The organism is Pseudomonas sp. URMO17WK12:I7, from assembly GCF_003269045.1.
GTDB lineage: Bacteria > Pseudomonadota > Gammaproteobacteria > Pseudomonadales > Pseudomonadaceae > Aquipseudomonas > Aquipseudomonas putida_J.
Window position 1 is genome coordinate 1 of the sequence record NZ_QLTL01000018.1, and the last position, 57,671, is coordinate 57,671.

Sequence of the window (57,671 nt, forward strand, 5' to 3'; positions counted from 1 at the left end):
TCGACCCGCAGCGGCAAGGTATTGATGAACATGCCCAGCGCCCGCTCGGCGCCCTCACCGCCTTGCAGGCGGCCCAGCAGCACGGTGCCGAACACCACGCGGTCCTGGCCACTGGCAGCGCCCAGCAGGCGCGCCCAGGCCAGGTGGAACAGGCTGGCGACGCTGATGCCGAGTACACGGGCCTGACGGCGCAGGCTTGTGGCAAGCGTCGGCGCCAACGTCAGCTTGGCCTCCTGCATGTCACGGCCGTCGCCCTGCACGTCGCTCAGGCCAAACGGCAGGGTCGGTGCGTCGATATCGGCCAGTTGCGTCCGGAAGAACGCTTCGTGCTCGGCCGAGCTGGTGCCCAGCCTGGCCTGGGCCACGTAGTTGCGGTATGGCACCGGCGTGTGGGCCGGCGCTGGGGCGCCCTGCATGAAGCCTTGCAGTTCTTCGCCGACCACTTCCAGGGCGGTATGGTCGAGGACGATGTGGTGGAACTGCAGGGTGGCTTCGAGCACGCCATTGCCCGGGGTGTAGAACAGCTGGAGCAGTGGCGCCTGGTCCAGCCGCAGGGCCGGCAAGCCGCCGTCCAAGGCACCCGCCAACACGGTTGGCACGCTGCGCAGGACCACCTGCACCGGCTGCGGCAAACCGTCCCAAAGCACTGCGGTGCGCAACACATCGTGGCGCGCAATGACCTGGTCGAGGGCGCCGGCAAAGGCCTGCAGGCGTTCAAGGTTGTCGAAACGCAGGCGCGAATAGAGCACATACGGGTCGTGCCCGGCGGCGCTCAGGTGGTGATAGAGAATCCCCTCCTGCAACGGCGCCAGCGGGTAGATGTCCTGCACATTGGCAGCGCCGCCCGGCACCCTGGCGACGATCTGGTCGATGCTGGCCTGGTCGAGGTCGATCAGGCTGAGCAGGTCCGGGGTGATCTGGCGGCAGGCCGCCGGGATGCGGTTCTCGGGCACCTCGACCTGCTGAGCGTGCCCCAGGGTGGCCGCCAGTGCGGCGATGGTCGGCTGGCCGAACAAGGTCCGTACATCCACCTGCAGGCCCTCCAGGCGCAGGCGCGCGGTCAGGCTCACGGCCAGCAGCGAGTGGCCGCCCAGCTCGAAGAAATTGTCGTGCCGCCCTACTTGCTGTATGCCCAGCAGTTCGCTCCAGAGGGCGGCCAGCAGGGTTTCAGTGCTGCCTCGCGGGGCCTCGAAGTCGCGATGCTGCAGCGCGGCGTCGGGGGCCGGCAGGGCCTTGCGGTCAAGCTTGCCGTTGGGGCTCAGTGGCAACTGGTCGAGGTGAATGTACTGCGCTGGCACCATGTAATCCGGCAGTTGCGTCAGCAGCGCCTGGCGCAAGCCATCGGCCGTGTGTGGTTCGCCAGTGTGATAGGCGACCAGGCGTGCTTCGAACGCCAGCACCACCGCCTCACGCACACCTTCGATGCGGGTCAGGCAGGCCTCGATCTCGCCCGGCTCGATGCGCAGGCCGCGGATCTTCACCTGGTGATCGTTGCGACCGAGGAACTCAAGGTTGCCATCGGCACGCTGGCGTACCAGGTCACCGCTGCGGTACAGCCGCTCGCCAACCGCGAACGGGCTGTCGATGAAGCGCTCTGCCTGCTGCTGCGCCAGGCCCAGGTAGCCACGGCTCACGCCGGCGCCACCGATGTGCAGGTGGCCAGCCACACCCCACGGCACTGGCTGGTCGCGGCTGTCGAGCACGTACAGTGCGGTGTTGTCGATCGGCTTGCCAATCGGCAAGCTGCCGCGGGGTAGCGCAGCGTCGGGCTCCAGCGTCCAGGCGCTGCAGTCGACGGTAGTTTCGGTGGGGCCATAGACGTTGTGCAGGCGCACACTCGGCAGGCGCTGACGGACCAAGGCGGCCAGTGCTTCGGTGAGCTCGCCGCCGCCACAGACGATGTCGCTCAGGCTGGTACAAGCGGCGCTTTGTTCCTGCTCCAGGAACTGCTGCAGCAAGGCCGGTACGAACTGCACCACGTTCACCTGCTGGTGCTGGATCAATTGCGCGAGGTACTGCCCATCGCGCTGGCCACCCGGCCGCGCAAGCACCAGGCGCAAACCGCTGCACAGCGGCCAGAACAACTCCCATACCGAAGCATCGAAGCTGATCGGCGTCTTGTGCAGCACACGCCCGGCACCGGCGCACAGGCGCTGGCTCCAGTGCAGCAGGTTGACCACGTTGCGGTGCTCGACCATCACGCCTTTCGGCACGCCGGTAGAGCCTGAGGTGTAAATCACGTAGGCCAGGTGCCGCGCCGTCAGGCCCGCCACTTGCGGGTTACTGGCCGGCTGGTGCTCCCAGCCTGGCCGGTCCAGGTCGACCTGCACCCCATGCTGCGCCACGTCGCGGGTCGCAGCATGCACCAGCAGCACCTGGGGTGCACTGTCGTCGAGCATGTGCCGAATACGCTCGGCCGGGTAGCTGGGGTCGACCGGCACATAAGCGCCGCCGGCCTTGAGAATGGCCAGCAGGCCGACCACCAGCGACAACCCACGCTCGACGCAAACCGCTACCCGATCATGGGGTTTCACACCCAGGGTGATCAGCTGATGCGCCAGGCGGTTGGCCTGCTCATCGAGCTCGCGGTAACTCAGTTCGCCCTCTTCAGCCACCAGTGCCAAAGCATCCGGCGTGAGCCTGGCCTGCGCCTCGAACAGGCTGTGCAGCGTCTGCTGCAGATCGTGTGGGTACTCGCTGGCGTTGGCATCGGCCAGCAGTTGCTGGCGCTCCTGCGGCGCCAGTACCGGCAATTGCTGCAGCGCCAGTTGCGGCTGTTGCTCCAGCGCATCGAGCAGACCAACCAGCACCTGCAGCAACTGCTCACAGATACGTTGTGCGCCTACCTGGGCCGAGACCTGGGCGGTGATGCGCAGGCCGTCACCAAGGTCGTCGACGTTGACGCTCAGCGGGTAGTTGCCATGGCCGCCGCTGGGCAACGCCTGGATGCCCTCCAAGGCTTCGCGCTGCGCCTGCTGTTCGCTGGCACTGGCGCCATGGCGGTAGTTGAGCATGGCGCTGAACAGTGGCAGGGGCGCAGCCACGCCGCTGCAGCGCTGGGCCAGGGCCAACGAGGCGTGCTCATGCTCCAGTAACGCACTCAGGCGCTGATGGGCCAGGCGCACGCCATCACGCACGCCAAGGCCGTCCAGGTCCAGGCGCAATGGCAAGGTGTTGATGAACATGCCCAGGCCATGATCGGCGCCGGCACCGCCCTGCAGGCGACCAAGCAGCACGGTGCCGAACACCACGCTGTCCCTGCCACTGGTGGCCGAGACCAGCCGAGCCCAGGCCAGGTGCAGCAGGCTGGCGGCACTCACGCCCAGTTGCTGGGCCTGTCGGCGCAGCCGTTGGTACTGGCTGCTGTCAAGTGCTACGGCAGCCAGGTCGAAGTGGCTGGCCTGGCCCTGCAAGTCGGTCAGGCCGAAGGGCAAGGTGGGTTCGTCGATGTCCCCGAGCTCTGCGCGGAAGAACGCTTCATGCTCGGCTTCGCTGACGGCCAGACGTGCCTGGGCCACGTAATTGCGGTAAGGCACCGGCGGCCTAGTCGGCTGATCGCCACGCAGGTGGTCGCGGATCTCTTCAAGCACCACTTTCATCGCGGTGTGATCGAGGGCGATATGGTGGAACTGCAAGGTGGCCTCGATGGCGCCGTCAGCGTCGCCGTACAGCAAGCGAATCAGCGGCGCCCGGCTCAACTGGAAGTCGGTGTCGCAGCCTTCGCGGGGCAACACGGCAAGCGGTGCATGGCGCCAGACCACTTGCACCGCTTGCCGCAGCCCGTCCCAGAGCACGGCGGTGCGCAGCACATCGTGGCGGGCGATGACCTTGTCCAGGGCCGCGGCGAAGGCGTGCAGGCGTGCCAGGCTGTCGAAAGCAACACGCCACTGCAGCAAGTACGGGTCGGCACCTGTGGCACTTAGATGGTGATAGAGGATGCCCTCCTGCAGCGGGGCCAGCGGGTAGATGTCCTGCACGTTGGCGGCGCCGCCCGGCACGCTGGCGACGATACACTCGATACTGGCCTGGTCCAGGTTGATCAACGGCAGCAGGTCTGGCGTGATCTGCGTGCAGCCGGCCACGATACGGTTTGCCGGCACCTCCACCTGGCGGCCCTTGCCCAGTACGGCGGCCAGTGCGGCCACCGTCGGCTGGCTGAACAGCACCCGCACGTCAGTGTGCAAGCCTTGCTCGCGCAGGCGCTCGATCAGGGTCACAGCCAGCAGCGAGTGGCCGCCCAGCTCGAAAAAGTTGTCGTGCCGGCCTACCCGCTCGACGCCCAGCACCTCGGCCCAGACAGCGGCCATGGCGGCTTCACGCCCGCCCTGCGGCTCGACATGACCTTGCGCTACCGCATCGGGCTCGGGCAGTGCGTTGCGGTCCAGCTTGCCGTGGCTAGTCAGTGGCAGCTGCTGCAGGCCGATGAACGCATGCGGCAGCATGTGCGCCGGCAAGCTGGCTTGCAGCGCCAGGCGCAACACATCGAGGTCGACCGCTGCGGTTTCGGTGAACCAGGCCAGCAGGCGCTCGCCGCGCACCAGCACCACGGCATGCTCGATACCGGGCTGGGCCGCCATGGCCGCTTCGATCTCGCCCAGTTCGACGCGCATGCCGCGGATCTTCACCTGGTCATCGTTGCGGCCCAGATAGTCGAGGCTGCCGTCGGCGTTCCAGCGCACCAGGTCACCACTGCGATACATGCGAGCGCCCGGCATACGGCTGAACGGGTCCGCCAGGAAGCGCTCGTCGGTCAGTTGCGGGCGATTGAAATAGCCCCGGGCGACTTGGCCGCCACCGATGTACAGCTCGCCGGTAACCCCCACCGGCACCGGCTGACGACGCTCGTCGAGCACGTAGACGCGGGTGTTGGCGATCGGCTTGCCGATGTGCAGCGCGCCGCCAGGCAGCACCGTGCCGGAGGTGGCGACCACGGTAGTTTCGGTTGGCCCGTAGTTGTTGACCAGGGCAAAGCCTGGGTCGCGGTCGAACTGGCGCAGGCGGTCACCACCGATCAGCAGGGTGCGCAAGGTCGGATGCTGGCGTTCGCGGCGCAGCGCCTGTTCGGCGACCGGCGTCGGCAGGAAGCTGACCTTCAGCGGCTGCTCCAGCCACCAGTCGAGCAGTTCCTCGACGTGCTCGTTACCGATGTGGCGCGGTGGCACGTGCAGCGTGGCACCGGCACACAATGCCGGCCAGACTTCCCAGGCCATGGCATCGAAACCAAAGCCGGCAACGCTGGAGGTGCGTTCGCCAGCCCCCAGCGCGAAGGCCTGGCAGTGCCAATGCACCAGGTTGGCCAAGGCCTGGTGCTCAATCATCACGCCCTTGGGCTGGCCGGTTGAACCGGAGGTGTAGACCACATAGGCCAGTTGATGGGCATCGAGGCCAAGTACCTCAGGGTTGCTGTCCACTGCCAGCCAGCTTTCTGGCTGGTCGAGGTCCAGCCGCGGCAGGTGGCCTGGCAAACCATCGACGGACGAGTCGGCCAGCAGCAGCGCAGGCGAACTGTCGGCCAGCAGGTAGGCGATGCGCTCACGCGGGTAGGTCGGGTCCACCGGTACATAGGCGGCCCCGGCCTTGAGCACGGCCAGCAAGCCGATCAGCCGTTCGATGCTGCGCGGCAGGCACAAGGCAACCCGGTCGCCACATTGCACACCCTGTTCGATCAGGCGGTGGGCCAGGCGGTTGGCGCGCAGGTTGAGTTCGCCATAGCTCAGGGCCTGATCGCCCTGGCTTACGGCCGACGCTTCAGGTGCGCGGGCGGCCTGGGCCTCGACCAAGGCATGGACGGTCTGGCCCTGCGGGTAGGCCTGCGCCGTGGCGTTGAAGCTGCCGAGCAACTGTTGGCGTGCCTGCTCACCGATTATCGGCAGGCTGTCGACCGTGGCCTCGTGCCCAGGCTCCAACGCTTGCAGCAACTGGGTGAGCGCGTTGGCCATCCATTCGGCGACGCGGGCGGCACCGATGCCTTCGACGGCCAGTACGCTGAAGCTGAAACCCTCGCCAAGGTCGTTGACGCTGAGGGTCAGCGGGTAGTTGCTGCGTTCTTCGCCGCCCAGCAGGCGCACACCCTCCCAGATGCCCTCACCTTCGCGCGGCGCATCGGCGGCGCTGTGGCGGTAGTTGAGCAACGCGCTGAACAGCGGTACCGAAGCGGCCACGCCACTGCAACGTTGGGCCAGGGCCAAGGGTGCATGCTCGTGGCCAAGCAACGCCGACAGGCTGCGATGGGTGGCCCACAAAGCCGCGTGCGCGCTGGCACGGGTGTCCACCCGCAGCGGCAAGGTGTTGATGAACATGCCCAGTGCGCGGTCAGCGCCTTCGCCACCTTGCAGGCGGCCCATCAGTACGGTGCCGAACACCACGTCGGTGCGGTTGGCCAGCACGCCCAGCACCCGCGCCCAGGCCAGGTGCATCAAGCTCGCGGCGCTGACACCCAGCTGCCGGGCCTGGCTGCGCAGCCGCAGGCTGAGGCTGGCATCCAGCGCCAGGAAGGCGCTGTCGATATTGCGCCCGTCGCCCTGCACATCGGCAAAGCCCAACGGCAAGGTTGGCTCGTCGACATCTGCCAGCATCTCGCGGAAGAACGCCTCCTGGCTGGCAGGGTCGGCCATGCGGGCCTGAGCCACGTAGTTGCGATACGGCACGGCCACCGGCAGGGTTGCGCCCTGGCCGAACAGCAAGGCGCGCATTTCCCGGGCGACCACATCCATGGCGGTGTGGTCGAGGGTCAGGTGATGGAACAACAGGATCGCCACCACCTGATGGTTGGCGGGGTCGAGGCTGTAGTACAGGCGCGTGAGCGGTGCCTGGCCGAGGTCCAGCCGGTGATGGCGGGCATCGAACCGCGCGTGCAATTGTTCGATGCGCGACGCGCCAGGTTCATCGGGCAGGTCGTCAACCTCGCACACGGCCAGCTCGGCAGCACGCCATACCACCTGCAGCGGCTGCGCCAACCCTTGCCAGTGCACCGCGGTGCGCAGGATATCGTGGCGATCGATGACTTGCTGCAAGGCGCCGGCCCAGGCCAGCAGGCGCTCGACGCTGTCGAACGCCAGGCGCGTCTGCAGCAGGTACGGGTCGCCCTGTTCGGCGCTCAGGTGATGGTAGAGGATGCCTTCCTGCAAAGGCGCCAGCGGGTAGATTTCCTGCACGTTGGCGGCACCGCCCGGCACCGTGGCGACGATGGCATCGATACTGGCCTGGTCCAGCTCGACCAGGCTGAGCATGCCCGGGGTGATGCGCGCAGCGCCCTGTGGCAACCGGTTGGCCGGCACCTTGGCGGCCTCGCCGCTTGCCGTCGCGCAGGCCAGCGCCGCCACGGTCGGCTGGGCGAACAGCACGCGCACGTCGATGACCAGGCCGGCCTTGCGCAGGCGTTCGACCAAGGTCACGGCCAGCAGCGAGTGGCCGCCCAGTTCGAAGAAGTTGTCATGCCGCCCTACCCGCTCGACGCCCAGTACTTCGGCCCAGATCGCAGCCATGGCCACCTCGGTCTGGCCTTGCGCCGCCTCATAGGGCTGGCCTGGCAGCAAAGCGCCGTCCGGGTTGGGCAACGCACGGCGGTCGAGCTTGCCGTGGCTGGTCAATGGCAGTTCATCCAGGCGGATGAACGCCCATGGCAACAGGTGTGCCGGCAAGCTGGCCTGCAGGGCCTGGCGCAACTGTTCAGGATCGATTGGCGCGGCCTCGGTGTACCAGGCCAGCAGGCGACCTTCGCGCACCAGCACCACGGCATCGTCGATGCCCGGCCGGGCGGCCAGGGCGGCCTCGATTTCGCCCAGTTCCACACGCACGCCACGGACCTTCACCTGGTCATCGTTGCGCCCCAGGTAATCGAGGGTACCGTCGGCGTTCCAGCGCACCAGGTCGCCGCTGCGGTACATCCGGCCACCGGGGTTGAAGGGGTCGTCAAGGAAGCGTTCTGCGGTGAGTTCAGGGCGATTGAAATAGCCGCGGGCGACCTGCGCCCCGCCGATGAACAGCTCACCAATGACGCCAACCGGCACCGGTTGCCGGCCTTCGTCGAGCACATACACGCGGGTGTTGGCGATCGGCTGGCCGATATGCAGTGGGCCGTTGGCGTAGAGCTGGCCGGAGGTGGCCACCACCGTGGTTTCGGTCGGGCCGTAGTTGTTGATCAGGGCAAAGCCTGGTTCGCGCTCGAACTGGCGCAGGCGGTCGCCGCCCACCAGCAGCGTGCGCAAGGTCGGGTGCTGGTGGTCACGGCGCAAAGCCTGCTCGGCCACCGGGGTGGGCAGGAAGCTGACCTGCAGCGGCTGCGCCAGCCACCAGTCGAGCAGCTCGTCGACGTGTTCGTTGCCGATGTGTGCCGGCGGCAGGTGCAGCGTGGCACCTGCGCACAGGGTCGGCCAGACCTCCCAGGCCATGGCGTCGAAGCCGAAACCGGCGACACTGGAGCTGTGCGAGCCGGCCCTCAGCTGGAACGCCTGGCAGTGCCAGTGGACCAGGTTGGCGAGGGTCTGGTGCTCGATCATCACCCCCTTGGGCTGGCCGGTGGAGCCGGAGGTGTAGACCAGGTAAGCCAGCTGCCGTGCATCGAGCTCGGGCAGTTCAGGGTTGCTGCTGTTTGCGGCAAAGGCTTCGGCCTGGTCCAGGTCCAGGCGCGGTATCGGCGGCAAGCCTTCGATCGCAGTGCTCGCCAGCACCAGCGCCGGTGCGCTGTCTGCCAGCAGATAGGCGATACGTTCCGCCGGATAGGCCGGGTCGACCGGTACATAGGCGGCGCCTGCCTTGAGCACCGCCAGCAAGCCGACCAGGCGTTCCGGGCTGCGTGCCAGGCACAGGGCAACCCGGTCGCCAACCTTGACGCCGCGCTCGATCAGCCGATGCGCCAGCTGGTTGGCGCGCCGGTTCAGTTCGCCGTAGCCAAGGGCCAGGCCACCCTGCAGCAGCGCGGGCGCCTCGGGTGCGCGGGCTGCCTGGGCTTCGACCAGGGCATGCACGGTCAGCCCTTGCGGGTAGGCCTGGGCGGTGCGGTTGAACTGCTCCAGCACCTGCTCGCGCTCGGCCTGGGGCAGCACTGCCAACCCTTGCAGTGGTGTTTCAGGGGCCTGTTCAAGGGCGTCGATCAGGCTCGCCAGCACCTGCTCGAACTGCTCGCACAAGCGTGCAGCCCCCCACTGCGGCAGGCTCTGCACGGTCAGGCGCAGATCATCGCCAAGGTCGTCGACGCTGACGGTCAGCGGATAGTCGGTGCGCTCTTCAGCGCCGACGATATCGATACCCGGCGCCACCGGAATGATCTCGGCAGCATCGCCGGCAGCACTGTGGCGGTAGTTGAGCATGCTGTTGAACAGCGGCGCTGGCGCGGCCACGCCACTGCAACGTTGGGCCAGGGCCAGCGAGGCCTGCTCATGGCCGAGCAAGGCGCTGAGCCGCTGGTGGGTGGCCAGCAGGGCCTGGCGCACGCCGTGCTGGCCGAGGTCGATGCGCAGCGGCAAGGTGTTGATGAACATGCCCAGCGCCTGCTCACCGCCCTCACCGGTGGTCATGCGCCCCAGCAGCACACTGCCGAACACCACGGCCTGGCGTGCGGACAGTTGCCCGACCAGGCGGGCGAAGCCCAGGTGCAGGACACTGGCCGGGCTCACGCCCAGCTGCCGGGCCTGGTGGCGCAGGCGCAAGCTCAGCGCGGGCGCAAGGGTCAGGCGCGCCTGCTCCAGTGGCTGCTGGCCTTTGTCCTGCAAGCCGAAGGCCAAGGTCGGCTCTTCGATGTCGTTGAGCATTTCGCGGAAGAATCGCTCGTGGGCGTGTTCGTCCAGCGCCTGGCGCGCTGCCGCCAGCACGTTGCGGAACGGCATCGGCGGCGCCAGCAGCGCAGCCTCGCCGGCCAGGTGCGCCTGGATTTCGCGGCGCACGATGTCCAGCGCAGTGTGGTCCATGACCACGTGGTGGAACATCAGCAAGGCGACCCACTGCTCGCCCTCGCCGGGGGCGTGCATCAGCTGCATCAGCGGTGCCTGACGCAGGTCTACGCGGTAGTGGTGCGGATCGAAGCGCGCGCACAGCCGGGCCAGTGCATCGTCGCCGTCGACCTCGATGGCCTCACGCACCAGGGTCGCTTCGCGCCACACCACCTGCACAGGTTCATCGAGGTATTCCCACTGCAGCGCGGTGCGCAGGATGTCGTGGCGCTGGATCACCCATTGCAGGGCCTGGGCAAAGGCTTCGAGGTGTGCCTTGCTGGCAAAGCGCAGCTGCACCTGGGCCAGGTACGGGTCACCGTCAACGGCTGACAGGTGCTGGTAGAGCATGCCTTGCTGCAGCGGTGCCAGCGGGTAGATGTCCTGCACGTTGGCGGCGCCGCCCGGCACGCTGGCGACGATGCGGTCGATGGCCTGCTGCTCGAGTTGCACCAGCGGCAGCATGTCAGGGGTAATGCGAAACGCCGGGCTGAGCCAGCCGTCATCGCGCTCGGCGAGCATTTCCAGCAAGGCCGGCTTGTGCCGTGACAGCGCCTCCCACAGGGTGTCGTCCAGGGCTTCATCGTCGCCCAGGACGATCAGGTCCTGGTCTTCGCGCTGGAGTCGGATTGCATGGGTGGAGAGAGCAGCCATCAGTTCGCTGAAAAGCATCGGTAAGCATCCTGCTTTGCCTGGAAGGGGGTCGTCGACAAGCTAAAGGATCGTGACCGGGTGGTCTGACATGGGAAGCGGGGACAGAGGGGATGGCTTGGGGGGTGGCTTGGGGGGTGGCTTGGGGTTTTCAGCGCCTGTGATACTTCTGGCTTGAGATTTTCAGAGTCCGTGATATTCCAGGCTTGAGATTTTCAGCGCTTGTGAGATCGAGCGCCGCACGGGCGGCGCTCAATCTCACAGGCGACAAAATCGATCAAGGCGAACCGTTCAAATCCGCCGACGTTTGCCCAAGCTCGGTATGGTCGTCTGCGGTATCTTTACCGCCACCTGCTCACGGCTGGTACTGGCCGCCAGCCCGGCCAACGTCGGCTGGCTGAACAAGGTCCGGGCATCGACATGCAGACCGGCCTGGCGCATGCGCGCCACCAGGCTCACTGCCAACAATGAATGCCCGCCCAGCTCGAAGAAATTGTCCTCACGCCCCACCTGCTCGATCTTCAGCACCTCAGTCCAGATCGCCGCCAGCGCAGCTTCCAGCTCGCCTTGCGGCGCCTGGTACTGGCGGCTGATCACTGCCTCGGCCCCCGGCACCGGCAGCGCGCGGCGGTCGAGCTTGCCGTTGGGGCTCAACGGCAGCTCGGCCAGCGCGACGAAAGCCTGCGGCACCATGTACTCGGGCATGCGCGCCAGCAGATAACTGCGCAGCACCTCCAGGGCCGGAGGCTGGCCGCCATCACGGCAGGTGAAATAAGCCACCAGGCGCTCTTCGCGCATCAGCACCACGCTTTGCCCGATCACCGGGTGCGCCGCCAGCGCAGCCTCGATCTCGCCCAGCTCTACCCGCAGCCCGCGCAGCTTGACCTGAAAGTCGTTGCGCCCGATGAAGTCCAGCTCGCCGTTCTCGCGGTAACGCACCAGGTCGCCAGTGCGGTATAACCGGTCGCCCTCGACGAAGGGGCTGGCGATGAAACGTTCGGCCTGTAACACCGGCAAGCCCAGGTAACCACGGGCCACGCCAACGCCGCCAATGTGCAGCTGCCCCACTGCCCCCAACGGCACCGGGCGGTCATGCGCATCGAGCACATACAGCCGGGTGTTGGCGATCGGTCGGCCAATCGGTGGCGCCAGCTCGGGCAGGGGCTGATGGGGCTGCAAGGTCCAGGCGGTGCTGTCGACTGTCGCCTCGGTGGGCCCGTAGACGTTGTGCACGCGGACCTTCGGCAGGCACTGGCGAATGCGCTGCAGCAACGCCAAGGTCAGTTCGCCCCCCCCACAGAAAAGATCGGTCAGGCTGGTGCAACGCTCGACGCCGGGCTCCTCCAAAAACTGATGCAGCAACGCCGGCACGAACTTCATGATCGTCACCTGGCGTGCCTGCACCTGCTGCACCAGATAGCCCGGGTCACGGTGCCCGTCGGGCCGGGCCAATACCAGGCGCAGCCCGGCGACCAGTGGCCAGAACAGCTCCCAGACCGAGCCATCGAAACTGAACGGTGCACGCTGCAACAGCGCGCCGCCCGGCTGTGGCGGGCAAATCTGCGAGCCCCAGTGCATCAGGTTGCACAGGCCGCGATGCTCGATCATCACACCCTTTGGCGTACCGGTGGAGCCGGAGGTGTACATCACATAGGCCAAGCGGGACGGCCCGAGGCCCGGCACTTGCGGGTTTGCGGCGCTGCACGTCTGCCAGTCGTCAGCGTCGAGGTCGAGCAGCGGTGTGGCCAGCGCGTCGAACAGCCCTAGCGTAGCGGCGTGCACCAGCAACACGGTTGGCGCGCTGTCGTCGAGCATGTAACGCAGGCGTTCGACCGGATAACCAGGGTCCAGCGGTACATAGGCGCCACCTGCCTTGAGCACCGCAAGCAGCGCAACCATCATCGAGCTGCCGCGCTCGATGCAGATCGCCACCCGTGAATCGACACCGACACCCAATGCGATCAGGCGATGGGCCAGGCGGTTGGCCTGGGCATTGAGGGTGTAATAGTCGAGGGCAGCATCGTCCGTTTGCAGGGCAAGGACCAGTGGCGTGCGCTGCACCTGGGCCTCGAACAGTGCTGGCAGCGTACTGCCCAGCGGGCTGTGGCGGTCCTGGCTGAGGTTGAAGGTGTGCAGCAGGCGCTGCAGTTCGTCCTGCGGCACGCTGCACAGCGCAGTCAAAGGGCTGTGCATGCCATCGGCGAATTGGCGCAGGGTGGTCAGCAGGCTGGCGAGTACCCGCGGCGCGCCGAGCGCACGCGGCGCACGCAAGCCAAGCTGCAGCGCGTCGCCCAGGTCGTCGACACTCAACACCAGCGTGTGACTCAGCACTTCGCTGGCCTGCAGCAATGTTACGCCCGGCAGCACTTCGCCTTGTGGCAAGGCACCTTGGCGGTAGTTGATCAGGCCCTGGAACAGTGCTGTGCCTGCGGGCAGCCCGCTGCACCGCTGGGCCAGCAACAGCGGTGCATCTTCGTGGCCGAGCAAGCTGGCAAGCTGTGCATGGGTCTGGGTCAGGGCCTGGCTCAGCGAGCCTGCGGCCAGGCTGATGCGCAGCGGCAGGCTGTTGATGAACATGCCCAAGGCGCGGTCTGCGCCGTGGCCGGCCATGGTCCGGCCCAGCAGCACGGTGCCGAGCACAACCTCGTCGCGGCCCGACAAGCTCCCGAGTACTTGGGCCCAGGCCAGGTGCAGCAGGCTGGCCAGGCTGGCGCCGTGGTGACGGGCCTGCTTGCGCAACAGCTCGCTCTGGGCGGCGTCGAGGGTGGCGGTATGGCTGTGCAGGTCGTTTTCATCGACTGCTTTGCCGCCCAACCCTGGGATCGCTGCCAGCGGCTCGACGCCAGCCAGCTGCTCGCGGAAATAGGTTTCGTGGCGAGCCTGCCGTTCAGCATTGCTGCTCAGTGCCACATAGTCGCGGTACGGCACCGGCGTCGGCAGCTGCCCACCGCGCGCGTGCATGAAAGCCTCGAGTTCGCCCAGCAGCACCTGCAACGACACCGCGTCGTTGACCAGATGGTGGAAGCGCAGCAAGCCCAACCAGCGGCCTTGGGCAGGGTCCTCGGCGGTGACCATCGCCAGCATCGGTGCCTGGCGCAGGTCCAGCGGCCGTTGTTGTGGATCGAAGGCCTTGCACAACTGCCCGGCCAGATCGCCTGACGAAGGGGCAGCCCAGCTTTCCACCGGCAGGCGCGCCTGGCGCCAGACCACCTGCTGCGGCTGTTGCAACCCTTCCCAGGCGAGGCTGGTGCGCAGGATGTCATGCCGCTCGATCACCTGCTGCAGGCCATCGACAAAGGCCTGCCGTTGTTCGCGGCTGGCGAAGGCGAACAGCGCCTGCTGCTGGTAAGGATCCCGGGCTTCGCTGACATGGTGGTACAGCAGCCCTTGCTGCAACGGCGCCAGCGGGTAGATTTCCTGCACGTTGGCGGCGCCACCTGGCACCAATGCGACGATCTGCTCGATGGTGGGCTGGTCGAGCGAAGTGAGCCGCAGCATATCGGGGGTGATTTGCTGGCACCCCGGCAGTACGCCATTGGCTGGCACCCGCGCAACATCACCTACCGCCACCGCAGCCGCCAGGCTGGCCAGGGTCGACTGGCCGAACAGTACCTGCACGTCAGCTTGCATGCCTTGCTGGCGCATGCGCTCGATCAGTTGCACCGCCAGCAGCGAATGGCCGCCCAGTTCAAAGAAGTGGTCCTGGCGCCCGACCCGCTCGACCTGCAGCAACTCGGCCCAGAGCAATGCCAGCTGCGCTTCGATGTCCCCTTGCGGCGGTTCATGCTCGCGGCGTACCTTCGCGCCTTCATCCGCGGCCGGCAAGGCGCGGCGATCGAGCTTGCCGTTGGCCGTCAGCGGCCAGCCGGCCAGGCTGACGTAGGCCGCGGGCAGCAAGGCGGCAGGCAAGCGTTCGCGCAAATGCTCATGCAACGCGCGCGGCGTTACTGCTGCATCGCCGAGATACCAAGCCTGTAACTGCCCCTCGCGCAGCAGCACCACGCTTTCGCGCACGGCCACATGGCTGTTCAGGGCGGCTTCGATTTCGGCCAGTTCGACCCGCACACCGCGAATCTTCACCTGGTCGTCGTTGCGCCCGAGGTATTCCAAGGTGCCGTCAGCCCGCCAGCGTACCAGGTCGCCGCTCCGGTACATGCGCTCCCCGGGGCGTGCACTGAACGGGTCGTCGAGGAAGCGCTCGGCGGTCAGCGCGGGACGGTTCAGGTAACCGCGCGCCACGCCGCCGCCAGCGATATACAACTCACCGACGGCGCCAGGCGGCAGCAATCGCTGCTGGTCGTCCAGCACATACAGCCGGGTGTTGGCGACCGGCCCGCCGATGTGCAGCGGCTGCCCGGCATTCACCTCCCCTGAAGTGGCCACCACGGTGGTTTCGGTGGGGCCGTAGTTGTTCACCACCCGGTAACGGCGCTCGCGGGCCAGGCGACGCAGGCGGTCACCGCCGACCAGCAGGGTCTGCAGGGTCGGGTGCAGTTCGCCCTGAGCAAAGGCATGCTCGGCCACCGGCGTCGGCAGAAAGCTCACGTCCAGCGGCTGCGCGCGCCACCACTTCAGCAAGGCGTCGATGTCTTCGGCGCCCTCGCGTACCGGCGCCAGGTGCAGGGTCGCGCCGCTGCACAAGGTTGGCCAGACCTCCCAGGCCATCGCGTCGAAACCGAAACCGGCCAGGCTCGACTGCTGGCGGCCCGGGCCCAGGTTGAAGGCGTTGCAGTGCCAGTCGACCAGGTTGGCCAGCATGCGGTGCTCGACCATCACGCCCTTGGGCAGGCCGGTGGAGCCAGAGGTGTAGATGACATACACCAGATGGTTCGGCGCCAGGTGTGCGACGGCCGGCGCCTCGGCGCTTGCCGCTTGCCAGGTGCAGCGGTCCAGCTCGAGTTGTGGCAGGCCGTGGGCTGGCAGGCATGCACTGAACCGGGAGTGGGTCAGCACCGCGCAGGGTGCGCTGTCTTCGAGCAGGTAGGCCAGGCGCTCCTGCGGGTGTGCCGGGTCGATTGGCACATAGGCGGCGCCGGCCTTGAGTACCGCCAGCAAGCCGACCAGCGTGTCCAGCCCGCGCTGGGCCACCACCGCGATGCGCTGGTCCGGGCCTGCGCCAAGGTCGATCAGCCGCCGCGCCAGCTGGTTGGCGCGCCCGTTCAGTTCGCCATAGCTCAGGCGCTGGCCGGCGTGCAGTGCCGCCAGCGCCCCGGGCTGGCGCCTGGCTTGGGCTTCAATCCGTCGGTGGATCAATGGCTCCTGCTGCCCCAGGGTGATCGTCGCCTGGTTCCAATGCTGCAACTGCTGCTGTTCAGCGGCCGTTACCAGGTCAAACCCGGCGACACTCAACCCGGGTCGCGCCAGCCCCTGTTGCAACACCTGCAACAGCCGCTCTGCCAGGGCGGCGACCTCGTCCTTGCTGAACCAGGCCAGGTTGTGCACCAGGTGCAGGCGGGCCTTGCCGCTGTGCGGGTTGCTGCGCAGGTGTAGGCTCAACGGTGTCGGTTCGTGGCTGTTGCAGGTCATCACCGTATGGCCGCAGGCGTCACCAAAGCGCAGCTCGTTGCCATCTTCTTCGTAAGACACCATCAGCTCGAACAGCTGCGGCCGTTCTTCGCGCAGGGCGCCTAGCGCGCGGTTCAACTCGCTGAGGGCGAAGCGCTGATGACGAAAGTCTTGCTTGAGTGCGTCGCGAATGCTGCGTACCAGCTCGGCAAATGACCCATGACGGCCAAAATCCATGCGCAAGGCGCTGACCTGGGTGAACAGCCCCAGGGTCGATTTGAAACGCGCATTGCCGCGATTGCGCACCGGCACGCCGACCACCCATTGGTCCCGCTGCCAGGTACGTGTGCAGCACACATGCATGGCCGCCAACAACACGTGGAAGGCCGACGCCTGCAGCTCGCTGCCCAGTACGTTCATGCGCGCCAGCAGCTGGCTGTCGAAGGGCAGATCGAGGGCCGCGCTGGGCTCGCCGGCTGCCACCCGCCCGCGCTCGCGCGGCGCCAGCAAGGCATCGGGCAACTGCTGATATTTGCCTAGCCAGTAGTCACGGTCGCGGCCATGGCGTGCCGACGCCTGGTACTGGCTGTCGTCTTCGATGAACTCGCGGTAACCGGGCGCGCTGTCAGGCAAGGACGTGCCCTGGCCCAGCAGGCCATAGTAGTCAGCGACCTGTTTGAACCACAGGTCCACACCCCAGCCATCGAGGACCAGGTGATGCGCCTGCAGCGCGAACAGGTAGCGCTGCTCGCCCAGCCTGATCAACTGCGTGCCCCACAAGGGGCCGACGCCCAGCACAAAAGGCTTTTGCATGCAGCTGCCGAGCAGCGCCCGGGCGGCGGCCATCGGGCTTGGGGCAGCACGCAGGTCATGTTCGGCCAGATCCACCGTCAGCGTTTGCGCAAAGTACTGGCGCGGTACGCCACCCTGCCCCGCTGGCTCCACCAGCACCGTGCGCAAGCCTTCATGCAGCGCCACCAGGTGCGCCAGCGCCCTGCGCAGCCGCGGGACATCCATCGCGCCGTCGATCTCGACATAGGCACCGATGTTGTACAGCGGTGAATCGCCGTGGCCGATCTGGTCCAGCCAGATATCACGCTGGGCAACGGTCAGGGCAAAGGTTTGGGCGGCAGGCATGGGCGGGCAAGTCCTTCTTGGCTTGAACATCCGCGGATTCAAGCACCCCCTCTTCGCACTGTATGGCCCGTTAAACCCGGACAACCGAGGCGCCTATCAATAGCAGCTGAAAAGCCTGTAGGAAATCGACCACAGCTGGCCGCCCTTGATGACTTACGCCAAGTCTCATTGACCGGAAACAGCAGTGAACCGTCAGGGATACGGCGCCATTTCACTGGCTAATCCGAACTTGCCCTGCACGAGCCCAATTTCATGCCCCACTCGGGCAGTAGGAATTGATGGCATTTTCTGTCCCGGTTTTCCATTACAGACGCAGCCCCCGCTGCGGGCTTGAATACCGCCACCCCCCACCACCCGGAGCACTCGACAGCGAGACCACCCGCCGTAACGCTTTGAATCAAGGAAGACAGGATATGAAGCTGACCGCCAGCCTCGCACACCGCCCCGACCCTCAGCTGTACCTGCAACTGGGCGAACTGGTCGCCAGTACCGGCGCCGACGGTTTCGCCGCACAGATGTTACGCCTGGTCGATGCCCAGGTACCGATCCACCGGCTCGAGCTCAGCGAGTTGACCCTTGACTCGCGCCAGGCCAGTGTCAGCCGCATCAGGTTACTGGGCAGTGCCGGCCTTGCGCAGCAACGGCCTGGCAACGAGCCACTGCGCCACCCGTTGCTGCAGAGCATCATGCAGATGGACGACCCGCTGCTGATCGAGTTCAAGGCCCCGCTGGATGCCCAGCACCCCCATCAGTGCCACTTGGTGTCGTGCAGCGGCGACCGGCGCTGGGTCATTTGTTTCCATCGCCTGCCCGGGCAAAGGGCGTTTTCCCTGGCGGAGCTGTCTCAGCTCAAGAGCCTTTCCGACACCTTGCTGCCACTGGTCGAGCACCATGGTCAGTTGCTCGACCAGGGCCTCGTACGCCGCATCGGCACGCCCCCGGCCGACCTTGAAGCTGGTTCGCTGCGCCACGCCTTTGGCGAGCGCCTGGTCCAGGAAGCGGTCAGGCTTTCTACCCGCGAGGAGGAAGTGTGCATCGGCCTGCTGACAGGCGGCACGGTGCCGGAAATGGCGCAGAAGCTGAATGTGAAGAACAGCTCGATCGAAACCTACCTAAAGCGCGCCACCGCCAAGCTGGGGGTCAGTGGCCGCCATGGGCTGGCGAAATGGATGGCCGGCGCCTGACTGCACGAGAGCCCGTGATGCCCCGACACGCCCTGACCCTGTGCGCCGCGCTGCTGTGCGGCTGCTCCCTGGTACCGGACTATCAGCGCCCCGCCGCCCCTGTGCCCGGCCAGTTCCCTCAAGGCCCGGCCTATCAGGGCGACGCGTTGGCCCGCCAGCCCGCCGAGGACTGGTGGCAGGTGTTCCAGGACCCGGTGCTGCGCCAACTGATCGACAGCGCGCTGGCCAACAACCGCGACCTGCGCGAGGCTGCGCTGAACGTCGAAGCCTACCGCGCCCAGTACCGCATCCAGCGCGCCGACTTGCTGCCGAAGGTGTCTGCCGACGCCACGGGCAAGCGCCAGTACCTGCCGCGGGGTGTGACCGGCACCGACCAGGGGATGATTACCTCGACCTATGCCGCAACCCTGGGCATCAGCGCCTACGAACTGGACCTGTTCGGCCGCCTGCGCAGCCTCAGTGACCAGGCGCTGCTGACTTACCTGGCCAGTGAACAAGCGCGGCGAAGCACACAGCTGAGCCTGGTGGCCAGCGTTGCCAGCGCCTACCTGACCTGGCGCGCCGATCAGGAGCTGCTGGTGTTGGCCAAGGACACCCTGGCCACCGACGAACGCAGCCTGCGCTTGACCAGTGCCCAGCGCCGCGCCGGCACGGTATCGGCGCTGGACCAGATCCAGTCACGCACCAGCGTCGACAGCACCCGTGCCACGGTGGCGCGCTACAAACGCCAGGTGGCCCAGGACCTCAATCAGTTGTCCTTGTTGGTGGGTACCGCCGTGGCGGGCGACCTGGCCGCCCTGCCCTTGGCCGACGAGCAGATCGCCGGGTTGCCGGCCGGGTTGCCTTCGGACCTGCTGCGCCGCCGCCCGGACATCGTCCAGGCGGAATATCAGCTGCGTGCGGCCAATGCCAATATCGGCGCGGCGCGGGCGGCGTTCTTCCCCAGTATCAGCCTCACCGCCAACGCCGGCAGCACCAGCCCGCAACTGAGCGGCCTGTTCGACGGCGGCAGCGGTACCTGGCTGTTTCAGCCACAGATCAGCCTGCCGATATTCACCGCTGGCAGCCTGCGCGCCAGCCTGGATTATGCAGCGTTACAGAAGGACATTCAGGTGGCGCAGTACGAGAAAGCCATCCAGAGCGCGTTCCAGGAGGTGGCCGATGGCCTGGCAGCGCGGGCGACCTATCAGCGACAGCTGCAGGCCCAGCACGATCTTGTGGCGTCGAACCAGCGGTATTACAACCTGGCCGAGCATCGTTACCGGATCGGCGTGGACAGCAGCCTGACCTTTCTCGATGCACAGCGCTCGCTGTTCACGGCGCAGCAGGGGTTGATCAGCGACCGCCTGGCGCAGCTGGTGGCGGAAGTGAACCTGTATGCGGCGCTGGGTGGGGGGTGGCAGGAGGCCGCAGAGCGGCCTCGGTAATGCTTACACCGCGCTCAGGTGCTCGTAGAGAATGGTTGCGCCGACCAGCATCAGCACGATGCCACCGACGATCTCGGCGCGCTTGCCCACCACCGAACCCAGCGCACGCCCGAGCATGGTACCAAGGGTCACCATGGTCATGGTCGCCAGGCCGATCGCCGCGGCCGCCACCCAGATGTTGACGTCGACGAAGGCCAGGCCGACGCCCACTGCCAGGGCATCGATACTGGTGGCAACCGCAGTCACCGCAAGGATCCAGAACGAGTGCTGGCTCTGTTTTTCCACTTCTTCGTCATCCGGCTTCAGGCCGGCATGCACCATGTGCGCGCCCAGCAGCAGCAACAGGGCAAAGGCGATCCAGTGGTCCCACTGTTCGACATACTGGCTGGCCGCCTGGCCAAGCAGCCAGCCGATGACCGGAGTGAGGGCCTCGATGACGCCGAAGATCAGGCCGGTGCGCAGGGCTTCGGCCAGGCGTGGCTTGTGCAGGCTGGAACCTTTGCCAATGGCGGCCGCGAAGGCGTCCGTAGACATGGCGAAGGCGAGAAAGGCGAGGGAAATGGCATTCAACGATCAGACTCCAGCCGGGCAACGAGTCAACGACAGACGACCTGCAGGCCCGGCTTGGCTGCAGGAAGGTCGTTGGTCTCGCCAATCCGGGTGGATGCGCTGGCCATGGCAGGTTGCCAAATATGTTGACCAGAGCGCCTTTGCAGTGTGCGAAGGCAGGCTACTCCCCAATGAGTGGCGCGATGATACCAGCGTAAAGAGAAAAAAGCGTGAAAATCCACTTGCAGTAGGTGAAATCAAAAAATGCCCTGATCAACGGGCCCCTCTCACCACATCCGAACCCAGCGCTGCAGGCAATGCAGGGCAACAACCGCTCAACGTATTGGCATGGAACAGTTTAATCGCACGCACATTGGAAGCAGATGATCAACTATCAAAAGTGCCAGTGGCGACCCACCTAAATTTCGCTATTGTTTCTTTTGGCCAAAATTATGCCAGGAGGAACAAACGATGAGCAACTATGCCCCCTACGGTTGGAGAACCGTGACTCAGCACTCCACCCTCGCATTCAATGGTGAACTATTCGATGACAGGCTCGGTGGGTATTCTCTCGGAAATGGCAGGCGCCTATATAATCCTCGACTGATGCGATTTTGCATCCCCGACAGCCTAAGTCCATTTCACATGGGCGGCATCAACAGCTACGCCTACTGCCAAGGAGACCCGATCAATTTCACTGATCCAAGTGGCCACGCCCCCTCAATTCCAACAACGCATTCAAATCGAAAAGTCCCATCACTCCTGCAGCAGACATCAGTAAAAGTATCGCTCAAGAAAATAAATAAATTATCGGAGCCTCTAAGAGGGAATGCCATTAAAGCCAGAAAGGAACAACACGAACTAATGACCGATGATTTGAAGCGAATCTTTAAGGGTGAGAAACCGCTTATGTACAGTTTAGCCCAACTCGAAACATATCGTGACTGGCCAGGCAGAGAGAGCATGACCAGGCATTCGGCATTTGACGCCTCCCTGCGCTTCACTAGTAACCACTTCGATGGAACAGTGATTAAAAGGGATCGAGACTTACTTATAAAAGCAGGGATCGAGAACGCCACAGAGGATCAAAAAAATCAAGCCATGCTAGCACTGCACAATATAAGAGAAAAAATACGCCCAAGTGACCCTGTAGCCTTACAGCTATTTTATGCAGGCGTTGTGCTCAAGTATCGTAAAAAAAAGCCATTCTTTAATGATAATCCGGACCTCAAAAATGAAGCAAAAAGGTATCTGCACCAAAAAGGTATAATGCCCCAAAAGTGATCGCCTGGCGAGTGCGTTAAAGTGCTGCCTGTATGGAACGATCAAAATTTTTGAATGAGCTCAATGACGCAATGAAACGTACCCGAACACGGTGAATCAACATCAACTGTTCATCCGATTTCAGATCTGGCATTGCGCGCAACCACTAGACTGATCTATTGGCTGTTCGATGCCATGAGCGCATTGGGCAAGTTGTGAAATCTGTATAGCTGGGGGGCTGCCACACGTGGAGGTGTGCGATGAGCCAGTTCAAGCGTCTGTTGGTCATGCTCGGCCCGCAAATGCGCCATACCCCGGCGCTGCAGCGCGCTGCGGCGCTGGCGGAGTCCAGTGGTGCCCTGCTGGATATCAATGTGTTCGTCGACGATGTCGACACCTTCGGCCTGATGAGCGATGGCCGCGAGCGTGAGCGGCTGCTCGGCGACAACCGCCAGTGGCTGGCCGACGAGGCCGAGCAACTGGGCAACGCCGGGCTCGATGTGTCCACCGAACTGCTACTGACCCGCGACCCTCTGGGCAGTGCGCTCGAACGTATCAAACGGCTGGGTTGCGACCTGCTGGTCAAGGACGTGCAGCACGAACCGGTACTCAAGCGCCTTCTGGTCACGCCGCTGGACTGGCAATTGCTCAAGGAAAGCCCGGTGGCCGTGCACCTGGTCAGCGACATTCGCCTACCGCTGCCCCGGCAGATTGCGGCGGCGGTCGACCTGAACTGCCACGGTGCGGGCGAACACCTGGACGACCAGGTGATTTACAGCGCCCATGCCCTGGCCCTGCAATGCAACGCCGAACTGCACTTGCTGCATGTGTGCGATGCGGCCAAGACCCATATCGCCGACTTCGGTGCCGGCACCGTAACCATGCCGGGGTTCGATGGCAGCGTGCGCACGGCGCAGCGGGCAGCGTTCAACCGGCTGGGTGACCATCACCAGATACCCCTGGAGCGGCGGCATTTTGTCGAAGGTGCGGCGATCCGGGCGATTGCCCAGTTCGTTAGCCACAGCCGGGTCGATCTGATCGTGATGGGCAGCCATCGGCATGATGCGATGCAGACATTCCTGGGCGGCACCACGGCCCATGTGCTGGAGCATCCGCTGTGCAACGTACTGGCGATCAGGGCTGCTCACTGATTAGCGCACTGCCTGAGCCGGCCTTTTCGCGGGCCTGCCTGCCCCCACAGGTATACCAGCAGCCCGAAGCCCGCCGGTGCCGGTGGGGGCGGGCTGGCGCGCGAAAAGGCCAGGCCTGCCAACCAAATGGTATCTGGTACACCAGTGCCACTTAAAATTAATGCATTTGATAATGATTCGTAGTATTTTCTCGGCGCTTCCCACACTCCCCTCCAGCGCCCTACTCCAGGATCGTACCGTCGATGCGTCGCACGTTCGTTTCGCTTTGTGTGCTTCAAGCTCTCTCCCCGCTGGCCTTTGCCGAGCCTGAGCCGCTCGGCGACGGCGCCCAGGTCGAACTCCAGGCCCTGAACATCACCAGCAGCGCCGACAGCGAGCGCGCCGATGGCCCGGTGGACGGCTACAAGGCCAGCCGCTCGGCCAGCGCCACACGCACCGACACGGCCCTGCACGAGACCCCGCAGTCGATCAGCGTGGTGCCCAAGGATGTGCTTGAAGACACCGGTGCCACTCGCCTGCAGGATGGCCTGGACTATGCCGGTGGCGTTGGCCGTGCCAACAACTTTGGTGGCCAGGGCCTGACCACCTTCACCGTGCGCGGCTTCACCACCGGCGAATTCTACCGCAACGGCTTCCCGATCAACCGTGGCTACCCCAACGCCCCCGACGCCAACACCGTCGAGCGCCTGGAAGTGATCCGCGGCCCGGCCACCAGCCTGTATGGCCGTGGCGACCCCGGCGGCACCTTCAATGTGGTCAGCAAGCAACCCCTGGCCGAGCCCAAGGTCACCCTGGGCAGCCAGTTCGATGACCAGGGCATGCACCGGGCAACCCTCGACGCCACCGGCCCGCTCAACGCCGACGGCTCGCTGGCCTATCGCCTGAATGTGCTGGGTGAAGGTGGCGACAGTTTCCGTGACGATGTCGAAAGCGAGCGCTACGACGTAGCGCCGGCGATCAGCTGGCAGGTCAACGATGCCACCAAGGTCACCTTCGAAGGCGACTTCATGCGCAACAACCACCCACTGGACCGCGGCCTGACCCGCCTGCCCGGCCAGCTCGGCAGCGCCTCGCGCGACACCAACATCTGGGAAAAAGGCAGCGACAACCTGCTGCACAACGACAACAACATGGCCCAGCTGCGCTTCGAGCACCTGCTCAACGACAACTGGACCTTGGGTGGCGGCATGCAATGGCTGGACGGCTCGCTCAAGGGCAACGCCGTGGAAGCCAACGGCCTGCAGCCTGACGGCCGCACGCTGGGGCGCAACTTCAACTACCGCAAGCTGGCGTGGACCGACCGCGATTACCAGCTCAACCTTACCGGGCACTTCGACACCGGCGGCTTCAGCCATACGCTGCTGACCGGCATCGAGTACGAAGATTACGACTACAGCTCGATCATCCAGCGTTCGGCTGCAGGGACCGGCGCCTATCCGATCGACATCTTCGACCCGGTGCTGGGCCAGACACGCCCTGCCCTGACCCGCACCACCACCCATGACAAGGAAAACCTCAAGACCTGGGCAGCGTTCATCCAGGATCAGGTGGCCCTGACCGAGCGCCTGAAAGCCCTTGCCGGTGTGCGCTTCGAGCGCTTCGAGCACGACTACGACAACAAGCTCAACAATGCCGGTGACTTCAACAAGGGCGAGAACGGCGTCACTCCACGCTTCGGCCTGATCTACGACCTGACCGATACCGTTGCCGTTTACGCCAACACCGCGCGCTCGTTCAAGCCCAACAGCGGCGCCAGCCTGCAAGGCACTGGCTTCGACCCGGAAAAAGGCACGTCATACGAGCTGGGCGTGAAGTGGGAGGCGCTGGACCGCCAGCTCAGCGTCGACGCCGCGATCTACCACATCGTCAAGGAAAACGTGCTGACCCGCGACCCGAACGACCCCAGCGGCACCTACAGTGTCGCTGCCGGCGAAGTGCGTAGCCGCGGCCTTGACATCAACGTCGCGGGCAACCTGACGCCGGAATGGCGGATGATCGGTGGCTATGCGTACGTCGACGCCGAGGTGACCAAGGACAACAGCATCCCCACCGGCACCCGCCTGGCGAACATCCCGCGCAACAGCTTCAGCCTGCTCAATACCTATGAGTTCCAGGACGGGCTGGCCAAGGGGCTGGGACTGGGGGTTGGCGTGAAATACGTGGACGACCGCGCCGGGCAGACGGCAGCGACGACCTACACCATGGAGCGCTATAGCGTGGTCGACCTGTTGAGCTTCTACAAGGTCAACGAGCATGTGCGCTTGAACCTGGATGTGAAGAACGTGTTCAACAAGGGGTATGACGAGGGGGCGTTCAACACCTACGTGTACCCTGGCGCGCCGCGCACGGTGCAGGCTGGGGTTTCCTACACCTTCTAGAAGGCTGGGGCCGCATTGCGGCCCCCGGCATCAGAACCCTTTGCTGTAGAACAGCGAGTAGGATTCGATACCGTCGTTCGGCTGCTTGATGCCAGCATTGGAATAGTGAATCGCACGGACACCCACTTTCTGCTCGCCCGGCAGCTTCAAGCCGAAGCCGATGCGGTCTTCGAAGTTGACCGACGAACCGAGGCGCTGATCGCCCACGTCGGTCTTGGAGAAGGCCGCCAGGCCAATACCGGCTTCGATGTAGGGGGTGTAGGTGAAACCACTGAACTCATAGGTGAACACCGGGCTGAACGACAGCGAGTGGGCGCCGCTGGCATCGCCACCTTCCCAGTAGGTGTAGGCTGCGTCCCAGTAGCCGGTTACATAACCGATGTCACTCTGCAGCCACTTATTGTCCCAGTCGAACGACATACCGAGACGGTAGGTCATATCGCCCTGGCTGGTGGCCCCCACGGCTCCTGACACCTGCGCGGCCTGGGCCAGGCTGGTGCCGGCGGCGGCCAATAGGGCGACAACCAGCGTGCTGGCAAGACGTTTTTTCATCAATGACTTCTCCTGATGGTCAACACGGGCAAGTCGTTGCCACTGGCAACGTTTGCTGACAAATGGGGGCTTGGGCCCCTCGATTTTTGCGGTGAGCGGTGCATCCAACCGGTCACACGGAGTAATACTTTTCTAATTATTGTCCAGATAATCAGAAAGTTGAAAGTGAATTGCCAGCATTGCCTGCATTTACCTACGCTTACGAACCACCTCAGTCGTATTCGGCCTCCTCATGTTCCCCCAGCAAGCGCCGTTGCCGTGGTGTCGCTTGCGCCAGCACCTGCGGGTTGAATTGCCAGCGCAGGTAGGGGGAAAACTTCTGCGCCACCATGCGCCGGCCGTAGTGCACCTGCAGCATGTCGCGCTCGCGCCCCTGGCTGCAGTTGGCGCCACCGCTGTGCCAGAGATCGCTGCGAAACAGCAGCGCGTCGCCCGCCTGGCACAGCACTGGCCGCGCTTCACGGCCCTGCCAATGGCACTCGCCTGGTTGCGGAGGGCGCGCAGCGCGGTGGCTACCAGGCACTACCCAGGTGGGACCGATGTCGACGTCGATATCGCTCAGGTACACCTGTGCAGTCAGAATTTGCATGGGCTGACAAAAATCGCCGCGTGTAACCAGCCATTCCGGCAACACCATGGGCAGATGATCCAGGTGCAGGCCCATGCCTGGGTAACCAGGGTGGCTGCGCCAGGCGGTCTGGCCAATCACGTGGCAGTCTGCGCCTAGCGCAGCTTCGGCGAGGTCGATCAACGGCGAAAGGTCGAGAAAGGGCAACCACAGTGGGTCGCGATTGAAGACGCACTTATAGTGTTCCAGCAGGCCTTGATAATCCCAGTGCAGTGGCTGCAGGTCGTCGATGGCGCCGCGCAGCAGCGCTACGCGCAAGCCATCGAGCACACCGCGCAACAGTAGGTAGCCTTGCTCCTGCAGCGTTTGCAGTTGTGGGTCGAGGCTCATGCCGACAGGCTCCTGCTCAGGCGGAGTGCAGCTGCACTCCGCCTGTTGTTACCGATCAGTGCCAGTTCAGGCTTGCAGTGGCAGGCGTCTTGCCATTCACCGTGACCATCTGCTGGACCGTAGTACCCTGCCGGTGGCCGACGACCTTGTACTGGCCCGGTGGCAGCTGGACATACACCAGCGGGCCGACATCCTGAAGGCTCAACACCGACTTGCCTTGTGCATTCTGGATATCGACTGCGGCACCGCTTTCGAACTGGCCGTGGGCTCCGGTCGACAGTTCGACGTGCAGGTCGTAACCCTTGGTGTGGCGCATGGCATTGGCCTCATCCTGCCCGATACCGCCTTCCAGGTAGCGCACGCCATTCTGCTCCTGCGGTTGCAGTTGCACAGCTTGCATGTCGATGGGGGCGTTGTGGTCGTCCACTTCGCCAGCGACGGCCAGGGTCCAGGGCAGCGCCAGTGTGATCAGCAACGTGGCGCCCAAAGCATAGTGATGGTTACGCATGGTCAGCTCCTCCTCAAGGAGATGGCTTACCTAATGTTTGACCCCAGCCAATGCCGTTGTTCACGCCGTTCGCCGCTCTTCGAGCAGTTTCACGAACATGCTCAGGCTGCGCGAAACCGTGCCGCGCCGCCACACCAGCCAGGTCTTGAGGTAACGGAACTGTTCCTGCATCGGCCAGGCGCAGACCGTGCTGCAGCCGGGCATGTTGTCGAGCATGCTGCGCGGCAGCATGGCCAGCCCGGCGCCAGCGCTGACACAGGCGAGCATGCCGTGGTACGACTCCATTTCGTGGATCTTGCCTGGCACCGCCTGGTCCTGGACGAACCAGTTCTCGAAGTGGTGGCGATACGAGCAGTTGGCACGGAAGGCGTAGATGCTCGCGCCGTTGACGTCCTGGGCACGGGTGACCGGGGCGTGGTTGAGCGGCGAGATGATCACCATCTCCTCCTCGAACACCGGCATGCCTTCAAGCGTGGGGTGCAACAGCGGGCCGTCAACGAAGGCCGCCACCAGGCGCCCCGACAGCACGCCTTCGAGCATGGTCCCGGAAGGCCCGGTGGACAGGTCGAGGTCGACTTTCGGGTAGCGCTGGTTGTAGGCGGCCAGCAGCGCCGGGATACGCACCGCCGCCGTACTTTCCAGCGAACCCAGGGCGAAGGTGCCCTGCGGGTCCTCGCCAGCCACGGTCAGCCGCGCCTCGTGCACCAGGTCGAGGATGCGCCGGGTGTATTCAAGGAAGTTCCAGCCGGCCGGCGACAGGCGCAGGCGGCTTTTTTCGCGGATGAACAGCTCGACGCCAAGGTCTTCCTCCAGCTGCTTGATGCGCGTGGTCAGGTTCGACGGCACCCGATGGATGTGCTGGGCGGCGGCGCTGATGCTGCCCTGCTCGGCCACGGCCTTGAAGATCTCCAGTTGCACCAGGTCCACAATCATTCTCCAAATGTGAATGTTTCGCTCATTATTATTCAGTTTTCATTAAAGCCATAGCCCCCTAGTCTGGCGTCACTGATTAACAACAAACGAGAGTGTCCAGCCATGAGTGCGATCAGCAGCGTGACCCACGCCATCTCCGTCGACCCCTTCAGCGGCGAGCAGATTGGCGCCTACCCCTTCGACACCGACGCCGCACTGGAAGCGGCGCTGCAACGTGCCAAGGCTGGCTACGGCCAGTGGCGCCAAGTGTCGCTGGGTCAGCGCAGCGAATACCTGCTCGCCTTGGCCAGCACCCTCGAAGCCAAGGCCGAAGCCTTCGCGCAGATGATCAGCCGCGAAATCGGCAAGCCGATCGCCCAGGCCCGTGGTGAAGTCGGCAAGTGCGTCGGCCTGTGCCGCTGGTATGCCGAGCACGGCCCGGCCATGCTGGCCGCAGAGCCAACCCAGGTCGAGAAAGCCCGCATCGAGTACCGCCCGCTGGGCCCGATCCTCGCCGTGATGCCATGGAACTTCCCGGTCTGGCAGGTGCTGCGTGGCGCGGTGCCGGCAATCCTGGCGGGCAACACCTATGTGCTCAAGCATGCGCCGAACGTGATGGGCAGCGCCTACTTGCTGGGTGAACTGTTCAAGGATGCCGGCCTGCCTGAAGGCGTGTTCGAGGTCCTGAACGTCACCCCGGACGGTGTTACCCGCGCCATCAATGACGTGCGCATCGCTGCCGTGACCCTGACCGGCAGCGTGCGCGCCGGCATGGCCATCGGCGCCCAGGCAGGTGCCGCGCTGAAGAAGTGCGTGCTGGAGCTGGGGGGTTCCGACCCGTTCATCGTGCTGGCCGATGCCGACCTGGATGCGGCTGTACAGGCCGCCGTCATTGGCCGCTACCAGAACACAGGCCAGGTCTGCGCCGCCGCCAAGCGCCTGATCATCGAAGAAGGCATTGTCGAGGCGTTCACCAGCAAGTTCGTCGAAGCCACGCGCAAGCTGAAGCTCGGCAACCCGCTGGAAGATGACACCTACATCGGCCCGATGGCCCGTTACGACCTGCGTGACGAACTGGATGGCCAGGTGCAGGCGACGCTGGCCGAAGGCGCCACCCTGCTGCTGGGCGGCAACAAGGTCGAAGGCGTGGGCAACTTCTACGCACCGACCGTGTTCGCCAACGTCACGCCGGACATGACAGCCTTCAAGCAGGAACTGTTCGGGCCGGTGGCGGCGATCATCACTGCCCGTGATGCCGAGCATGCGGTGGAGTTGGCCAACGACAGCGAGTTCGGCCTGGCCTCGACCATCTACACGGCCGACTATGCGCTGGCCGAGCGCATGACCGCAGCGCTGGATACCGGTGGCGTGTTCATCAACGGTTACTGCGCTTCGGACCCCCGCGTGGCGTTTGGTGGCGTGAAGAAGAGCGGCTTCGGGCGCGAGCTGTCGCACTTTGGTGTACGCGAGTTCACCAATGCCCAGACTGTCTGGCTGGACCGTAACTGATTTAAAAGCCTGGGGCCGCTGTGCGGCCCTTTCGCGACACAAGGCCGCTCCTACAGGATTACGCATTCCTCTGTAGGAGCGGCCTTGTGTCGCAAAAGGGCTGCACAGCAGCCCCAGGATCTCAATACCGGATCTGGTCCTTGACCCAATCCAGCATCCCCCCCGGCACGATCAGTTCATGCCGCGCCCGCGAACAGGCGGTATACAACCCCGCCAGCATCCGCGCCCGCTCGTTGCGGTTGCCTGCCGTAGACGGCGCCACCATCAGCTCCGGCGACACCATCACCCGGGCAAATTCCATGTTCTTCACATCTCGCACCCGCCCAAGGAACAGCTTCGGCGCCTTGTCCCAGCGGTAACGGCTCTTGGCCTTGGCAAAATGCTCAGGGGTATAGCCTTTGCGCAGCATGCCGGCCACGGCGACAAAGGCCTTGTCGTCGCCCTTGTCCTGCTCCAGTGCCTGCCAGCTGGGGTAGCGGAACAGCATCGGGTGGCGTGCCCGGGTACCGTAGCGGTACAGCTCGATGCAATCTTCGACGAACAGCTCGAAGTCCTTGCGCGCGCTTTGCAGCAGCACGAACGGCACCCCTTGATGGGTCAGGCGCTGGAACCAGCCGAACAGGCCCCACTCATCATCGACGATCAATGCGGTCGGCTGTTCGGGCACCGTCACGGTGTCGAAGAAGCTCACCCGCGTGTAATGCTCGGCACTGCCGCTGAAAGCTGCCTGGACAGCCGCCGGGTGCGCCTGGATCAACGGGTTCAGCACGCCGTCCATGGCCGGGCCGGCGCGCAAGGAATGGTCGATGTAGCGCTGGCGGATGAAATTGCCATGGTGAGGGCTGAGGCCGTTGAGGTTCTGCAGCTCGTCACCCAGGGCGATGACCGACTGCGGGCTACGGTCGAGTACCGCGAGCATCGGTGCCGACAACTCATGGGCTTCGTCGACGATGACGTGGCTGTAGCGGCTGTCGATCACTTCGGCGGTCAACGACAACAGCTTGACCCGGTGGTAATCACGCACCGGCAGCTGGATTTCGCGTGCCGAAGGGCGGATCAGTTCCTGCCAGTACAGGCGGGCCTTTTCCAGCAACACTTCCTGGTCCAGCGGCGTGGTCCCTGGCCCGGCCCAGGGCAAGTGATGCAACTGCAACTGGCTGTCACCGCTGCGGCAGAAGCTGCGCACGGCCTTGATGCACAGGGCCACCACATCGCGTGCGGCCAGCGGGCCGATGTCAGGGATATTCAGCCAGCGCACCACTTGCGCTTCCTGCGGGCGCCAGGACAGTTTGGTGCGGTACGGGTCGCGTAGCCTCCAGCCGTTGCTGGTGAGGTCGCGGTTGAGGAGCTCGTCGGCCAGTTGGCCGAAGGTCAGTGCCGTGTAGGCCTGGGCATCCTTCACCCGCGCCTGCAACGCCCGCAGCTGGCTTTCGGTGAGGGCCAGCAACAAGGTGCGCTGGGGGTCGAGCAGTCGCGCAAACTGGTGGATCAGGAACGTCTTGCCAGTACCGGCGAAACCCTGCACGGCAACCGATTCGTCCACGCCGCTAAGGAACTCGCGCAGCAGGCGGTTCTGTTGGTCACTCAGCATCAGGTCGCTGGCCAGCGAGGGCAGGTACACCGGGTGCAGCGGCGTGACACGCTGGCGGTAGGTGTCGGCGAACTGGAAATTCCACTGGCCTTCGGCGTCCTGGAACTCGTCGACCTGGTACTCGGTTTCAGCCGACACCAGGGCGACACCGTTCTCACCCAGCATGCCCAGGCCCATGGCGAATGCTTCGCGGTCGAAATGCTGCGCTACCTGCCCCTGGAAGCGGCCTGGGGCGGCGCCTTCGACGTCATTGGCGATGCGCACGATTTCGGCGAACCGGCGCTGCTGCGCATCCGCCGAGGCACTGGCCGGTTGCCGCGGCAGGTTCTGCACGAACAACACGGCGGCAGCCTCCAGCAGGCTGGCGGTCGGGAAGAAGTCGGTGGCGGTGGTCGCGCTGGCCAGGCGGTCGGCCTGGTCGCTGGGCAAAGGCAGGAAGAACATCGGGACCTCGGGTGGACACTGCCGGGCACGATAGCAATTTTCTAAGGGGAATGCTGGGTTGTCTGTGCCGGCCTCTTCGCGGGCACGCCCGCTCCCACAGGGATATCACAAGGCTTGAAGGCAGCGCAGTACCTGTGGGAGGGGTTTACCCGCGAAGAGGCCGGCACCCGGGCAAAACCCATCTCAGCGTCTGCTAAGCCTGAACGCCTCGCTAGCAAACTTCTTGAAAAACTACCGGTAAAGCCTTGAAAAACCGACAAATACTAAAACCACCAAGTAGTACCTGTGGGAGCGGGTTTACCCGCGAAGAGGCCGGCACAGACAACAAGGTCAGCTCCTGCGCCTTTTGAGTGTCTCGCTCGGAAATTCATTGAACAATTTCCGGTAACTCTCTGAAAACCTTCCCAAATGCCAGAACGACCAGCGCATGGCCACTTCGGCCACGGTCACTTCACCGCCACGTAACAGGTCCCGCCGCGCGCCGTTTAGCCGACGCAAGCGCAGCCAGTGCGCCGGCGGCATCCCGGTAAACGCCTTGAACGCTTGCTGCAGCTGGCGCAACGACACACCGGCCACCTCGGCCAACTCCACCAGATTGAGGGTTTCTTCCGGGCAATCTGCTGCCCATTCACTGACCCGTTGCATGATCGCCCGCTCCTCGCCACGCCGCCCAAGCGCCCCGCCTTGCAAACGCTGGCAGGCGTTGTCGAGGATGAACAGGCAGTCTTCGAGCAACTGCTCAGCCAGTGCCTGCCCTTGCAGTGGGCAATCAGCCTGGCCTAGGCGGGTCAAGGTGGCGCTAAGCCAACTGCCGAACAACGCATTCTGCCCGCTGCCCAACGGCACCATGAACAACCCTTCGAGCCGTTGCGGGTCCAGCCCGTGGCGGGCAAGAAACGCCTGGTCGAACACCACCGCCACCTCCTGGTAGTTCTCCGGCGTGATCCAGATATTGCGGCTCTGCTCGTTGAGCAGGTACAGGCTGTTTTCGCTCTGGTCGAAACAGAACGCCAACGAACCGCTCGGCGCACGGAAGAACTGCTCGACCCGAGTATTCAGGCGCTCCTCGTACACCTCCACGCCATCGAGGCCCAGGCAGCGCAACTGGCCGCTGAAATGCCCTGGCGACATTTGCCGGTATTGCTGCTGCCAACCGGGGGTGGCGCGCACCTGTTCGGTGACATCCGTGGTGTGGAAAGCCTGAACTTGCAAGGCATTGGGCGCTGTCACGCGTTGTCCTATTTGCACTCTTTTGGTGCATTCATGACTGAAGAAAGTGGATAGATGGCTTTGCGGGCCTGGCCCCAAGATAGTCTCCAGCGCGCCACCTGGGAAGTCACCGGCACCTGCCGCGCACACAAAAACCCAACCAAGAGGTCTGTATGAACGCCCCCTTCGATCAGCTGTCCACCTGGCTGAAAGAACACCGCATCACTGAAGTCGAATGCGTGATCAGCGACCTGACCGGCATCGCCCGCGGCAAGATCGCACCGACCGCCAAGTTCCTGCACGAACGCGGCATGCGCCTGCCCGAAAGCGTGCTGCTGCAGACCGTCACCGGCGATTATGTCGATGACGAGATCTACTACAGCCTGCTCGATGCGGCCGATATCGACATGGTCTGCCGCCCCGACCCGACAGCGGTTTACCAGATCCCGTGGGCCATCGAACCTACCGCCATCGTGATCCACGATACCTTCGACAAGCAGGGCAACCCGATCGAGCTGTCGCCCCGCAACGTGCTGAAGAAAGTGCTCAAGCTGTATGCCGACAAAGGCTGGCAGCCGATTGTCGCGCCGGAAATGGAGTTCTACCTGACCCAGCGCTGCGAAGACCCGGACCTGCCCCTGCAGGTGCCGCTGGGCCGCTCGGGCCGCGCCGAAAGCGGGCGTCAGTCGTTTTCGATCGACGCCGCCAACGAATTCGACCCGCTGTTCGAAGACGTCTACGACTGGTGTGAGCTGCAGGGCCTTGACCTGGACACGCTGATCCACGAAGACGGCCCGGCGCAGATGGAGATCAACTTCCGCCACGGCGACGCACTGGACTTGGCCGACCAGATCACCGTATTCAAGCGCACCATGCGTGAAGCCGCGCTCAAACATAACGTCACCGCCACCTTCATGGCCAAGCCGATCACCGACGAACCGGGCAGTGCCATGCACCTGCACCAGAGCGTGGTCGACATTGCCACCGGCAAGCCGGTGTTCGCCAATGACGATGGCAGCATGAGCGAACTGTTCCTGCACCACATCGGTGGCCTGCAGAAGTACATCCCCAAGCTGCTGCCGATGTTCGCGCCGAACGTCAACTCGTTCCGCCGCTTCCTGCCGGACACCTCGGCACCGGTCAACGTCGAGTGGGGCGAGGAAAACCGCACCGCCGGGCTGCGCGTTCCGACCTCCAGCCCCGATGCCATGCGCGTCGAAAACCGCCTGCCGGGTGCCGATGCCAACCCTTACCTGGCGATCGCCGCCAGCCTGCTGTGCGGTTACCTGGGCATGGTCGAGAGGATCGAGCCGAGCGCGCCAGTGCAGGGCCGTGCCTACGAGCGGCGCAACCTGCGCTTGCCGATCACCATCGAAGATGCGCTGCAGCACATGGAAGATTGCGAGACCGTGCAGCAGTACCTGGGCAAGCAGTTCGTCCAGGGCTACGTCGCGGTCAAGCGCGCCGAGCATGAAAACTTCAAGCGCGTCATCAGTTCCTGGGAGCGCGAGTTCCTGCTGCTGAGCGTGTAATGCCCCGGGGGCGCCAGGCGCCCCCCTTGCACCGAATTCAAAGAACAAGACCAACGAGGTGTCGACATGCGTCATCTGCAAGCCCTGATCCCCGCCACATTCGCCCTGCTGTTCGGCGCTGCCGCCCAGGCCACGCCCAGCGTCAGCGTCTACAACTGGACCGACTACATCGGTGACACGACCCTGGCCGACTTCCAGGCCAGCAGCGGGATCAAGGTCGTCTATGACGTGTTCGACTCCAACGAAACCCTGGAAGGCAAGCTGCTCGCCGGCCGCACCGGTTACGACGTGGTGGTGCCGTCCAACCACTTCCTGGCCCGCCAGGCCCAGGCCGGTGCATTCCTGCCACTGGACCGCAGCAAGCTGCCGAACTGGCAGCACCTGGACCCGAAGCTGCTCAAGCAGCTTGAGCAGAACGACCCAGGCAACCAGTACGCGGTGCCGTACCTGTGGGGCACCAACGGCATCGGCTACAACGTCGAAAAGGTCAAGGCCGCACTGGGCGTTGACCATATCGACTCCTGGGCGACCCTGTTCGAGCCGCAGAACCTGAAAAAGCTCAAGCAATGCGGTGTGGCCTTCATGGACTCGCCCGACGAGCTGTTCCCGGCGGTGCTCAACTACCTGGGCCTGGACCCGCGCAGCGAAAAGCCGGGCGACTATGCCAAGGCCGAAGCACGCCTGCTTGAGCTGCGCCCGTACATCACCTACTTCCACTCCTCCAAGTACGTATCGGACCTGGCCAACGGTGACATCTGCGTGGCCTTCGGCTACTCCGGCGACGTATTCCAGGCCGCCAACCGGGCGGTGGAAGCGAAGAACGGGGTCAAGATTGCCTACAGCATTCCCAAGGAAGGCAGCAACCTGTGGTTCGACCTGCTGGCGATCCCCAAGGACGCCAGCAACCCCGATCAGGCCCTGGCCTTCATCAACTACCTGCTCGACCCGAAGGTAATCGCCAAGGTCAGTGCCACGGTCGGCTACGCCAACGCCAACCCTGATGCCCAGGCCTACATGGACAAGTCGCTGGTCGACAACCCCGAGATCTACCCACCCCAGGCAGTACTGGACAAGCTTTACATCTCCAGCACCCCGAGCCCGAAGATCATGCGTGTCATGACCCGCTCCTGGAGCAAGATCAAGTCCAACCGCTGAACCGAGAACGTGCCATGCCTTTCGATACTCAACATACCGCATCGTACTACGCCGCCACGGCGCGTAACGCGGCGCCCTACCCCAGCCTCGACGGCGAACTGACGGCCGACGTTTGCGTGGTCGGTGGCGGCCTGACCGGGGTCAACACCGCACTGGAGCTGGCCGAACGCGGGCTCAGTGTGGTGCTGCTGGAAGGCCGGCGCATCGGCTGGGGCGCGAGCGGACGCAATGGCGGCCAACTGATTCGTGGCATCGGCCACGACGTCAGCGGCTTTGCCCGCTATGTCGGCCAGGACGGCGTGCAATACCTGAAGCAAGCGGGTATCGAGTCGGTGGCCCTGGTGGCTCGCCGTATCGAACAGTATGCGATTGCCTGTGACCTGCGCTGGGGCTTCTGCGAGCTGGCCAATACCTCGGCGCAGTTCGATGCCTTCAAGGATGAACAGGACGAGCTGGCCAGCTTGGGCTACCGCCACGACACCCGCCTGGTCGGCCCCGAGGGCATGCACGAGATCGTCGCCAGCGACCAGTACGCCGGCGGCCTGGTGGACATGGGCTCGGGCCATCTGCACCCGCTCGATCTGGTCCAAGGCGAGGCGCGCGTGGCCCATGGCCTGGGCGTGCGCATCTTCGAGCAGAGCCCGGTGCTGCGCATCGAACATGGCCCCACAGTGACCGTGCATACGGCACGGGGCAAGGTGCGGGCGCAAAGCCTGGTGCTGGGCTGCAATGCTCACCTCGATGAGCTGGAGCCACGCCTGAGCGGTAAAGTGCTGCCCGCCGGCAGCTATGTGGTGGCAACCGAGCCGCTGCCGGAAGCACTGGCCAGCCAGCTGATCCCGCAGAACATGGCCATGTGCGACCAGAAAGTCGGCCTGGACTACTACCGCCTCACAGCCGACCGCCGTCTGCTGTTTGGCGGCGCCTGCCACTACTCCGGGCGCGACCCCAAGGACATCGCTGCCTACATGCGGCCGAAGGTGCTCAAGGTGTTCCCGCAACTGGCCGATGTGCGCATCGACTATCAGTGGGGCGGCATGATCGGCATCACCGCCAACCGCTTCCCGCAAGTGGGGCGGCTCAGCCAACACCCTAACGTGTTCTACGCCCAAGGCTATTCCGGGCATGGCCTCAATGTGACGCACTGGACGGCGAAGTTGCTGGCCGAAGGCATCGCACAGGGGCAAAGCCACGGGCTGGATGTGTTCAGCGCGGTACCTCATCTGACGTTCCCGGGCGGCAAGGCATTGCGCTCACCGCTGCTGGCGTTGGGGATGCTGTGGTACCGGTTGCGGGAGGCGCTGGGATAGCAAGGCGTAAGCCGTGAAAGCTGTGCCGCGTATAAGATCGAGCGCCCCCCGCGCGGCGCATCGCGGATAAATCCGCTCCCACATCTGTTTCGGACCAATCCATTCTGTGAGGTCACCGCTGCCCGCCTCATTGGTACGGCTCTAGGGCAACCATGGCGCAACAGGTTCGGTACGTTGCAACAGATGTAGGAGCGGATTTATCCGCGATGCGCCGCGCGGGCGGCGCGCGATGTCACAGGCGCGCACTCGCTAAAGACATGCATTCAAGCTAATAAACTTTTTAGCTTTATTTCATAAGGCATTGTTTTTTCCTATTTTTAAAAACCTAGAATCAACATTAATAACGCAATGAATCGCGCCCCTTCACTAAAGGCCTTGATACGCTGCACGCCTCGCGTGAGGCTCGAGAGGAAGCTGGATCAGACAGCTCTTCCTGAGACCACTGGCCTTCTGCCAAGCACCTGCTAGCGTTGTTCTGGCCGCCCCATCATGGATGCATGATCATCATGAAATCATTGCCTCGCGTTACCCTGCTGTGCGCCGCTTTGCTCGCTGTCGCTGCCTGCTCCAGCAACCGCGTGGATCCAAAGGACTATTCCGGCTTCCTCAAGGACTACAGTCGTCTGCAGGAAGCGAAAAGCCCATCTGGCGCACCCGTGATGCGCTGGATTGACCCCAAGGTAAACATCAATCAGTACACGCAGGTCTTCATCGAGCCCAGCCAGTTCTACCCCAAGCCGCAAGCGACAGCGGTCATTTCCCAGCAGACGCTGGCTGAAATCACCCGCTACTTCAACGATGCCTTGCGCCGTGAGCTGGGCAGCGTGCTGACGCTGGCCAAGGCGCCCGGCCCGGGCACCATCGTGGTACGCCCTGCGATTACCGCGGTATCCACCAGCAATGAAGGCCTCAAGCCTTACGAATTCATCCCGATCGCACTGGTTTCGGCGGGTGTCAACACGGCCATGGGTGGCCGCGACCAGCAGGTAGATGTTGGTGTCGAAGCGGCCTTTCTCGATGGCGGCAACCAGAAGGTGCTGGCCCAGGTGGTGCGCAAGGGCACAGGCAAAGAGCTGGAAAACGACACGACCAAGCTGACCCTCAACGATGTCAAGCCCGTGCTCGACGGCTGGGCCAAGGACATGCGCGCCAGCTTCATTACCCTCAAGAACAAGAGCAAGTAAGCGAAAGCCGCTCCGCTCGTCGGAGATCATGTAAAAACGCCATCACTGCCTGGCAGCCCTGCTTTACTCAAGCGGGCTGCCAGGCAGGCGGCACCGCAGACCAGGGACTGGTTGCACAAGCAGGCTGACAACAGCCGCTCGCTCCGGGCAAGCATCAGCGCCGCCCGGCTCCCTCTTCTCCCCGCCTTTTCCGCCCGCCTTCGCAGTCGTGTATCGGTTTTTCATTCATCGAATGCAATGGAGGCAATCATGTCTGATTCACTGCTCGCACCTTCGGTAGGCCTGTTTCCGGTGTCCTACCAGATAGGCAACAACGCCGCTGGCGCTGCGCGCCTGCAACTGGACCTGCTGGTTCACACCCCGGACCGCAGCGTCAATGGCACGGCCCAGATTACCCAGGCCATCAACCCACCGCTGGACCTGCACCTGGATGTCTGGGGCAGCTACACCTACCTCACCGTCCAGCCGCCGAGCGACGCCAGGATCCTGATCACTGCCCAGGGCAATCAGGGTGGGCCGCACGCCAACTCGCCCGTGCACTTCAAGTTCAGGGCGCTGCTCGATCCGACCTGGCAGCGCGGTGTGGCTGACTACGAGTACTTCAATGGCCAGCGCTGGGTGAGCGTGGATAACGCCCCGGTCACGCTGGAAGGCCAGCGCATCCAGCAGCTGGCCAATGTCGACCTGCACAGCGAACTGCACAACGCCACCCTGGAGGCGGCCATTGCCAACGGTGATGTCGCGCAGCTCAAGCAGCTGGCCACCGGCGGCCTCGACCAGGCCATTGCTGCGACCAAGTCCCCGGCCACCAAGGCCGCCAAGAAAGCCTGAGCTGGCAAGGAGATACACCATGGCAATCGGACTGTTCCATGTGCGCCTGAACGTCAGCAACGGCTTGCTCGGCGCACCAACCCTGACCCTCGACCTGCTGGTCAACACTGTGACCAAGAAGGTCTCCGGCAAGGCCCGCGCCAGCCAGGCCACGTACCCGCAGCAACCCTTCCAGGCCAACGTGTGGGGTGACTACAGCGAGCTGCAGTTCGCGCCGGCCGGCGCGCCCTCGATCGTCCTCAGCCTGGATGGCAGCCCCAGCGGCCCGCTCAGCCAGATCGCGCAGACCTTCCACCTGCACGGCCTGCTGGAAGCCGACTGGAGCAACGGCTCGGCCAGCTACCGTTACTTCAGTAACGGCCACTGGCTCGATCAGCATGGCCGAGTGCGCAAGGCGCCGGATGTGACCCACCAGGGCCGTCCGCAATTGGCGCAGCGGTTGAAGGCGGCCATCAACCAGCTGGAAAGCGTGTAACCCGCAACCAAGGTTCGCCGGCAAGCCAACTTGCCGGCGATACCACCATCAACACTCGACGAATGCCACCGCCAGGCCGCCGCGCGATGTCTCTTTATAGTTGGCATGCATATCGGCACCGGTGTCGCGCATGGTGCGGATCACCCGGTCGAGCGAGATGAAATGCTCACCGTCACCCCGCAGGGCCATCTGCACGGCATTGATCGCCTTCACTGCGGCAATCGCATTGCGCTCGATGCACGGCACCTGGACCAGCCCACCGACCGGGTCGCAGGTCAGCCCGAGGTTATGCTCCAGGGCAATCTCGGCGGCGTTTTCCAGTTGCGCTGGCGTGGCGCCCAGCACTTCGGCCAGGCCCGCGGCGGCCATCGAGCAGGCCGAGCCGACCTCCCCCTGGCAGCCGACTTCGGCACCTGAGATCGACGCATTCTTCTTGCACAGGATGCCGACTGCGGCAGCGGCCAGCAGAAACGCCACCACATCGTCGTCGCAGGCGCTCGGGTTGAACTTCATGTAGTAGTGCAACACCGCCGGGATGATGCCGGCAGCACCGTTGGTGGGCGCGGTGACCATGCGCCCGCCGGCGGCATTTTCCTCGTTGACCGCCAGGGCAAACAGGTTGACCCACTCCATGGCGCTCAAGGTCGAACCAATCACGTTGGGCTGCCCGGCCTCCTGCAAGGCGCGGTGCAGCCGTGCGGCGCGCCGCTTGACGTTGAGGCCACCGGGCAGGATGCCTTCGTTGCGCAGGCCGTTGTCGACGCAATCACGCATCGCTGCCCAGATCTTCAGCAGGCCTTCGCGCACCTGCGCTTCCGGGCGCCAGGCGCATTCGTTGGCCAGCATCAGTTGGCCGACGCTCAGGTTATTGGCCTTGCACAAGGCCAGCAATTCGGCGCCGCTGGAAAACTCGTACGGCAGGTTGACGGCATTCGCCTGAGCCTGCGGTGCATCGATCTCGCCCTGCTCGACAATGAAGCCGCCACCGATGGAATAGTAGGTCTGCTGCAACAGGCTGCCCTGCCCACCCACTGCCTCCAGGGTCATGGCGTTGGGGTGATAAGGCAGGCTTTCGTCCAGCAGCAGCATGTCGCGGTCGTACTGGAACGGCAGTGGATGGCTGCCATCAAGCATCAGGCACTGCTCCTGCAGCAACTGATGGATGCGCGGCTCGATGGTGGCCGGGTCGATACGATCTGGCCACTGCCCCATCAGGCCGAGCAGGCAGGCGCGATCAGTGGCATGACCTACCCCGGTGGCAGAAAGCGAGCCATACAGGCGCACTTCAACACGCTGCACCTGTGCCAGCAGGCCTTGCTCACGCAACGCCTGGGCAAAGCTCGCCGCCGCCCGCATCGGGCCTACGGTATGGGAACTGGACGGGCCGATGCCAATCTTGAAAAGGTCGAAAACACTGATAGCCATACTAATGCCTGACCGTACCGGCGCTGAACGCTGCCGCACGGCTGTTTGAGAAAATTGAACGCTATTACCAATTTGCGCGATACTGCCGCGCTCACCGGTAGATGACCAACGAAACTTCCTAAGCAAGGCTTTAGTGGTACTAAACGATGCGACGGCAACTCAATGGCCAGATGTTCGTCTGGCTGCATGTCTTTTCCTGTGCGGCGCGGCACCTGTCGTTCACCCGCTGCGCCGAAGAACTGCACATTACCCCGGGCGCGGTCAGCCAGCAGATGCGTCAGCTCGAAGAACGCCTGGGCTACAAACTGTTCCTGCGTCGGGCGCGGGGGGTCGAACTGAGCGCCGAGGGCCAGCGCCTGGCACAGGCCGTGACCGAGGCCTATGGCAGCATCGAGGCCGAACTGCTGCGCCTGGATGCCGGGGAAATTCGCGGCACCTTGCGTTTGCGTTCAATTCCTTCGTTCCTGGCCAAGTGGCTCACTCCGCGGCTGCCGCGCTTCCAGCAGCGCTACCCGGACATCGCGCTGCGCCTGGTCGCCGAAGACAGCGCCCAGGCCTTGCACCCTGGCGACTTCGACCTGGCCATCGACCTCAACGACGGCAGTTACCCCGGCATGCTGTCGACCCCGTTGCTGGACGAACAGATCTTCCCGGTCTGTTCACCCGCGCTGCTGCGGGGCCGCCCGCCGCTGCATGGTCCGGCCGACCTGGCTCACTACCCGCTGCTGCATGACATCACCGCCTGGCGCGGCAGTTCGGAATACGCGGAGTGGGAGTTCTACCTGGAGGGTATCGGCGCCACCGGGCTGGATGTGCGCCGAGGGCATACCTTCAACCGTAACCACCTGACCATCGAAGCGGCGATCGCGGGCATCGGCGTGGCCATTGCGCGGCGCACACTGCTCAATGACGAGCTTGAACGCGGCGCCTTGATCGTGCCCTTCGGCCACCCCATCGCCAATCACAAACGTTACATGGTGCATTACCCGCCAGGCGGCCTGAATCAGCCCGGCGCCCGTGCGGTGCATGACTGGTTGGTAGAAGAAGCACAAAGCTTTCGCACCTTGCACCCACTGGCGCTACCGGCCTGATCATTCGGCGGCAATGTGCTTGATGTCGAAGTTGAACGACGGCACATAGCTAGTACCGAGCAGGTGCGGGCATTGCGAGGGCTTGTAGTCATCGCTGAGCAAGTCCTGCGTGCTGTCATAGCCCGGCATCGAAATCCCGGTCATGTTCAGCACCGTATGCGGCAGCGAGGCGATGCTGACCTGCTGGTCCTCCCTGGCCTTCAACTTCTGCAATTTGCCCGATTGCTCAGCTGACAGGTTGCCGCTTGACCAGATAAACGCCGAGGTCGACAGGTCATATTCATTGCCCATGCCATGGCCCAGCAGTTGCCGGCTGTCATCCAGCAGGTTCTCGCCATGGTCCGATGAGTAGACCAGCAGCGCTTTCTTCTGGCTGGCCGTCAGTTGCTGCATGATCGTGGACAGCAGCCAGTCGGTATACAAAACCGAATTGTCATAATCGGCCGTGATCCGGTCTTTCTGGCTGCTGCTGGCAGGCTTGAACTGGGCAAAGTCACTGGGGTAACGCCGCGCGTATTGGAAGTGGCTGCCCTTGATATGAATGAATATTGCCTGCCGGCGCCCATTGGCCTTGCCCAGAACGCTCTGCAAGGCCGGCATCAGCGCACCGTCATAGCTGCGCTCCAGATACTGGCGGTATTGCGCTTCTGCGGCGATCTGCGGAATGATGCCGCCAAAGCTGTCTACCTCCTGTGAAGACAGCCAGTAAGTGTCGTATCCAGCCGCGCGCAGTATCCCTACCAGCGATTTGTTCGAGGCGATCAAGTCCCAGTCACGGATGGGTTCCAGGCTGAGCAGCGAAGGCACGGCAACCGATGTATAGGGCGCGGTGGTGCACATGCGGTTGAACTTGAACAGCCCCGGCTGCTGGTCGAGATGGGGCGTGGTTCGGTTGTGGTAACCGTACAGCGACCAGTTGTGCGGGCGCGAAGATTCGCCGATGACGAACACCAGTGTCTGGATGTCGGCCTGGTCGGAGATGCTGGTGATCTTCACCTCCGATTCCAGGCGCTGCTTGATGTATCCCTTGGACTCAACATACAAGGTGGCCGTCAGGCCGATCTGCGACAGGTAACCAACCGGCGTGCTCTGGTCTTTCGCCACCAGATCGAGCACGGCACCTTTACTCAACGAATTGACCTTCACGGTCTTGTAGAAGTACGCCCCATAACCCAGCAGCAAGCCGCTGAGCGCCAGCGCAAAAATGGCCTTGTTGCGGTACAGGCGACGCCCGTGCAACCCGGCCAACCCCACCCCATAGCACACTGCGAAAACGGCCAGGATGCCAGCGATCGAGCGCCAGTAGGTGGCGAGAAAGTCGGTCGCTTCCTTGTAGTTGGTCAAGGCGATGAACAGGTAGGCCGCCGTCAGGCGCGAACCAAAGTTCAGCACCAGGAACAGGTCGATGCTCGCCAGCAGATAGAAGGGCAACAGCAGCAGATGCACCTTGAACTGATTGGCGGATGCGAAACGGATTGCCAGCAGCCACAAAAACGAAATGGCAAAGGTGTATAAAACCAGCAAGTCGATCTTCGCGCATTGGCAGTCCGCCAACAGCCTGGCGAACAGCGGCGAAAACAGAAACGCCCACAGCACCAGCGAGAGCCACTCGGCTTTCAACAGTCTGGCGGCACCTGCCCCTCCCGTTGACACGATGCTCATGCCCCCTCCCTCTGTACACCACGCTGGTTTCCGGCGTCAGTAAGCCTGCTTGCCGGTGAAGGCATTGATCGTGCGCACCAGGATCACGAAGTCGAGCCACAATGACCAGTTGTTGATGTACTCGATGTCCGAATTGACCCGCTGGATCATCTGCTCGATGTCCTTGGTTTCACCCCGGTACCCGCGCACTTGCGCCAGGCCCGTCATGCCGGGCTTGATGTTGTGGCGGGCGAAGTAGTCGACGATGTCCTGTGAATACAGCGTGTCATGCTGCAGGGCATGGGGGCGAGGGCCGACCAGCGACATGTCGCCGGTCAGTACGTTGAACAGTTGCGGCAATTCATCGAGGCTGGTGCGCCGAATGAATGCCCCGACACGGGTCAGCCTCGGGTCATTGCGCTGCGCCTGCGCGACCACGCCGTTTTCCGGCTGATGCACATGCATGCTGCGGAATTTCCAGATACGGAACGACTCCCCGGTCCAGCCTGTGCGGTCCTGGCGGAAGAACACCGGCCCCGGGCTGTCGAGCTTGATGATCAGCGCGACCGTCAGCAACACCGGCGATGCGCACAGCAGGATGAGCGCGGCCAGTACGCGGTCCTCAAGGTTTTTCAGGAACAGGCTGGTGCCGGTCAGTGGCGTTTCCGACAAGGTCAGCACCGGAATCCCGGCAATCTCACGCACGCTATGGTTGATCAGGCGCAGCGAGAAGATGTCCGGCACCCAGTTGACCGCGATGCACTTGTCGAGCAGCTTGAGGTAGACATCCTGGATGACTGCCGACCCCCCAAGAGGGGTTACCAGGTACACCGTGCGAATACCATGTTGGGCAATGATATCGTCCAGGTCGGCAATGCTGCCCAACACTGGCAGGCGCTGCTTGTTATCTAGCGCCTCGCGCCCCTGGTCCTCTTCCTGATCGACCCAGATGCAGCCCATCACCCGCTCGCCGAACCACGGGTTGTTGCTGATCTTCTGGTACAGGAAGTTGGCCAGGTCGCCATTGCCGATGATCAAGGCATTATCCAGCCGCGCATGGGCCGTGAAGCGCTTCTGCAACTCGCGCATGGCCACGTGCAGGAACAACTGGACGAAATAGCCAATGACAAACAGTTGAACGACCAACAGCCGTGAGTACGTTTCGCTCTGCTTGGTCAGGAAGGCGATGACCACCAGGAAACAGAATGTTGCCGACCAGGCCTTGAACAGCCTGAAGGCCTTTACCGAAAGCCCTACGTTGCTGCGGTAGATGGCGTAGTGGTCATAAATGACCGCCAGTGCGCCGATCAGCAGCAGGAGCATGATCACGTAGTCCGAAGTGATGTAACCAAACTGGTCGTAGATCAGGTACCACGCCACACTGGTGACGGCAATCCCATCAAGGCCTGCTTGAACGGCGTTACTGACGCTGCTTCTTCGCTGGAGCAACGACCGACTGCTGCGGGGTTCGAACACCATCGTAAGGCCTCACTGATCTGTGTGTATGGCACATGCCTGACCATCACAACGAAGCGATGGAAACTCACCTCAGGTACCTGAAAAACCTTTAAATTTTGCTGCCGGGCGCGCGGCTATAGACTGATATCACTGTAGCAGTACCCGGGGGGTTGCTGCGGAGCAGATCGACCACTCCGACAGACTGCATTCAGCTTCGCCACTACAGCCGATGCGCAGGCGCCCTGGCATAGAGCAGCGCCCGCAACAGGAACAACGGATTGCCAAGCACATAGCGCGTAAACAGCCGCTTGGGTTCTTTGAGCAACCTGAAAATCCACTCACCGTTCAGTCGCCGCACCCAATGGGGCGCTCGCGTTACCTTGCCACCCAGAAAATCCACAATGGCCCCGCCGCACACGATCAGGCAGGGGTAGCCGAGCGTCGCCAGCCGGGCAGCCACCTGTTCCTGCTTGGGCATCCCCATGCCCAACACGATCAACGCTGGCTGTTGCTGCTGGGCGAGACCCAGGTAAGTATCGACCTGGGCAAAACCATCGTGCCGTGACACCACGTGCACGCCATACCGCGCTTCGCAGCGCTGAGCGGCCTCGGACAGGAACGGCTCCCGCGTCCCCCAGAACGCCACGCGCCTGCCATTGAAGGCCGCCAGCAGCTTGGGGATGAAATCCGTGCCGTTCATGTTGAGCCCAGGCGCCAACCCCAGGCGCCGCAGCAATATCGCCATGCCGGCCCCATCGCGCAGCAGCACGTCAGCTGACGCCAGTGCCTGGCAGTAATCAGCCTTGCCGGCGACCAGGTTCATGGCATGGGCGTTGACGAAGCCCAGCACCGTTGGCTGCTGTGCTGAACATAGCGACGCAAGCAACTGTTGCTCGCCTGCGGCATCCTCGACCAGGTGCAGTTTGCCCATGATCGTCTTCCAGCGTTGCAGCCAGGCCCAGGCACCCATCAGCTGTCATCCCGTTTTGAACGCACCCAGTCCACCTGGCGCTTGAGTAGGAACCCCAGGTACAGGGGGATTTTCCTGGCCGCATAGAACGGCGCGTACATCAGTACCGAAAACGGCATCACCTCCCGTGCAAAACGTGCCCACGCCAGCAAGACTGCAGTGCCCAACAAGCCCAACGCCAGCGTGGCAAGCAATGCAGGCAACAGCAGCCCAAATAGTCCGAACGCCAGCCAGGTGACCACGAAAAGCACCGTCAGCAGCAATGACAGCAAGGCCAGCGGGGGCACCAGCAGGTCCATGGCCATGCCCAACAGCGGCCAGTTACCTCGCGCCAGCGCATGCCCGACAAGCTTCGGGCCTTCCGCCAGCACCACCCCCAGGTGCCCATGTTCCCAGCGCTTGCGCTGGATGCTCAGGCCTTCCTGGCTGGTGGGGAAATGGCTGTTGACGACAGCTTCCGGGCAGAACAGCGGCGGCTTGCCGAGCGCGGCACACTCCAGCCCCAGCTTCAGGTCTTCAACCAGATGCCCAGTGGCCAGATTGACGGCCGACAAGTCTTGCCAGGTAAATGCCATGCCCGCTCCCATCAACTGGCAGGGCAAGCCGGCACGGGCCCAACCACGCGGGCGGACCAGGTTCTTTACCCGCCAGGCAAAGGCGGCGACCTGCACTTTCAACCCCGCGCCAGCAGGTGCATGCATCAGGTACAGCGCTTGTGCCGGCCGGCCGTTGTCGACACAACAGCGTGCCAGTTGCTCAAGCGCATCCGCGCCAACCTGGCAGTCTGCGTCGATGATGATCAGTACATCCGGTGGCGACTGGCGCAGATGCTGCACCCCGAAGTCCAATGCGTAACCCTTGCCGCAGCGCTGTTGATCCTGGCGCTCGACCACTTGTGCGCCGGCCGCGCGGGCCAGGCTTGCGGTCTGGTCCGTGCAGTTGTCGGCTACCACCAGCAGTTGGTCGCCTTCACGCAATTGCGGCCTGATGCTGGCGAGCGTGGAGGCAATCAGCGTTGCCTCGTTGTGCGCGGGCACCAGCACGGCAACCCGCGCACGCTTGCCTTGCCGGGTAACCCGCACAGGCGCAGGCAGGCAGGCCAGTACTACCTGGGTGAACAACAGCAGTGCCGGCAACAGCAGCAGTAGCGCCGCCAGCACCAGCAACCCGCCCAACAGGGTCAGCATGTCGGCTCCTTGAAATGGCTGAGCAACCTGGCCGCTTCAGTATCGATGTCGTGGCGCTTGAGTACGCGCTGGTAAGCCGCCTCGCCCATGCGTTGCAACACTTCTGCAGGTTGCTGCAGGCAGTCGAGCATGGCCTCGGCCAACGCTTCGACCGAACCTGCCGGGAACAACCAGCCGTTCTCGCCTTCGCGCACCAGTTCGGGAATGCCTGCCACGTAGGTGGTAAGCACCGGGCGGCGCAGCGCCATGGCCTCCATGATGACCACCGGCAAGCCTTCGGCAAAACTGGGCAATACCAGTGCGCGCGCGGCAAGGATTTCGTCGCGCACCTGCGCGCTGCTGATCCAGCCGGTGATGCGTACCTGCGCCTGCAAGCCGTGCCGGGCGATCAACGCCTCGATCGGGCCACGCAATTCGCCATCGCCTGCCAACACCAACTCAAAGGCCACGCCCCGGCTCGCCAGGGCTTGCGCGGCCTCGATCAACAGCAACTGGCCTTTCTGTTCACACAAACGCCCCACACAGACCAGCCGGGGCGCGCCCGCCAGGGCCAGTGCAGCCCCTTCGTGGAAACTGCGTTCCAGGCCACAGTGCACCACCTTCACCTTTTCCCAGTGCTCATGTGCCACCCAGCGGTACAACTGGCTGCGCCCGAAGGAGCTGACAGCGGCAACGAACGCGGCCCGTCGCACTTTTTCGCCAAGGTGCAGAAGCTGCGCCTTGTCGAACTCTTCCGGCCCATGCACGGTGAAACTGTAGGTGGGCCCGCCCAGCGCGTTGGCCAGCATGACCACCTCTGTCGAGTTGGTACCAAAATGCGCGTGCACGTGCTCGGCAGCAGATGCCTGTAACCACTGCACCACCCGGCACGCTTCGGCCAGGTAGACCAGGTGGTAGGGCCATGGGCGATCGGCACGCCAACCCAGGCGAAGCGCCAGGCGCAGGGCTGCAAGAAACGCTTTGGGGCGTGCCCGCATCACCTCGACCAGGGGCTTGAGCAAGCCCCTCACCCCCTCCTGCAGCACATAGCGAGTCTTGCCCCGCTCTGCCAGGTCTTCGGCGTCGTGCAGTTCGGCGTCCCAGCCACGCAAGGCGATGCGTTGTACCTCCACGCCCTGACGCTCCAGCGCCAATATTTCGCGGCGGATGAAACTGTGACTGACCTTGGGATACTGATTGATGAAATAAGCAATGCGCATAGTGCCCCGAATCTGAGTCCATTTACTGAATGGCCAGGTCTGCCGTGCTCTGCTGCACAGAGCTGGCAGCCAGGGCGGCCTGTATCTGGCCAAACACGTCATCCAGCAACGCGTGGCGCCTGCGATACATCGCCCGTTTCTTGGCCGCGACTTCCTCTACCGCGCGCTGCGCAGGTGCCAAAGGGATGGTGAAAAAATCCTCGCGCTCCGAGGGAGCAGCACCGTTTTCCTGCCAGATCACATCGTAGTTGGCGGCCAGGTCCTGGTGCTTGTCAGCGCCAAAATAAGGATGGCGATGGTGGCGATATTCATCCCCCACCGCATAGATGCGCTCGGCCCCCAGGGTTCTGGCCACGCATTTGATCGCCTCGATCAACAGGCTTCTGGGACGCAGGCCTTCGAAGTCCTTGGTCAGGTCGCGGTAGATCGTCAGCGAGGTCTCGCTGTCCACGCCCTTGTGAATGCCTTGCACTGCGCCGATGTACAGGCACAGGCCCGCTGCTTCGCGACACAGGGTGAACGCGAGCGAGGCCACGCGCAGCTCGCCCTGGAACAGGTTGATCACCAGCTCCCCTTCGCGCTTGAACCAGATAGGCCGATCGAGCACCAGGCTGCAGCCGCTGGAGTACGCCGACAGGTTGCACAGCAGCCGATGTTCGTCACGCTGCAACAGCAGCAGCGGGGCACAGTGAGCAGCGACCACTTCATAGTGCGACGCCACCGCTTCGAACCGCTGAGGGGCACTCCAGCTCTTGCTGATGTACGGCCACTGCACGACGCCGATGCAGTCCACGCCCAACCGTTCGAAGCGGTCTTTGCCAAGCGCCTGTGACATGCGCTTGGCGAATGCCTGCAAGCCAGGCCACTCGCGGGCCATCGATACCGTCAACTTGAACTTGTTGTTGAGCGCGCGCAGCGAATAGCCGGGCTGCAAGATGAGCACACTCTTGGCTAACGATCTGAACGTCATCGACATGTCATTTGTACTCGATCAGCAGCGCCTTGCCGGCCGCGTACCTGTTAAGAAGGAACTTCGCCTGGCCGAGCATTTCGGGAAACTTGCCCAGCACCAGGAATACCGCCTGCCACCAGTTTTCCCGCGTCGAACGCCCGCCCCGGCGGGCCAGGCGCACGATCTGCAGCGGATAGACCAGCAACAACCACAGCCCCCAACCCCCCGACAGCAGGCTCACGACCAGGATCGCCAGTGGCAGTTGCAGGCCCCATAACCAGGCGCGCCGAGATTCACGCAACCAATGGCGCTCCGGCGCCAGCCCATGCAGGTAGGCGCCCTCGGCATAGGCATAGCCGGCTCGCAGACTGCGCCGCCACCATTGCCCGAAACGGGTCATGGCGGCATCGTGCAGGGTCATCTCATCGGCCAGGCGCCAGACCTTCCAGCCAGCCGCGCGCAAGCGCACGCACAGCTCCGGCTCTTCGCCGGCAATCAGTTCCGGGCGAAACCCGGACACCGCCATGAAGGCATCGACACGCATCAGTGCATCGCCCCCGCAGGCCTTGGTTTCCCCCACCGGTGTGTCCCATTCCAGGTCGCACAGCAGGTTGTATACCGAGCGCTGCGGGAAGCGCTCGCGGCGCCGCCCACACACCACCGCCACGTCCGGGTGCTGGTCGAGAAACGCCTGGGCCTTGCCCAGCCAGCCGGCATCGACTTCACAATCACCGTCGACGAACTGCACATGGCGTATACACGGCACGATGCCTTGCAGGCAGGCGAAACCCTCGTTACGGGCCCGCGCCGCGGTAAAAGGTTGCGTCATGTCCAGCGCCACCACTTCGACGCCAAGCCGTCGCGCCAGCTGCACCGAACCGTCGGAGGAGCCGGAATCCACGTACACCAACTGGTCCGCCCGCCCCACCAGTGACAACAGGCAGCGCTCCAGGCGCTGGCCTTCATTGCGGCCGATCACCACCACTCCAATGCCTGTCACCATGGGCTTCACTCGTCAGCTGCGGGCTGGGTCACGTGTACTGCATGGCATCGCTGTGCTTGCGCGACTTGATCGTCGCGGGCACCCCCACTGCCAGGGAGTTGTCCGGCACATCGGTCAACACCACCGCGTTCGAGCCTATCGCGACGTTGTTACCGATGCGTATATTGCCCAGCACCTTGGCCCCGGCGCCGATATCCACGTTGTTGCCAAACACCGGTGCGATGGGTTCGTCGACGTTCTTCAGGCCAACCACCACACCGTTGCGGATCCGGCAGTCATCGCCAAAACGCGCATAGCCACTGATGACGATGCCGCCGAAGTGGTCGATGACGAAATTGCGGCCAATCACGACCTCGCAGGGCAACTCGACCCCGGTGATGATCTGCACGAACTTGAACAGCACCTTGTAGACGAAGGAACACACTTTGCGCAGCAAGGCCGGACGTACGCCATAGCGCCAACGGCCGAAGCGGTAGACCAGCAGCACCCAGAACCCTTGGGCGCCCCAATCACCACCGTGAGCACGCAAGTCTGCGCGGATGTTGTCGAACATGGTTTCACCTACCGTGTGGGTTGGCTGGCAAACTGGGTCTTGAACAGCAGTGACCACGTGACGCGGGTATGTTTCCAGCACGCCTTGATCGCAGCCAGGCCGCGGCCTTTGAGAATTGCCTTGAGCGCCAGTACCAAGTCACCCAGGCTCACCAGCAGCATATGCAAGGCCAGGCCTGCCACGCCGTGGTGCTTGCGGAAATACAACAGCTCGCTCTCGATCTGATAACCGGATATCTGCCGGCTCGCGGCTTCCAGTTCGGCCACCGACTTGGAGCTTTCACCGCCGATGTGCACCACCGTGGTGTCAGGGAAATACACCACTTTCCAGCCGGCCGCCTTCACCCGCTTGCAGTGGTCCACCTCCTCGTAATAAAGAAAGTAACGCGGGTCGAACAGCCCCACCTGGTCGAGCACTTCACGGCGCACCAGGTAGAAGCAGCCGGGCAGCCAGTCACACTCACGCACCGAAGCATGGTCCCAGTCCATTTCATCGACCATTTTCAGGCCCGGGAAGAAACGCCCGAGCCCGGTGCGCGAGACGAATACGTTCAAGGGTGTCGGGAAATAGCGGCAACTCGGTTGCAGATCGCCGTCACGGCCCACCAGGCGCACGCCAAGAATGCCGCACTCCGGGTGTGCGTCCATGTAGTCGACGGTTTTCTGCAGGCTGTCGGCAGCCACGAAGGCATCGGTGTTGAGCAGTAGCGCGTACTTGCCCTGCAGGTGCGCCAGCAGTTGATTGTTGGCGCGGCCGAAGCCGACATTGAGCGTGTTGCTCAGCAGCAAGGCTTCAGGGCAGACCTTTCCCAGGCGCTCCACCGAGTCGTCAACCGACGCATTGTCCACCACCAGGTAGCTGGCCAGGGCTTCCCCGCCGGCGGCGCGCAGTGCGTCGAACATCGGCTGCAGCAACGAGGCGGTGTTGAAGTTGACCACCATCACATCGACAGGCTTTTTATCCATTGCTGCCGTCCCCGAAGAAATAGCGACGCCTGTGCATCGCCAAGGTTGGCTCCAGCGTTGGGTCGAATGAGCCTGAGCGCTGCTTGATCAGGTCTATCCAGGGGTAGGTCTCGCAACGTTCCTCGACCCGTTTGATCAGGTCCTGCGTGGTGCAGATGAACTTGGCCGGGTTGCCACCGACCACTGTGCCCGGTGGCACGTCCTTGGTCACCACGGCGCCGGCTGCCACCACCGAATCAGGCCCGATGGTCACGCGTGGCATGATGATTGCGCCGTGGCCGACGAAGCTGTTGTCCCTGACATCGATGACACCGACCGAGTCCAGTTTCTTGCCATAGCAGAGCTCGATCAGCGCCACCACGCCGTCATGGCCCAGCAACGTACAATCGGACAAGCCGACGTTATTGCCGATGCGCACCAGCGCCCGGTCGGTGACGTTGCAACCGACATTCATGTGAAAGTTGCTGCCTACGGAATAGAACCCGCCCCATCGGGACTGGTATTCGCCCCACTGCCTGGGTGTGGGGTTGCAAAGCTTCTTGTAGGCCGCAACACCTCGTCCGGTCGTATTGGCATAATGCGCCACTGCATTGCGTATCCATCCAAACATACGGCATGCCTCGCAAATCAAGCGATCCTGGACTGTCCCTGAGGCGAACAAGGTCTCGTTCTTGTAGGTGCTGACCCTGTTGCACTCAACCCTTGCACATCGCTACTTCAGTTCAACGGTTTCAAGCCGTCGCCCCCGTTGCCGAGCGCATCTTCTCGTTGAGGTGGTCGGCCAGCCTCAAGGCGAACTGCAGCAATGGCATTGTCGGGTTCGAAGCCCCGCCGGTGGCGAAGACACTGCTGCCGGCGACATAGAGGTTTTCGGTGCCAAACACCTTGCAGTTGATATCGACCACCCCGTCCTTTGCCGTGGCCGCCATCCGCGTGGTGCCCATGTGATGCGCGTGGGGTGACATCTTCAGCGGCAGGCTGGTGTCGTAGACGAAGTCGTTGAGCTTGACGAAACCCAGGCCCGTCTCGGCGAACTGCTTGGCCAGTTCACTGCCGATGCACTTGATGGTGTGCCGGTCGTCGTCGCTCAGCACCCAGTTGACGTTGACCTTGGCCACCCCCAGTTCGTCCTGCTCGTCCAGCAGCGAGATACGGCTATGAACGTTGGGAAACTGCTCGATCAGCGTGCTGATCACGCCATCGCCTGGGCAGCTGAACTTGGCCACGAACTCGATCTTGCTGGCCACACCCATGTCACACGCCAGGTTTTCCAGAAAGCGCTTCACCTCGGCCGTACGGCCATAGGTCTGCACGTCGGCCAGCACAGACGCCAGGACGTTGCCCTTGCCTGCCCGGTACTCGGCGACAAAGGCATCGGTGGTGAAATACTGGCGCGGCTCGGTATCTTCACCGCTGCGCAGGATGAACGTACCCATGTCGATGTTCAGGTGTTCCATGAAGCAGCGGCCGACCAACCCGTCCTTGCTCACCACGCCTGCCTGCGCCAGGGACTTGCTGTTGAGCAGTTGCCTGGCGTTTTCGATGGCGCCCATGGCGAGGATGTAGTTGCGCGCAGTAACAGGCCGGCGCTTGCCGTCGTAGTCGGACACCTGCACAGCCTTCAATTGGCCAGCGGCCTGATCGAACAGCAGGTCGACGCAGTTGCAGTTGATGAACACATCCAGCCCTGGCGTCTCGTCAAGCGCCGTGGCGTACTTCTGCGCAAAGCGCGTTGGTGTGCTTAGCAGGAAACGGTCGGCATCGAAATCGCCACCGTTCAGGCCGGCATTCATGGCGCGAAATTCCGCGCCCTGGGGCAGGTCGACGATCTCCATGGCGGCCGGCAGATAGCGCTCGACTTCAGCGTATGTGATCGGCCAACCGGGCATGTCCACCGGGGGCGGAACGGCAAAATCCGAAGCGGTGAAGGGGCGGCAGCGACCGGCCCAGTGATTGGACGTACCGCCCAGGTAGCGCAAGCGGTCTTCGGCGGGAAACAGCTCAAGGCCCGTGGAGGTGCACTTGTAAAGCCCCTGCGAACGCGGTGTGTACTCACGCCCGCCGCCTTCGAGCAACGCCACGCTCCACCCGGCCCCGGTCAGGCGCAATGCCAGCGTGATCCCCGCGGGGCCTGCGCCGATGATGCAGAAGTCGTAAGCGTCACGCAGGCTTTTGTCAGTGTCGTAGTCCTTGATCATGAGCGTCCGTCCTGGAAGTAGCCAACCGGCAAGACCCAGCCATTGATGACGACGAAGCCGCCCTTTGGCTCAGGCTTGCGCGCTGCATTGGCGCTGACACCAAACACGGCCGCGCCGGCACTCAACAAGACACAATTGCGAATAAAGCCTCTGCGCCCCAGCAACGGCGTACAAAACTGCAGCGTCCCCATGATCACAGCCCCATACCATTGATTTTCTTATGCCCCGCTCTCTGCTGCGGGCCTTGTCGGGCGACCATCAGGGTCAATCGAAAAAGCGCGTCAACAGAGAGGCACAGAGTGCCCCTATCGCAATCATAGGCATAACCAGCGCCACGCGCCTGCACTGGAAGATTCGCATCGCCACGACTTCAATCGACTGCATGACTTCAATCTCTGACCGAATGGCTAGAAGTCACTATAGTTTCATTTAGCCACGATGCTAGCCTCCATCCAGTCCACCGAGGGATAGGTGCCTACAACCCATGCCTGAACATTTAAGAGCCCTGGTCGTCATTCTGCTTGTGGCCAGTGTGGTTTTCTTCATGGCCCGGCGTCCGGCAACGGACCTGATCCCCCTGACGGACTTCAAGCGACGCCGCAACCTGTGGTTTGCCCTGACCCTGGTGGCATTCATTGCCCACAGCTTCTGGCTGTATGCCGGCGCCGCCACGGTCATCCTGCTGGTCGCCCAGCGCCGCGAGCACAACCCGCTGGCGCTGTTCTTCCTGTTGCTGTTCCTGATCCCGCCAGCCATGACCGAAGTGCCTGGCTTTGGCGTGATCAACTACCTGTTCGACATCAACCACCAGCGCGTCCTGACCCTGTGCGTGCTGCTTCCAGCGGCATTGGTGCTGAGCAAGCAAAGCGCAAGCATTCGCTTCGGCCGCCTGCTGCCCGACAAACTGCTGCTGGCCAGCCTGGTGCTGACCAGCGCGCTAGCCCTGCGCGAGACCACGGTCACCGACACGCTGCGCCAGGTGCTGAGCCTGTATATCGATGTGTTCCTGCCCTACTACGTGGCCAGCCGTGGCTTGCGTGAGCTCAGCGACTTCAAGGACGCCCTGCTGGCGTTCGTCATCGCAGGCTTCCTCCTGGCGCTGCTCGGGGTTGCCGAGTATGTACGTCACTGGCTGCTGTACAACGCCCTGATCGATGCCCTGGGCCTGCAATGGGACATGAAAGCCTACCTGAGCCGGGGTGGCTCGTTGCGTGCAAGCGTCACCACCGGCCAGGCCATCGTGCTCGGCTATGTGATGGCCGTGGCCATGGGCTTGTTCCTGTTCGTGCAGCACTTCGTGCAGAAACCAGCCCATCGCTATCTGGGCGCCCTGCTACTGGCCGCCGGGCTGTTCGCGCCGCTTTCACGCGGCCCGTGGATAGGCGCAGGCGTGATCGTGGTGGTGTTCATCGCCCTGGGCAGGCACGCCGTATCGCGCCTGGCGCTGCTGGCACTGGCCGGGGTACTGGCCATACCGTTGCTGAGCGTCATCCCCGGTGGCGACAAGGTGCTCGACCTGCTGCCCTTCATCGGCAAGGTGGACACCGAGAACATCACGTACCGCCAACGCCTGCTCGACAATTCGTGGATCGTCATCCAGCGCAACCCGCTGTTCGGCTCGTTCGATTACCGCAGCACCCCGGAAATGCAATCGATGATCCAGGGCGAAGGCATCATCGACATCGTCAACACCTACGTCGGCCTGGCCTTGCGCGTCGGCCTGGTGGGGCTGGGGCTATTCCTGGGCTTTTTCGCCTGCATCCTGCTGGGTATCCGCAAGGCGATGCGCCCGTTCACCGATGATGCCGAGCCGCGCCGGCTGCTGGGGCGGGTATTGCTGGCGACCTTGCTGGGGATCCTGGTAACCATTTTCACCGTCAGCAGCATCACGGTCATCCCGATCGTGTACTGGTCGATTGCCGGGCTCAGCGTCGCCTACATAGAAATGTTGCGCCGACAGGCCGCAACCGAGACCAGCCAGGTGACCACCGTCAGCCTTCAACCGAGGTAGTCAGATGCCCAGCCTTGCCCTGTGTACATGGACCCGCACATCGTTACTCGTCGGTCTGCTGGCATTGCCCATGAGCGGCTGGGCGTCAGACTGGATCGTGCGTGTGGACGAACAGAACGGTTTGCCCACCCTGACCCACGGCGGTGGCCCGGCTTTCGTGCCCAGCTTCGATTTCTGGGGCGCGAACTGGGGCTGGACGGGGTTCTATCCAGCGCTCAAGGTCGAAGGGCCCTACCGCTACACGGTGACCGGCAGCAACAAGGACCTGGACTTCGACCTGAAGGCCGACATCCAGAAGCCCCAGGCGCAAACCCTCACCTGGGACTTCGACCTGCAGGCGCACAGCAGGCAGAGTGGCGTGATGGGCGGCGGCATCGTCTGGCGCTTCGACCCCACGCTGATCGCCGGGGAAATGGGCGACCCCGTGCTGTTACCGGAAAACCGCGGCTGGGCGTGGGGCAAGAACCCCAAAGGGCCGCATGTCGAAATGCGCTTCGACCCACCGCTGGCCAAGGTCTATTTCGAACGGGGCAACACCGACCAGGTACGCACCTTCTTCTACACCGACTCGATCAAGCCCGGGCAACAGCAGATCAAGGCGCAGCTGAGCGTGACCGGCGATATCACCATCGGCCAGACCGCCACTGAACGCTTTGGCATCACCGACCCCGCGTCCTGGCCAGATGACCAGCTCGACTGGCGCACCTCACCGGTTGACCTGTCGTTCCTCAACGCCGCGGAAAAACCGGCCGGCAAGCGCGGCTTCGTCAAGGCCGATGGCGAACAGCTGGTGTTCGCTGACGGCACACCGGTGCGCTTCTGGGGCACCAATATGGCGGCCTACTCGCTGTTCCGCACGCCCGACGAGGAAATCAAGCAACAGGCCAAGCGCTTGTCGGCCCTGGGCTTCAACCTCGTACGCCTGCACCACCACGACTCCCCTTGGGTGACACCCAACGTCTTCGGTGACTTGCAGCAGCTCAAGGATACCCAGCAGCTCAGTGACGAGTCGCTGAAGAAGATCGACCTGTGGATCAAGAGCCTCAAGGACGAAGGCATCTACGTGTGGCTCGACCTGCATGTGTCACGCCCGCTCACCGCAGCGGACAACATCTATGGCTTCGACGAGCTGCCCAAGGAGCACTCGGTCGCCAGCCTCAAGGGCTACCTGTTCGTCAACGTCACCATGCAGCAAGCGATGAAGCGCTTTGCCGAGCAGTACCTGACCCACGTCAACAGCTACACCGGGCTCGCCTACAAGGACGACCCGGCAATTGCCGCAGTGCTGATCACCAACGAGAACGACGTCACCCACCACTTCGGCAATGCGCTGCTGCCCGACAAGAATGTCCCCAAGCACAACCGCCTCTACATGGATCAGGCCAAAGCCTTCGCCGAGCGCCACGACTTGCCGGCGGACAAGACCTGGCGCGCCTGGGAGCACGGCCCCTCGAAGCTGTTTCTCAACGACCTGGAGCAGCGCTTCTACGCCGACATGATCAGCTACCTGCGCACCCTCGGGGTCAAGGTGCCGATCGCCACCACCAGCACCTGGGGCCTCAACGGCCTGTCCTCGCTACCAGCACTGACCGCTGGCGACGTGGTCGACGCGCACAGCTACGGTGGGCTCGGCCAGCTGGAGAAGAACCCGCTGAGCAGCGACGGCATGATCCACTG

Annotated in this window: 37 protein-coding genes and 1 riboswitch (1 of these 38 running past the window's edge); of the genes, 15 read left to right on the top strand and 22 right to left on the bottom strand. The window is 63.7% G+C overall.

Annotated elements, in window-relative coordinates:
- Together H040_RS22370 and H040_RS22375 are read right to left on the bottom strand one after the other, a co-directional pair.
- On the bottom strand, window positions 1-10,598 hold a 10,598-nt coding region (locus H040_RS22370; RefSeq protein ID WP_050437149.1), incomplete at its 3' end, for a non-ribosomal peptide synthetase.
- A 270-nt stretch (window positions 10,599-10,868) separates the two neighbouring features.
- Window positions 10,869-17,219 carry a non-ribosomal peptide synthetase gene (locus H040_RS22375; protein ID WP_027916626.1) on the bottom strand — a complete coding sequence of 2,117 codons (6,351 nt, stop codon included), beginning with the start codon at window positions 17,217-17,219 and terminating at the stop codon, window positions 10,869-10,871.
- Window positions 17,220-17,632: 413 nt separating this feature from the next.
- Between H040_RS22375 and H040_RS22380 the strand changes: the two genes are divergently transcribed.
- Window positions 17,633-18,403, top strand: coding sequence for a helix-turn-helix transcriptional regulator (locus H040_RS22380; protein ID WP_027916627.1), 771 nt, complete (start codon window positions 17,633-17,635; stop codon window positions 18,401-18,403).
- Between the two features lie 17 nt (window positions 18,404-18,420).
- The gene (locus tag H040_RS22385) at window positions 18,421-19,830 is read left to right on the top strand and encodes an efflux transporter outer membrane subunit (RefSeq protein ID WP_027916628.1); all 1,410 of its coding nucleotides are present in this window, start codon (window positions 18,421-18,423) and stop codon (window positions 19,828-19,830) included.
- A 3-nt stretch (window positions 19,831-19,833) separates the two neighbouring features.
- Here the strand turns inward: H040_RS22385 and mntP are convergent, their stop codons facing one another.
- Window positions 19,834-20,400 (bottom strand): manganese efflux pump MntP, encoded by a 567-nt coding sequence (gene mntP / locus H040_RS22390; protein WP_027916629.1) that lies wholly within the window; start codon window positions 20,398-20,400, stop codon window positions 19,834-19,836.
- A gap of 6 nt (window positions 20,401-20,406) precedes the next feature.
- Window positions 20,407-20,581: riboswitch (yybP-ykoY riboswitch) on the bottom strand.
- 269 nt (window positions 20,582-20,850) lie between these two features.
- Here mntP and H040_RS22395 point away from each other — a divergent pair.
- From H040_RS22395 to H040_RS22405, 3 genes are all read left to right on the top strand, one after another.
- Window positions 20,851-21,663: an RHS repeat-associated core domain-containing protein gene (locus tag H040_RS22395; RefSeq protein WP_081784218.1), complete on the top strand. Its 813-nt coding sequence runs from the start codon at window positions 20,851-20,853 to the stop codon at window positions 21,661-21,663.
- Between the two features lie 239 nt (window positions 21,664-21,902).
- A complete protein-coding gene (locus tag H040_RS22400; protein WP_027916631.1) occupies window positions 21,903-22,793 on the top strand; it encodes a universal stress protein in 891 nt (296 codons plus the stop codon).
- 242 nt (window positions 22,794-23,035) lie between these two features.
- Window positions 23,036-25,171, top strand: a complete 2,136-nt coding sequence (locus tag H040_RS22405) for a TonB-dependent siderophore receptor (protein ID WP_027916632.1) — start codon at window positions 23,036-23,038, stop codon at window positions 25,169-25,171.
- A gap of 30 nt (window positions 25,172-25,201) precedes the next feature.
- Here the strand turns inward: H040_RS22405 and H040_RS22410 are convergent, their stop codons facing one another.
- The 4 genes from H040_RS22410 to ptrR form a co-directional block, all read right to left on the bottom strand.
- Window positions 25,202-25,723, bottom strand: a complete 522-nt coding sequence (locus H040_RS22410) for an acyloxyacyl hydrolase (RefSeq protein WP_027916633.1) — start codon at window positions 25,721-25,723, stop codon at window positions 25,202-25,204.
- 211 nt (window positions 25,724-25,934) lie between these two features.
- Complete coding sequence (locus H040_RS22415) at window positions 25,935-26,681, bottom strand: phytanoyl-CoA dioxygenase family protein (RefSeq protein WP_027916634.1); 747 nt, start codon at window positions 26,679-26,681, stop codon at window positions 25,935-25,937.
- A 55-nt stretch (window positions 26,682-26,736) separates the two neighbouring features.
- Complete coding sequence (locus H040_RS22420) at window positions 26,737-27,189, bottom strand: hypothetical protein (RefSeq protein WP_027916635.1); 453 nt, start codon at window positions 27,187-27,189, stop codon at window positions 26,737-26,739.
- Between the two features lie 60 nt (window positions 27,190-27,249).
- Window positions 27,250-28,116 carry a putrescine utilization regulator PtrR gene (gene ptrR / locus H040_RS22425; RefSeq protein ID WP_027916636.1) on the bottom strand — a complete coding sequence of 289 codons (867 nt, stop codon included), beginning with the start codon at window positions 28,114-28,116 and terminating at the stop codon, window positions 27,250-27,252.
- A gap of 108 nt (window positions 28,117-28,224) precedes the next feature.
- Between ptrR and H040_RS22430 the strand changes: the two genes are divergently transcribed.
- The gene (locus H040_RS22430; protein WP_027916637.1) at window positions 28,225-29,610 is read left to right on the top strand and encodes an aldehyde dehydrogenase family protein; all 1,386 of its coding nucleotides are present in this window, start codon (window positions 28,225-28,227) and stop codon (window positions 29,608-29,610) included.
- Window positions 29,611-29,731: 121 nt separating this feature from the next.
- On the opposite strand, the gene H040_RS22435 is transcribed toward H040_RS22430, so the two are convergent.
- Together H040_RS22435 and H040_RS22440 are read right to left on the bottom strand one after the other, a co-directional pair.
- Window positions 29,732-31,645 (bottom strand): AAA family ATPase, encoded by a 1,914-nt coding sequence (locus tag H040_RS22435; protein WP_027916638.1) that lies wholly within the window; start codon window positions 31,643-31,645, stop codon window positions 29,732-29,734.
- Between the two features lie 330 nt (window positions 31,646-31,975).
- Window positions 31,976-32,875, bottom strand: a complete 900-nt coding sequence (locus tag H040_RS22440) for a helix-turn-helix domain-containing protein (RefSeq protein ID WP_027916639.1) — start codon at window positions 32,873-32,875, stop codon at window positions 31,976-31,978.
- Between the two features lie 152 nt (window positions 32,876-33,027).
- Between H040_RS22440 and H040_RS22445 the strand changes: the two genes are divergently transcribed.
- The 6 genes from H040_RS22445 to H040_RS22470 all read left to right on the top strand — a co-directional run bounded on the left by H040_RS22445 (window position 33,028) and on the right by H040_RS22470 (window position 39,341).
- On the top strand, window positions 33,028-34,386 hold the full coding sequence (locus H040_RS22445; protein ID WP_027916640.1) for a glutamine synthetase family protein: 1,359 nt from the start codon (window positions 33,028-33,030) through the stop codon (window positions 34,384-34,386).
- Window positions 34,387-34,452: 66 nt separating this feature from the next.
- On the top strand, window positions 34,453-35,541 hold the full coding sequence (locus H040_RS22450) for a polyamine ABC transporter substrate-binding protein (protein WP_027916641.1): 1,089 nt from the start codon (window positions 34,453-34,455) through the stop codon (window positions 35,539-35,541).
- A gap of 14 nt (window positions 35,542-35,555) precedes the next feature.
- Window positions 35,556-36,851, top strand: coding sequence for an NAD(P)/FAD-dependent oxidoreductase (locus H040_RS22455; protein ID WP_027916642.1), 1,296 nt, complete (start codon window positions 35,556-35,558; stop codon window positions 36,849-36,851).
- Between the two features lie 506 nt (window positions 36,852-37,357).
- Window positions 37,358-38,035, top strand: a complete 678-nt coding sequence (locus H040_RS22460; RefSeq protein ID WP_027916643.1) for a DUF3313 domain-containing protein — start codon at window positions 37,358-37,360, stop codon at window positions 38,033-38,035.
- A 249-nt stretch (window positions 38,036-38,284) separates the two neighbouring features.
- Window positions 38,285-38,866 carry a DUF1842 domain-containing protein gene (locus tag H040_RS22465; protein ID WP_027916644.1) on the top strand — a complete coding sequence of 194 codons (582 nt, stop codon included), beginning with the start codon at window positions 38,285-38,287 and terminating at the stop codon, window positions 38,864-38,866.
- Window positions 38,867-38,885: 19 nt separating this feature from the next.
- Window positions 38,886-39,341, top strand: coding sequence for a DUF1842 domain-containing protein (locus H040_RS22470; RefSeq protein ID WP_027916645.1), 456 nt, complete (start codon window positions 38,886-38,888; stop codon window positions 39,339-39,341).
- A gap of 48 nt (window positions 39,342-39,389) precedes the next feature.
- Here H040_RS22470 and H040_RS22475 read toward each other — a convergent pair whose 3' ends face one another.
- Window positions 39,390-40,766, bottom strand: a complete 1,377-nt coding sequence (locus H040_RS22475; protein ID WP_027916646.1) for an L-serine ammonia-lyase — start codon at window positions 40,764-40,766, stop codon at window positions 39,390-39,392.
- A gap of 146 nt (window positions 40,767-40,912) precedes the next feature.
- On the opposite strand from H040_RS22475, the gene H040_RS22480 reads away from it, so the two are divergent.
- A complete protein-coding gene (locus tag H040_RS22480; RefSeq protein ID WP_027916647.1) occupies window positions 40,913-41,857 on the top strand; it encodes a LysR substrate-binding domain-containing protein in 945 nt (314 codons plus the stop codon).
- Here the strand turns inward: H040_RS22480 and H040_RS22485 are convergent, their stop codons facing one another.
- The 12 genes from H040_RS22485 to H040_RS22540 all read right to left on the bottom strand — a co-directional run bounded on the left by H040_RS22485 (window position 41,858) and on the right by H040_RS22540 (window position 54,174).
- Window positions 41,858-43,519, bottom strand: a complete 1,662-nt coding sequence (locus H040_RS22485; protein ID WP_027916648.1) for a phosphoethanolamine transferase — start codon at window positions 43,517-43,519, stop codon at window positions 41,858-41,860.
- A gap of 36 nt (window positions 43,520-43,555) precedes the next feature.
- The gene (locus H040_RS22490; RefSeq protein ID WP_027916649.1) at window positions 43,556-44,977 is read right to left on the bottom strand and encodes an undecaprenyl-phosphate glucose phosphotransferase; all 1,422 of its coding nucleotides are present in this window, start codon (window positions 44,975-44,977) and stop codon (window positions 43,556-43,558) included.
- A gap of 199 nt (window positions 44,978-45,176) precedes the next feature.
- Complete coding sequence (locus H040_RS22495; RefSeq protein WP_027916650.1) at window positions 45,177-45,926, bottom strand: WecB/TagA/CpsF family glycosyltransferase; 750 nt, start codon at window positions 45,924-45,926, stop codon at window positions 45,177-45,179.
- Window positions 45,926-47,113 carry a glycosyltransferase family 2 protein gene (locus H040_RS22500; protein ID WP_027916651.1) on the bottom strand — a complete coding sequence of 396 codons (1,188 nt, stop codon included), beginning with the start codon at window positions 47,111-47,113 and terminating at the stop codon, window positions 45,926-45,928. Before H040_RS22500 ends, H040_RS22495 begins: the two co-directional genes overlap by 1 nt.
- Window positions 47,107-48,312: a glycosyltransferase gene (locus H040_RS22505; RefSeq protein WP_027916652.1), complete on the bottom strand. Its 1,206-nt coding sequence runs from the start codon at window positions 48,310-48,312 to the stop codon at window positions 47,107-47,109. Before H040_RS22505 ends, H040_RS22500 begins: the two co-directional genes overlap by 7 nt.
- Window positions 48,313-48,334: 22 nt before the next feature.
- On the bottom strand, window positions 48,335-49,282 hold the full coding sequence (locus tag H040_RS22510) for a DUF535 family protein (protein WP_081784221.1): 948 nt from the start codon (window positions 49,280-49,282) through the stop codon (window positions 48,335-48,337).
- Between the two features lie 7 nt (window positions 49,283-49,289).
- Entirely contained in the window at window positions 49,290-50,267 is a 978-nt protein-coding gene (locus H040_RS22515; RefSeq protein ID WP_027916653.1) for a glycosyltransferase, read from the bottom strand.
- Window positions 50,268-50,295: 28 nt separating this feature from the next.
- Complete coding sequence (locus H040_RS22520) at window positions 50,296-50,820, bottom strand: serine O-acetyltransferase (protein ID WP_027916654.1); 525 nt, start codon at window positions 50,818-50,820, stop codon at window positions 50,296-50,298.
- Window positions 50,821-50,828: 8 nt separating this feature from the next.
- Entirely contained in the window at window positions 50,829-51,785 is a 957-nt protein-coding gene (locus H040_RS22525; RefSeq protein ID WP_027916655.1) for a glycosyltransferase family 2 protein, read from the bottom strand.
- A complete protein-coding gene (locus tag H040_RS22530; protein ID WP_027916656.1) occupies window positions 51,778-52,395 on the bottom strand; it encodes an acyltransferase in 618 nt (205 codons plus the stop codon). Before H040_RS22530 ends, H040_RS22525 begins: the two co-directional genes overlap by 8 nt.
- Window positions 52,396-52,516: 121 nt before the next feature.
- Window positions 52,517-53,983, bottom strand: a complete 1,467-nt coding sequence (locus tag H040_RS22535) for an FAD-dependent oxidoreductase (protein ID WP_027916657.1) — start codon at window positions 53,981-53,983, stop codon at window positions 52,517-52,519.
- Window positions 53,980-54,174 (bottom strand): hypothetical protein, encoded by a 195-nt coding sequence (locus H040_RS22540; protein WP_027916658.1) that lies wholly within the window; start codon window positions 54,172-54,174, stop codon window positions 53,980-53,982. Before H040_RS22540 ends, H040_RS22535 begins: the two co-directional genes overlap by 4 nt.
- A 293-nt stretch (window positions 54,175-54,467) precedes the next feature.
- On the opposite strand from H040_RS22540, the gene H040_RS22545 reads away from it, so the two are divergent.
- Both H040_RS22545 and H040_RS22550 read left to right on the top strand, forming a co-directional pair.
- Window positions 54,468-55,994 (top strand): O-antigen ligase family protein, encoded by a 1,527-nt coding sequence (locus H040_RS22545; protein WP_027916659.1) that lies wholly within the window; start codon window positions 54,468-54,470, stop codon window positions 55,992-55,994.
- Between the two features lie 4 nt (window positions 55,995-55,998).
- Window positions 55,999-57,671, top strand: partial view of a cellulase family glycosylhydrolase gene (locus H040_RS22550; RefSeq protein ID WP_027916660.1) — the 5' portion only. It continues 928 nt past the right edge of the window; only the first 1,673 of its 2,601 coding nucleotides appear in the window; the start codon lies at window positions 55,999-56,001; its stop codon lies beyond the right edge, outside the window.

What these genes read in the sequence shown, in the direction of transcription:
- H040_RS22455 (WP_027916642.1), top strand. Translation starts at nt 35,556, where the DNA reads ATGCCTTTCGATACTCAACATACCGCATCGTACTACGCCGCCACGGCG.
- H040_RS22430 (WP_027916637.1), top strand. Translation starts at nt 28,225, where the DNA reads ATGAGTGCGATCAGCAGCGTGACCCACGCCATCTCCGTCGACCCCTTC.
- H040_RS22500 (WP_027916651.1), bottom strand. Translation starts at nt 47,113, where the DNA reads ATGCTGACCCTGTTGGGCGGGTTGCTGGTGCTGGCGGCGCTACTGCTG.
- H040_RS22445 (WP_027916640.1), top strand. Translation starts at nt 33,028, where the DNA reads ATGAACGCCCCCTTCGATCAGCTGTCCACCTGGCTGAAAGAACACCGC.
- H040_RS22415 (WP_027916634.1), bottom strand. Translation starts at nt 26,681, where the DNA reads ATGAGCCTCGACCCACAACTGCAAACGCTGCAGGAGCAAGGCTACCTA.
- H040_RS22450 (WP_027916641.1), top strand. Translation starts at nt 34,453, where the DNA reads ATGCGTCATCTGCAAGCCCTGATCCCCGCCACATTCGCCCTGCTGTTC.
- H040_RS22510 (WP_081784221.1), bottom strand. Translation starts at nt 49,282, where the DNA reads ATGACGTTCAGATCGTTAGCCAAGAGTGTGCTCATCTTGCAGCCCGGC.
- H040_RS22400 (WP_027916631.1), top strand. Translation starts at nt 21,903, where the DNA reads ATGAGCCAGTTCAAGCGTCTGTTGGTCATGCTCGGCCCGCAAATGCGC.
- H040_RS22530 (WP_027916656.1), bottom strand. Translation starts at nt 52,395, where the DNA reads ATGTTTGGATGGATACGCAATGCAGTGGCGCATTATGCCAATACGACC.
- H040_RS22505 (WP_027916652.1), bottom strand. Translation starts at nt 48,312, where the DNA reads ATGCGCATTGCTTATTTCATCAATCAGTATCCCAAGGTCAGTCACAGT.
- H040_RS22385 (WP_027916628.1), top strand. Translation starts at nt 18,421, where the DNA reads ATGCCCCGACACGCCCTGACCCTGTGCGCCGCGCTGCTGTGCGGCTGC.
- H040_RS22515 (WP_027916653.1), bottom strand. Translation starts at nt 50,267, where the DNA reads ATGGTGACAGGCATTGGAGTGGTGGTGATCGGCCGCAATGAAGGCCAG.
- H040_RS22410 (WP_027916633.1), bottom strand. Translation starts at nt 25,723, where the DNA reads ATGAAAAAACGTCTTGCCAGCACGCTGGTTGTCGCCCTATTGGCCGCC.
- H040_RS22375 (WP_027916626.1), bottom strand. Translation starts at nt 17,219, where the DNA reads ATGCCTGCCGCCCAAACCTTTGCCCTGACCGTTGCCCAGCGTGATATC.
- H040_RS22405 (WP_027916632.1), top strand. Translation starts at nt 23,036, where the DNA reads ATGCGTCGCACGTTCGTTTCGCTTTGTGTGCTTCAAGCTCTCTCCCCG.
- H040_RS22535 (WP_027916657.1), bottom strand. Translation starts at nt 53,983, where the DNA reads ATGATCAAGGACTACGACACTGACAAAAGCCTGCGTGACGCTTACGAC.
- H040_RS22420 (WP_027916635.1), bottom strand. Translation starts at nt 27,189, where the DNA reads ATGCGTAACCATCACTATGCTTTGGGCGCCACGTTGCTGATCACACTG.
- H040_RS22490 (WP_027916649.1), bottom strand. Translation starts at nt 44,977, where the DNA reads ATGGTGTTCGAACCCCGCAGCAGTCGGTCGTTGCTCCAGCGAAGAAGC.
- H040_RS22465 (WP_027916644.1), top strand. Translation starts at nt 38,285, where the DNA reads ATGTCTGATTCACTGCTCGCACCTTCGGTAGGCCTGTTTCCGGTGTCC.
- H040_RS22380 (WP_027916627.1), top strand. Translation starts at nt 17,633, where the DNA reads ATGAAGCTGACCGCCAGCCTCGCACACCGCCCCGACCCTCAGCTGTAC.
- H040_RS22540 (WP_027916658.1), bottom strand. Translation starts at nt 54,174, where the DNA reads ATGGGGACGCTGCAGTTTTGTACGCCGTTGCTGGGGCGCAGAGGCTTT.
- H040_RS22525 (WP_027916655.1), bottom strand. Translation starts at nt 51,785, where the DNA reads ATGGATAAAAAGCCTGTCGATGTGATGGTGGTCAACTTCAACACCGCC.
- H040_RS22395 (WP_081784218.1), top strand. Translation starts at nt 20,851, where the DNA reads ATGAGCAACTATGCCCCCTACGGTTGGAGAACCGTGACTCAGCACTCC.
- H040_RS22460 (WP_027916643.1), top strand. Translation starts at nt 37,358, where the DNA reads ATGAAATCATTGCCTCGCGTTACCCTGCTGTGCGCCGCTTTGCTCGCT.
- H040_RS22485 (WP_027916648.1), bottom strand. Translation starts at nt 43,519, where the DNA reads ATGAGCATCGTGTCAACGGGAGGGGCAGGTGCCGCCAGACTGTTGAAA.
- H040_RS22520 (WP_027916654.1), bottom strand. Translation starts at nt 50,820, where the DNA reads ATGTTCGACAACATCCGCGCAGACTTGCGTGCTCACGGTGGTGATTGG.
- H040_RS22495 (WP_027916650.1), bottom strand. Translation starts at nt 45,926, where the DNA reads ATGGGTGCCTGGGCCTGGCTGCAACGCTGGAAGACGATCATGGGCAAA.
- H040_RS22480 (WP_027916647.1), top strand. Translation starts at nt 40,913, where the DNA reads ATGCGACGGCAACTCAATGGCCAGATGTTCGTCTGGCTGCATGTCTTT.
- H040_RS22435 (WP_027916638.1), bottom strand. Translation starts at nt 31,645, where the DNA reads ATGTTCTTCCTGCCTTTGCCCAGCGACCAGGCCGACCGCCTGGCCAGC.
- H040_RS22545 (WP_027916659.1), top strand. Translation starts at nt 54,468, where the DNA reads ATGCCTGAACATTTAAGAGCCCTGGTCGTCATTCTGCTTGTGGCCAGT.
- H040_RS22475 (WP_027916646.1), bottom strand. Translation starts at nt 40,766, where the DNA reads ATGGCTATCAGTGTTTTCGACCTTTTCAAGATTGGCATCGGCCCGTCC.
- H040_RS22470 (WP_027916645.1), top strand. Translation starts at nt 38,886, where the DNA reads ATGGCAATCGGACTGTTCCATGTGCGCCTGAACGTCAGCAACGGCTTG.